Consider the following 57,671-nt stretch of genomic DNA (forward strand, 5'->3'; position numbering starts at 1 on the left):
ATATGACGCCTGTTCAGTATCGCCAAGAAGCCCTTAAAAAAGTTGTCTGATTTACTGTTGACAATCCAAACTAGTTGGAAAAATACACTGGAGAAATAAAATTAATACTATAAGATAAGAGAGTAGTAGATAAGAGAGAAGCTATCTGAGTCGTTGCGGGGAACTTGTAGAAGAAGTAATACCAGTTTCTCCTGAGATCGAAGAGGCAAGGAATGATGGATTCGCTAAAGAGGTAAATATGATTGGATCAAAACGATTGCCAAATTCATTCATCAAATGTGATGAGGCCTTTGCCGACTTTAGTAAATGATTCCCGGGGAAGGATGTACAGCATCACATCCGTCCAGGGGTCATTATTTATCGATTCTTCTGTTAATGAAAAATAAAATCGATTGTTATTTTGGTCTCAAAGCACCAGAGTGGATAATAATTGTAATCATTACCTCATTCCTCAACGAATGCCGATTCTATATTTGGGGAATTATTCTAAGGTCGGAATCGACAACTGATTCGCTTTTCTGTGAATAGACCAAGCATAGTAGGAGGGGATAAAATGAAATTCGAGCTTGGGCGCTGCTTACTGCTTGAGCGATTAGCGGAAGCCCACATGACCATTGGTCAATTAACTGAGGCGTTGCATTATAAACATGAGCGGATAAACGATTTTATAGAAAATAAAAGAATGATGCCCTTGAAAACGGCTATTTCGATCGCTGATACGATTGGATGTTCGGTAAACAACCTATATGAATTAGTCGCGATAGAACCTCCTCCTAGGGTCGAATAGAAGGCTGATTTAAGCCGTATATCGCCAAGCTGAAATTCCACCCTGCGAATCCAGCTGTAAAAATAGCCGGGCTTTTTCATGATACAAATCGGGACAGAAGGCCTCCTCTGTAGCTACCTGCGCGCTGTTATGCCTGTTCCAGACTGTCATATTCAGACCTTTCCCCCATAAGAACAATAGATCTCCATCCGCTGCTAATTGTCCCTGTGGATGAGGAAAAACATCCTCTATAGGTGAAGTGGTCGCATAGGCTGGAACCCCCCTTAATAAAGTGGAACGTTCACCCGTCAGCACATTAGACAGAATAACAACAGGTAAAACCCCTTCATCTGGCCAATCCTCCTCATCAAGCTGATCGCCATCCACTTGGCCCCAGATCGCCATTGTCTGTGAATCTACCCAAGCGGCGGGCAAATCCCAGTCCAGAAGCACGTCCCAGGGTGAGGATACGGAAGCGCCGTCTTCCGCCTCCCGAGCGTTGTTAAGCCAATCTCGAACATTCCACGAACGAATAACACCAACAGGCTGCCATACCCAGCCCATATCGACAATCCACTGCTGATCCTGCGACACGTAAAGCTTTCCGTGAAAATAATCAAGATAGCCGTCGTCTTCATATTGGGCATTTGGACGCTTGCTTAGAAGCTCCCCTGACTCCACATCAGTTAAGTCCACACGGTTCCACAATGTGCCATGAATGAGCAGCGATCGCCCGTCAATCTCTGCAAAGGCTAACGGAAAGGTACATACCTCTGAATGATAGTCGTCTCGAGACAGCTTCATGATTTGTTGGCGGGCGAGCAAATCATAAACCGCGGCATGACGGCCAAAACGGTTCGAAATCGCTGCATACTGTCCATCTTTACTGACTACAACTTGCAGCGGATGAGAGATATTAAGATCAGGAATATCAATCTGAAGCAGGTTTTCAGCAAGTCCTGTAGTAAGATTCAGCTTCCACAATTCACATGCATGATTCAAGGCAAGAACCGACACATTTTGCTCATCAGGCAATGGATGCATAACAGCGATAGGGCCTGGGGAGACGCTGAGCGCTGGCAAAGAAATAAGATGAAATGGCATATTCCCACCCCTTTCAATAATAGCTCTATTTTAATCTATTTCTATGTATCTTCCAAATACTAGGGTGCGTATGCAAACCGGAGTTGGCCTGCTGCGTCTTGCTTAGCGCTTATTCAAAGCAAATCTCATCTGACGATTCAAGGCTTAAGGAACCGCAGCCTGCGATTGTTGCGATTGTTGCTGAGACCACGCAGCTCGGGACGCTCCCTCCTTTTTTGAAGGACTGAGGTTCCGCTATTCTGGCTTTTGATCCGATTTCAGGCCGTAAGCGGACAGGAAATCCGTTATTGCTCTCATTTTCCCGTCAAAATGGCTTTTGGCAGCGCATTAGCGGCTCCTGAGTCCGCAGCCTGTCCCATAACCCGTGATCTTATTGAAATAGCGGCTGCTGTGTCCACCAAGTTTATCTTTGTGCAGGGAGTAAACATATGAAACGAAGAGCATGAAGCTGCCTTTCGGTACGTAGGTTCACATTCATGAAGCGTGACATTCTCGGTAGGGGAGACAATACGTGGCAATACGTTTGACGCTAAATTCGATCAGGATCTGGCTCGCTTACGTTTGCATACACGCACTAGTCGCCCGAACGGCTATTTCTGAGGCTCTAAGGCCTTTTTTTGCTGAAATGAATGCCAATTCGCGACATTAACATCGAAAACTTTTAAAATCAAGTGAGAGAATAGGTACGGATCAGCAGTCTTAGCAGTAGACATATAAAAGTCGCACCGTAAGAGGAGGGGAGCAAGTGGAGCTGAGAGACGATCATATCATTATCGAAGCCGTGCTGAACGGAAATAAACAAGCGTACGCAGACATCGTTCGGCGCTATCAAAATAAGCTTTATGGACTGTTTCGAAAAATGGGCTCTTCCGAGGCTGACGCCGAGGATTTGACGCAGGAGACGCTGCTCAAAGCCTACCGCAAGCTGGCATCGCATAATCCGGTGCAAAGCTTTGCTGGCTGGCTTTACACAATCGCTGTTAATTTGCAGAAGGACGGCTGGCGACGGAAAAAACCAGAATCCCCCGTACAGGATGAAGGCTGCGAACGCGAGACACCGGAATCAAAGCTGCTGCAAAAAGAGCTGCGCTCTGAGCTGGACCATCTGCTGGAGAAGCTGCCCGAGAATTATCGGCTGGTGCTGGTTCTCCGCTACACGAACCAGCTGAGCCACGAGGAAATCGCCAGCATAACTGGCATGTCGGTACGGCAGGTCACCAACATCGTTCACCGCGCTAAAATTAGACTGCGGAAAATGGTAGAAGCCAAGGAGGGACAACGTTATGACATTTTGGAATCGTACAAAAGCTGAAAAAGCCGATCTTAAAGCGGGGGCTGGAGCAGCGACACCGACACCGACGCCGGAAGATAAAAAAATAGAAACTGTCCTGTTCGAGGACAGGCTCCAGGACGATTTTACCGATAGGGTGATGCTGGAGCTGGAGGGCATCGACATAGAGCCAGCGGAAAATAGCGATCCGCTTGAGCTTGAGCCCAGCGCCTCATCTATTGCCCATCATGTGAAACGACAACACGCGGCCAGAAGGTCATCGAGACGCAAAGCCTGGGGGCTTGCAGCCGCTGCCGTCATGCTCGCGGGAAGCACGCTGCTATACGCACAACCGACACTTGCGGATATGGTGCGGTCGCTTTTCGCCCAGAACAGCTATGTGGATAGCGGCATGAAGCAGGCGCAGGAGGCAGGACTGGTACAGCATCCGGACGCCAGCGCTGAAGATCAGGGATATACGCTTAAGGTCAACGAAGTGATAGCCGATTCGACCCGTCTCATTGTAGGAATCGACATTTATGATGCGAAAGGAAATCCGGTAGCTGGCGAAATTCAATCTACTAATGGGAATTTCATTCTTTTTGATGTAGATAGAGGGCATATTGGAGATATCCCTTATGGAATCATGACGGGAGGCAATACGACTACGAGCCGATTCGAATTTGTTTTTAGACGGCCAGTATTGAAAGACAAGATGCAGCTCGACGCTTACATTAACCAGATCGCCTTGCATCAAGGAACACCGGGTTCGGATGACTTTTCGTCTAAGACGGTCAAGGGTCGATGGACGCTGCGGGTCGATGTCGATTTGAGCAAGGCGAAAGCCCAGACGCTGTTCACCCCTATCGGCATTTCTTATGAGACGCCAAGCGGCATTCGGATTCAGATGCAAGGAGCAACCCGTACGCCGAGCGGAGGCTCGCTTGAATTTACGACGTCGCTGACGCCGGAGGCGGCGAGCAGGGCATTAAACGGTCAAAGCGGGTTTAATCTGTTAAACTACCATCTGGAGGATGAACAAGGCAATGTGCTTGAGAAGAGCCCGAGCATGACGGAAATGGAATTTTCAAGTCGTCGCTACGAGTTTGACCGATGGAGCGGGCTGACGAAATGGTTTTACCAATTCGATGATTTTGCCTATGACAAGCAGCAGATTCGGTTTGTGCTGGACAGCTATATGATCCGGGAAAAAAGCGAGGCCTCGATCATTTTTGACCCGTCTAAAGTTTCGCCCGAAAATCCTGTCCTATTCGAAGACGCTGGCGATTCATTGCTGCTCAAAGGATTGACGGTCAACTCAAATGGGGTAGGAAAAATTTCAATTGGCGGCACGTTCAGCAATCCCAACTTCGCGTCGGATACTTGGATCGCCGTTGATGAGAATGGCAAGGAATACCGCATGTCGGTTGGCGGGGGATATAGCCCTGAAAATCCGAATTTGGACGATGGGGCTGATCTTGGATTCGTGATGTTTGGCATGAACAGCATGCCGAAAGAGCTGACGATCAAACGCACCGTCATCAATCGCGAGTATAAGGATGCCGATTGGTCGTTCGTCATTCCGTCCAGCGGAATGAACGGCGTTATCCCGCAATAAGCAAGCGGGTATCCCGGTGATGGCAATGGTACTGATGTCTGGGAGAATCAAGAAACCTTAAGAGAGATAGCTCGCCAGCACCTATAATGAAAGCATGTTCAACAAGCGCATGGGGGCAATGGACGATGGAAACTTTATCAATTAGCTGGATTGGTGCCCTAGCGGGGCTGGCTATCGTAGCTACTTTGCTTTACGGTTTTCTCCTTTAATAACGAGGATGGGGTGAGAGGAAATGAAAGAAACGATATTTGTGCTGGCACCAGATTCATTCAAGGAAAGCATGACAGCAAAAGAAGTCTGTATCGCGATGGAAAAAGGGTTGCGGAAAATCTATCCGGCAGCAGGTTATATTCATGTACCGATGGCCGACGGAGGGGAAGGAACGGTGCAATCCCTTGTGGATGCTTCAGGCGGTACGATACATCATAAAGAAGTAAGCGGGCCGCTTGGTCAGACCGTAACGGCAACGTATGGCATTCTCGGCGATGGGACCACGGCGGTTATCGAGATGGCATCGGCCAGTGGCATTCACTTGGTGACGAAGCAAACGAGAAATCCGCTTTGCACCACTACCTACGGGACGGGCGAGCTGATTCGCGCTTGCTTGGATCAGGGCATTCGCAAAATCATTATTGGGATCGGCGGGAGCGCGACCAACGATGGGGGCACAGGCATGGCTGAAGCGCTTGGTGCAAAATTTCTTGATGCGCAGGGACATGCGCTTTCGCGTGGAGGCGGAGCTCTTGGCCACTTGGCCCGTATCGATGTGTCGAAGCTGGACGAGCGTTTGCAGGAGGTGCAATTTATTGTCGCCTGTGATGTGACGAATCCTTTATGCGGGGAGCATGGCGCTTCGCAGGTATTTGGTCCGCAGAAGGGAGCGACCCCGGAAATGGTGGAGCGGCTGGACGCGAACCTGTCCCATTATGCAGATGTCGTTAAGCAGCAATTGCATAAGGATGTGCGGGACATACCGGGCGCAGGCGCAGCCGGAGGGCTCGGCGCAGGCTTGTTGATTTTCACGCAGGCGGTTTTGCGCAAGGGTATTGAAATTGTAATTGAATATTCGGGACTGCGAGACAAGCTGGCTGAGGCGGATGTCGTATTTACGGGTGAAGGCGGCATCGACTTTCAGACGAAATTTGGCAAAACCCCATACGGTGTAGCTCAGGCAGCCAAGGAAGCGGGCAAGCCGGTCATAGCAATCGCTGGATTCATTGGCGAAGGGATCGATACATTATACGCCGAAGGCATTGATGCTGTATTCGGCATCGTTCCAGGGGCATCCGATTTGGAGAAGCTTCTGAAGGAAGGGCCAGATAACGTGGAGCGTACTACCGAGAACATTGCGAGGGTGCTGAAATTGGGACGGATTACTTAAAGGGAAAACCGCTTGAGAACTTACGACTCTAAATCAAGACAGGTAAGCGGCCACAAGCATACCTTTCGTATCCTTCGCTATACTTCCACCCTGTTCAGGAGTACCGAGCTCAGACATAATTCAGTTATTGAATACAGACGGTGCTTTTGATTATAACGATGGGGAGGAATGGATATGTTTGATAAAAAGGTGACGCTGCGGCCTTATGCTGATATGTCAGCGCATATGGAGGGTTTTGAGGTGGTTTCGGCCCAGCTTGGCGGGGATGGATGCGTGTACGTGCTGCTGGTTAACCACATCCCGAAACGGAAACGAGGCATGTACGTCCCATCAGCACTGAAGGAACCGTATACCTACAAGGTACTGGTCATAGAAGATAACTATATGGAACCAGTGCTGATTGAGGGCCAGCATTTCAATTATCATTATGTGCAGCCCCTTCGGAATCAACTGCTGTTGGTCGGTGCGCGCTGCGCTTATTATGGTGTAGGCAAATATGATTTGAACGCCAAAGTGTGTGACTATAAAGGCGAGACCGTTCGCGAGTTTATGCTGGGAGACGGCATTCAGAGCGTGCAGGTAACGGAGAAAGGCACCATTTGGACCAGTTATTTCGACGAAGGCGTTTTCGGGAACAACGGGTGGAATAATCCTATCGGAGCGCGGGGTCTCCTAGCTTGGGATGAGCATGGCAACAAAATATATGAAGACCACAAGTCAGATATCGCCGATTGTTATGCGCTGAATGTGGTGAATGAGCAGGAGGTCTGGTTCTATTTTTACACGGACTTTCTGTTAGGCCGTATTTCAGGCGGACCCGAGCAGGCTAAGGTCACCTATATGAATCCGCATATTTCCGGCTCTGCCGGGTTTTGTACGGATGGTTACCACTTTTTGTTCGACGGCGGTTATGGCAAACATGAAACCTTTATTTTGAAGAAAAATGAAAAACCAGATAGCTTGAGTGCAGGGCACAAGATCCATTTTTTGAATGAGCAGGGGGAGCTGCTTAAACCGCATACCCGGGATTTTCGAGAAAACCGCGTGCTGTTTAGTGAAGGCAGCTACTTGTATCAAGTGGCGATCGAAGAATTGGTTTAGTTCATTTATGCATGGTCTTTCAAATGCTGCGGCTGTTCCATATAGACTTAGGAGAAGGAATGCATGTATAATAATTGTGGAATTTGTAAATTTAAACAGAACATGCAGGGCAAAGCGTGTAGGGGAGCTGCCAGAATGAAAGTGCAATTAGAAGGCATTACCGTATTATCGAATGATGTATCCCGTCTGGCCAGTTTTTATCGAGAAGTGCTCGGATTTAAAACGGTTGTGGAAGAAGGGCATTATGCAGAGTTTGAAAATAGCGGTGTTCGTTTGGCGATATGCTCCAAACCGTTAATGGCGGATAACACGAACGACCATCCTTCTTTTACAGAGGAGCATAAGGGGCAGGCGTTTGAGCTTAATTTTCAATGTCCTTCTCCAGAAGAGGTTTATGCTCTTTATGATGAGTTTGTCTCTAAAGGAGCTACAGCGATTACGGCGCCTCAATTAAAGGCTTGGGGGCATACGACGGGCTTCTTCGCTGATCCTGAAGGCAATATTCATTCGATATTTGCGATCAATCCCATTGAAGCTGGTCCACAGTAGAATCAAAAGAACAGACAGCCTGCATCTCACATTTTGAATGAGTGCAGGCTGCCTGTTCTTTTTTTAAGCTCGTTAGTTTTAGTCGAGTCCTGCCTGTGCCTTGGATAGCAGCTTTCCTTTATTAAAAGAGAGCACCGCATTAGCCCCTGTATCCCCAGCGCCGTAATAGGAGTAGACGACCATATCTGCGGTTTCGCTCAAAGCTCGGCCGTTGCCGCCAACAATTTCAGTTACTTCCTTATAGGTCATGCCAATTTCTATTTGCTGATACTGATCAAAGGTAATCCGTACGTCATCGCCTTTGTCAGCGGGGCCATTATCGCTTGGTGCAGACGCATCGACACTGCCGCCAGCTTGATTAATGGCTACAACCGTTGATTTGAGCTCTTCCAGCTCTTGTTCCTTAGCGGCAAGCTGCTGTTCCAGCCCCGCAACCCGTTCCTGCAAGCTGTCAAAATCCGCTTGTGTAGGTCCCGAAGAACCACATGCCGAAAGAGCAAGCAGCGACAATATAAGGGCCGCTCCGCCTAACCATCGTCTACCGTACTTTTTCATAGAGAAAAACCCCCTTTTTAAGATGAGCTCGCTTTTATACAGCAATCAACGGTTTCTGGAAAGAAAAAACAATACCGCCATCCAGTTTACCACAGCAAATACCGGCTGTAACTGAGGCTTTGGCTCTGGTCCTAATTTCTTAGTATGGTATGAGCTGATGTTAACAAAGGCGAGCCAAGCTGCGGCCTATAAAAAAATGCTGCTAGATGCAGAGAGGATCTAGCGATCCTTTCTGCATCTAGCGGCTGCTGGCGAATTGCAAACGGGTGTATAGATTTCTCTAATCTGAACCGTCATGCCAGGTGATTAGGTCCTCTGCCGATTTTCTTCTTCTTGCTTTAGGGATTTTATCCTCGTTGATATAGCCCATGTGCAAGGTGCCAACAAGCTTCTCATCCGATTGAATGCCAACGCTGCGCTGAAAATCGGCTTCCCGATTGTATTCATTCGTCTTCCACACAAAGCCAATCCGCTGCTCCCAGGCAAGCAGCTGCAAATTTTGAATCAAGGTAGCGGCTGCAAGCAGCGCCTCTTCCCGTCTGACTTCGGATTTATCCTGTTTAATAACGACGAGCAAATGGACAGGAGTCTCCAAGCAATATTCCTTCATCACGCCTTCGCCAAAACGTGCCAGCTCATCCTCTGTGTAAGTAGCTAGGACAGCATCGGCAAACTGGCGACGATCCTCATTCATAAAAATAATAAACCGCCAGGGCTCCACACTTGAATGGTAGGGTGCCCAGACCGCTGCATTCAGCAATCCCAACAACGTTTGTTTCGACAAGGGCTGATCCGTAAACGACTTAATCGTTCGACGTTCCCGAATGACACGCTCAATAGAATGGCTCATTATTCAGTTCCATTATGCTGTTTAATCGTCTCGACAATTTCATTCACGGCGTTCAATGTAGCTACTGGGGAGAAGCTGAAGTTCATCCAGTCCTTATCTCCGACAAGATAGACATGGTTCTCCTTCACAGCTTTAAGGCCCTTCCATACCGCATTGGTTTTCATATCTTCATATATTTTTTGTGCGCTCGCCGCATCATCTCCAGCCTCTACCTGAAGGATAATATGATCAGGATTAAACTCTGGCAGCATTTCCAGCGAAATGGCGATGCTCTCCTCGTCCTTAGGGAAAGCGGCTACTGAATTCAGTCCCAATTCGCCATGTATCACTTTGCCGCGGCTCGCTAGAGGTCCCATGACGTAGCTGTCTTTGCCAATAATTCGCATATACATGAACGTTTCTGATCCGACTAGGGGCTTCAGGCTTTCATTTGCTATTTTGATTTGCTCCTCATAATCCGCAATAACCTGCTCGGCCTGCTCCTTCTTGCCAAGTGCATCCCCCATATCTCGCAATTCGTCGCGCCAATTGTCACGATCAGGGAGCAAGACCGTTTCTGCGATTTTAGCCAATTGATCAACATTTTTCGCGTCCCGCCAATTTGCTCCGATAATTAGATCAGGCTCTGCCGCCAAAATACCCTCCAGGTTAAGAACGCCGCCCAGCTTTGGCACAGCATCGAATGCCCCGTTTAAATAGCTTGGAAATTCGGCATTTGCATTTTCAGCAGCTACCGGAATGACGCCTAGCGAATATAAAAAATCTGGATATGTTACCGTAGTCGCCACTACCCGAAGCGTTTTCTCGGCTGCATCGGTCTGCGCAACTGGATTATTTAATGTGTTATCCTCCTTAGCTCCACAAGCAGCAACAAGCAGCAGTGATAGCGCGATAGCTGCAAACCCCCATTTTCGTGCGCGTTTCATTTCTCCATCCCTCTCAAATGTAATAATAATTCTCATTCTCATTATAGGATGTGTCCACCAAATAGGAATGGAGAAAAGGGAAGCGGACGTGGATTTTCGCGCATTTCCCTATGTCAGCGGACTACGCCGCGCTCGAACATTTGCAGCATATGCTGCATGGCAAATCCAGTGGACAAGGGAGAAAAGGAGAAGTTATACCATTCTCGATGCCCCACTGTATATATCCGACTTGTAGGGGATTTCATTAATTTTCTCCATCCGGGCTGCTGCAATAAAGCTTCCCGGCTGCTGTCAGCCTGCTCACCTGTTTGCAAAATGATGTGATCAGCTCCCAGCCCAGCTAACTGTTCGACCGACAGGATTTTTCCGTCGATATGCAGCAGCGACTTTTCAGGTGGAATCAAACCAAGCTCGGTATACAGTATTTTCCCTCTCGATGATTGATTGCCAAACACGATGAGGCCCTCCTGAGTCATACGCGCATAAGCGACCGTTTCATTAGTTGTCAGCAGCTTAAGCTGTTCTCGAACCTCATCCCGCTTGTCATCATACCAGCGAATGAAACGATGGGCTTGCTTCTTTTTATCCAAAATCTCGCCCACATCTGTCAGCTCATCCCGCCAATCATTATGGCTTGGCAGCAGGAAGGTAGGGGCAATTCGGCTTAGAGCATCATAGTTTTCATAATCCTTCCATTCCGCAGCCAATATGACATCTGGCTTGAACGGTTTGAAATATTCAGGATCGAAGTGATGGCTGTTATTCAGCTTGGGTACCTGCTTGAACGCCTCCAGCAAATAACTGGGGAACTCCTGATCCGGAGAAAAGGCAGCAATAGGTATGGTCCCAAGCAGGTACATCAATTCGGGATGAGTGACCGTCGTCCCCAGAATACGCCGATTATGCAAATAAAAACGGGGAGATACACCAACCTTTTGCTTAAACCTTCTACTAAAATAATGCTCATCCTCAAAGCCGACTTTACGGGCGATGGCGTACAAGCTTTCTTTGGACATCGTGAGCAATTCCTTGGCTTTATCGATGCGCAGTCTGATTAAATAATCGCTTGGATTTTCACCTGTTATTTCCTTAAACAACGTTGTATACCAACGTCTGCTGAGCTGCGCGATGCCCGCCAAATCTTCAATTGTAATGGCTTCATCGTAATGAAGCTTTAAATATTCGATCGTGCTCTCGACGGCATGGCGAGGGTCAACATCGGTTCGCGAAGCATGGGATTCCATCAACAGATAGATAAGCTTCTGAAATAGAAACTGATTTTCAAGCTGCTTCTGCATGCCTATGAAAGGGGAAGGCTCTTGAAGCTTCTGCACCATAGCTCGGAGCGAACGAGGGGTATGCGACACGGTCTCATATTGAAAATAAGAAAATGTCTTGACGGACGCCGCTGAAAGTTTATTTTCTGCACGACTGAGCTGAACAACTTCACAGGCAACGATGCTGATGTTCAATAAATGACTGCCTTGATTCGTTATCTGCAACGAATGCCCTGGCTTTATTATGAAATGAGAATCGGATGGCAAAATAGGCTGACTGTGCTTACGATCTACTTGGGCTTTCGCTGTACCGCCTAGCACAAATAACAGCTGATGCTCGTTTTTCGGTGGAATAAGGACTAGCCCCTCTACAGGGACAGCATGCTTTGCTGCATTTGTCATCGTCACGAACAGATCCTGGAACGGAACATTTTTGCCAGACATGTGGGCGCCTCCTTGCTAGTAATAAAAGCTTATGTTCTGCTTCCTGTTAACTGAATCGCTTCTCTATATTGGCTGGGCGTTCGTTTCATATGCTGCTTGAACTGTCTCATAAAATGAATCTCGTTATTATATCCGCTCATCTCCGCAATTTTCTTAACGGAAATATCCGTCGTTGAAAGCAAATATTTCGCATGCTCGATTCGGCTCAGAATCAGGTCTGTAATTGGGCTAACGCCAAAAAAATCCTTATACAAGTGCTGGAAACAAGATTTGCTCATCGTCAGCTCATGAGAGAGTCCGGCTATCGTCCACGGGAGAAAAGGCTGATTGTACATTTTAGTGCGGACAATCGGCATTTTATTGTAGTGTGTGCTGCTGATTTCCTTGTTGGAAACATGAATCTTATTGCTTAGCTTAATAAAAAACAGCTTCAAATATAATTGAATCGTTTCTGACCTGAAACGGTTGGAGGAATAGTTTTCGTAGCACAAATGGTTAATCATCATCGACAGCTCATTCATGTCGCCAATGCGGATAATCTGATTTTGGGGAATGTCCAGCTCAGCGAGCAGAGCTTCATCGCCATCCTGCAGCTTGAAGTGAAACCAGTCATTCGTAAACTGCGCTCCGCATGCCCGGTACATTTGTGGCTCGTCCTCGCTGTAAAGGATGAAGGAATCGGGTTCAGTTCGTATTTCGGAGCCATTTAAGGTAAAAAATGCAGGCGTTTTCAAAAGCAGCAGCATATAGTCGCCAGATCCTTGCGGCCTGTTAATAATAAAATCGCTGTCGTGGCTGTGATTAAAGCCGATATTTCCAATATTCATAAGCTCCTCCATCGGTACGGGGTATGCCCATTGTATATTCCGCGCGCAGCGTTGTAAATACAATTTGCACAATAGGTTAGTAGATGCGCATGATGTGTAATTGAATGTCCCTGCCCTTCTAAATTATGCTGAATATATAAAATTCAACGTTCAGCGTGACGTGGCAAAGAGAGGGATAAATATGAAAATAAATATAACAAATCAACGTGGCCCTGCTATCGAGAAGGGCATGATCGGGCTGTTTTTTGAAGATATCAATTACGGGCTGGACGGTGGCCTTCATGCTGAAATGATCGAAAACCGTTCCTTCGAGTTTTTAGAAACAACGGGTCACAAAGGCAGCGTCCAAGAGACGTACGCCGGACTTTATGGCTGGAGCGCATTTCCGCAAGCTGCAAGCGGCGCTATTTTGAATATCGAAACAAACAAACCGCAAAATACGACAAACCCGCACTACCTGGCGTTTACCGCGACGGATAGCCAGAAGGCGTTCACGAATAAAGCGTATGATGGTGTTTGTTTGAAAAAGGATGCGGTCTATTACGTTTCTTTCTACGCACGGGCGGAAAATTATTCGGGTGGCATTGAAGTGTTTGTAGAGAAAAATGACAAGATCATGGCTTTCGCGGAGGTCACTTCATCCGTCAAAGGCGAGTGGATTCAATATAAAGCGGAATTACGCGCTAGCGAGGCCGTTTCCTATGGTGCTTTTGTCATCCAACTGAACGAGCCGGGTACCGTTTGCTTTGATTTTATTTCCATGCTTCCTGCGGATGCGGTGCTAGGACTGTTCCGCAAAGATTTGGTGGAGCTGTTGAAGGATATGAAGCCGGGATTTTTGCGGTTCCCTGGAGGCTGCGTCGTAGAGGGCTATTCTCTGGACAACCGTTACCAATGGAAGCATAGCATAGGAAAAGCGGAAGAGAGGAAACCAAACACCAACCGCTGGGCGCTGCACGGAAATCATGAAGAGAACCAGTTTACGAGCCCATACAGCCACTATAATCAGACGCTTGGAATCGGGTATTACGAGTATTTTCTGCTATGCGAATATTTGGGGGCGAAGGCGATCCCGGTCTTGAATGTTGGACTCGCCTGTCAGTATCAGTCCGATGAACTCGTATGCGTTGATACGCCAGCTTTTCAAGAATATATTGACGATGCTCTGGATCTGATCGAGTTCGCTAATGGGCCAGCAGATTCGCCATGGGGACTTATTCGTGCGCAAATGGGGCATCCGAAGCCTTTCGGGCTAGAGATGATTGGTCTCGGGAATGAGCAGTGGGAAACGGAGCATGTCGATTTTTATAAGCGGTCTGATCTATTCCAGCAAGCTATTCATCGTCAATATCCAGCGATGAAGCTCATCGGCTCTGCCGGCCCGGATATTTCCTCTGAAAACTATGAAAATGCGTGGAAATACTATAAAGACAGAGCAGCGAAAAACCCGGATTTTGTGTATGCGGTAGACGAGCATTATTACGTGAAGCCGGAATGGCTGTGCGAAAACGTCCATTTCTATGACAAGTACCCAAGAAACATCAAGGTATTTGCTGGCGAATATGCGGCTCACCATGGCAATGGCATGAACTCGCCCCATTTTAACAACTGGAGTGCCGCTTTGGGGGAGGCGGCCTTTATGACAGGACTGGAGCGGAATGCTGATGTAGTTGTACTTGCTTCTTATGCGCCGCTGTTCGCAAGATTGGGCTATTCCCAGTGGTCACCCGATATGATTTGGCTCGATGGCGAGCATTCCTATGGAAGTCCTAGCTACTATGTGCAAAAAATGTACAGCACGCTGATGGGAAGCGAGCTGTTGAAGGTCATTTGCGATGAAGAAGTGATTCCGTTCACCGTCTCTTATGATGAAGAAGAAGGCGTGATCTTCGTGAAGCTGGTCAATACGCTCGACCGTGCGGTTCGAGTAGAGTTGAAAACCGAATTCCCGCTAGCCGAAGAAGCGGAGGTTTATATTATGCAAGGAGGCGAAGACGACGTCAACTCCATCGAGCTTCCGCTTAGCGTAGCCCCGCAAAGACATGAAATCAAGGTGGCCAGCACGATGGAATATGAAGTTAATGCGAAGTCATTTCATGTCATTAAGATGTTTTGCAAGGATGGGAAATAGGGAAAGCTTGAACGGTGCAATAGGAGTTACGGCAGTGAGTTGAACAGGTAGGGCCCAGCAGGGACCAGCCGAGCGGTGGAATGGAAGTATCCGTTGCTGGGGCTGGTCTTTTTTTCGGCGAGGGGAAATGGGCTTAACGTCTGTCTTAGCTTCAAATCAGCTATACGTAGGTTAAATAGCATGCTATAGTCAAATTTAAGCAGTAGCAGGGGGATTATCCCATTTTCAATAGCGGATTTAGCATTCTTGAACCGACCGAGGAGATGGTTTTCATGGAGCAGGATGATATCAACATAAGAATGGATAGACAAAGAGACATTTTAGCGGAGGAACATAGAGATCCTTTCGTCATTACTTTTTTCACCTTTGCCAATGAAGATATTTATGGTTTTGTTGCTAAGGGCAGCACGGGATTTTCCAAATATGGCTTAGACATTATTGCTGCGGCCGTATCCACGCTTACGATTAATGCCGTTAATTCCATCAATCAATTTACAGATGACAGTCCTGAGGTAGACATGGGCAGGAACTATATGAAATGCATCATTCATGAAAAAGTCAGCAGAGATTCGCAAATTTTATTGCGATCACTCCGGCTAGGCATGGAAGACATTCAGCGTTCATATGGCGAGCAATATTTGATTATTGAGGAAATAAGGATGGAGAAAAGTTGAAGTGAAATAGATAGGGAGGAAATTCAGATGAAACAAGCATTAATCATTATCGATGTGCAGGAGGCTTTTTTTAACTTGCCGGAAAATTACTTATATCAAAAAGAGGACTTGGTGCTCCGCATCAACCAATGGATTGCGGCTGCTCGTAGTGCAGAGGTTCCAGTGATTTTTATCCAGCATACGGATTATGACAATATAAACGATGAATTTTACGTAGATTCACCAGATTGGCAGCTTTATCACGGACTGGACATCAGGGCCGAAGATGTAGTTTCGCGAAAGACGACATGGGATTCGTTCCACGAGACCGAATTGGCTGTTGTATTGGAGGGTAAATCGATTGACCAGCTTATTTTTGCCGGAGCACAAACCGAATTTTGTTTGGATACAACGATTCGAGCCGCGTACAGCCGTGGCTATAAGTCTAATATTTTGGCGAAAAATAGCCATAGCACACTTGCGAACGCTGTGCTGACCGCTCCTCAAATTATTGAGCATCACGAGCACATATGGAATGGAAGGTTTGTCACGATTCGCGAATTAGATGAGCATATATTTTAACCCTAGACCACGCAGCACGGGAAGTTCGCTCCTTTTTGGAGGACTGAGGTTCCGCTATTTTGGCTTTTTCTACGAGTTCAGGCCGTAAGCGGACAGGAAAGCCGTTATCGCTCTCATTATCACGTCAAAATGGTCATTTACAGCGAAATAGCGGCTCCTGAGTCCGCAGCTTGTGCCTTAACCCGTGATCCTGTTAATATAGCGGCTTCTGAGTCCGCCAAGTCTATCTTTGTGCAGGGAGGGAGTAAGACCTAAAACAAAAAAAAGATAGAGCCGCCTTTCGGTATGTATGTTCACATTCATGAGGGCTGACATTCTCGTTAGTAGAGGCCATAGATTTGATGCTAAATTCGATCTGACTCTGGCTCGTTTACGTTTGCTCAGACGCACTCGATTGTATTCGATCTATCTCATATCCCATCTCCTGCATAGCGGCAAGTCCGTCCTTGATGACAATCGTCTTTGACCCGTTCCACCCGCAGCTTAATCCATATAAGATCCACTCTCGAACTCGTTTGGGATGATTGAGATTGTAAGCTTCTTTAGGCATGCTGTGCTTATCATTAGCCAATATAAATCCTGAATTCAGCGGACACCCAATGATAGGATCATCCCATGTACGTATAAGGATTTGAAAAGGATGGATTTTTGATTCCTTTAGAAAAATTTTCAGTTCGTGCAAGCATGTCTGGTTTTCCACCCTCATAGACAGCGTGTATTTATAGTCTACTCCGTCGATTGATATATCGCGCAGCTTGTTCTTCATTTTATCACCTGCTCAAGAAAGTTTTATTAAACATCGTATATCTATTCTAATTATTTGAATTGGAGCGTACATGGACGATGGGGGAGAAGCTGGGAAGGCTGCAGGCGACAGGACTGTTCTATCAGTTTATCCATAAGCTGCTGTGGCAGTTGAAGTCCGAGGAGAAAAGTTTTGAAAAAGCTGATTTTGTAACGAGCGAGATTCGTTATTTGCTTGACCATTATCAGGCTGGCATCAGATACGCTTGTGCGAACGACAAGCTTTGCGATGGGTATACCGGCTGGCGTTATCGTCACAATCGTAAGTGTGCCTTATTTCTTGTATTTATTGATGAGATCGTCTTAGTGGAGATTGGGGAAGGGGTATTAGGCTCATTTTTACAATTCCGGCCCTCCAGCCTCATCAACGGGCGTATCCAACAATTAAATCGATCAAGTCTTTTACAAGTTGCCGTAAACGACAATTTCATCAGCCTGCTCCAGCACCTCGCGAACCCAAGCGGTGAAAGAATGGATGAAGGCAAGCTGGTCCGGGTCTTCTACAGATAGGGCATCAAGCTCCTGCACAACCTGTTCCCAGACCGCTTTCGGAATCGGGTTATCCCAGCAGGGGTCGAAAGCTGCATAAACCTCACCTGTGCGTATATCGGCAAGCGGGTATTTTTGCTGAATATATGGCAGCATATCGCTGAAATCTTCATCATAAATAAAAATTCGATTATTTCCTGCAGCTGCATCCTCATAACGGATGGGGCTAAAGGAATAGCCGATGCCATTTTTAGGCCCTATGTAACGATATTTCATGGTGCGGATCGTTTCCGCCTTCTTATTGCTCATGGCTCCTTCGGCCCCCATATCCTAGATTTTATAGATTTCCCGCTTATTTGCCGCTCATTTCATTTAAAGCATCCGGATAAATAATCGTGTCAAAAATAGTTCCCGTACTCTCATCCTGAATGTTAATGGTGACCTTGAGCTCTTCGGTAGATACGCCAGCAAGTGCTTGATAGGACATAGCCGCTGCTCCAATACCTAAATTCGCCATAGCATCGAAGCTGCTTTCGTAAGCTTTTTGATCCACAATGAAGGTGAACTCTGAGAAAGCTTTGTTATGCTCGACATCCTTAATAGATGCGAAATCGTTTCCGCTTTTTAGATCCTCTACCGTTTGCAGCATGCCTTCTTCCGCCTTCTTCATTAATTCCTTATGAGCGGCTTTCGACATTTTATAAGTGACGGAACCGTCCGCATTTTTAGTGATTTCGTCAATGCCACTCTTTTTCGCATCAGCCGTTATACTGTCCATATCCTGGTCTTTGAACATGGAAGCGGGCAGCGTAATTTCGGTTTGAAGCAGCCCTTTATCGACCTCGATGGATTTTGTTTGCTGGTTTGTGTCCGCGACTTCCGCAGCTTCAGCTTGTTGATTAGTTGTAGATGCTTGGGAACATCCGGCAAGTGATAAACACACGATTAGTGCAGTAGCTCCCCAAAGGTTTATTTTCTTCAAAAAAGGTACCCCCACTTTTACTTGATTATTGTAAATCCTTGGTATTATACCACGAAGCTGAAGTAGAGAAGAGTACTAATAGATTTACGCGAGCTGTGTTAAGCGTATGCAAGGCTAGAAAGCAATAACCTCACCATCCTCAGGAATAATAGCGGCATTTTCCAAACTTCGCTCTTTCAGGAATGTTCTAAGCTGTTGACGCTTGAGTGTGCAATGGCTAATGGCATCCATATGGACAGCGACGATCCTCGTAGCAGGCGAAACCTCCCTAATACGAAGGATATCCTCCGCCGTCATCGTAATAATCGTCCCAAATAGCAGCTGTGCGCGTGCGGTATGCAAAATCGCAATGTCCGGCTGGTTCTCCCTAAATGTCTCTTCAATCGCTGGCGCATAGACGCAATCACTGACCAAATAAATAGAACCATCCGCTGCTGTGCTTAGGATGAACCCGGATACAGGGCCGAGCAGCTTGGTGAAAATACCTTGGGCATGCTGCCCTTTAATTCGTTTCAGCTGAATGCCGCACCATTCAAACGAGTTTTGAATGGCTTGTACGTTGAGGAAGCCGGCAGCTCGTAAGAAAGCCTGATCTTCAGGCTGGCAAAAGACGGGGGTACGCTTGTTTAGCACCGAGATCGCTTTTTTATCCATATGATCAAAATGTCGATGGGTTAGCAGTATCGCATCCATGTCCTCAAAAAATGGAAGGGGAACAGGCAGCGGGGTTAGCGGATTTCTGCGAAATGTCCGTGTGAAAGGAACAGGCGGAAGCTCGCCAACGTCGCTTAACATCGGATCAATAAGTATTTTTTTACCGTTTATCGTGATGACCAATGTGGCGTGGCGAATATGTTGGATTGAAATTGTGATAAGAAGCACCTCCGTTTAGTACCGATCGGTCTGTTTTTAAATTAACATACTTTTGGAGCGCCATCAAGCTTCTATTCTCCTAGCGTTATGGGGCGAATTTTCCTCTAACAAGTTGAACACGACAGAAGAGTGTGCTATTTTAAGACCAATCGGTACTTTTTTGAAAAGGGGGCTGGATATGCGCAAGGGACAAATGACGAAAGAACATATTATACGCCAGTCGGCTGGTTTATTTAATACGAAGGGGTATATGGGCACGTCGTTGTCGGAGATTATGGAGCGCTGTAATGTCCGCAAGGGCGGTATCTATAACCATTTTGAAAACAAGGATGAAATAGCGCTGGCTGCTTTTGATTATTCCTTTATGCAATTAAAGAGTCTGTTAATGGATGCCATCTCAAAAAAAGCTTCCCCCACAGATCAAATGCTTGAAATATGCAATGTGTATGTAACGTTGATTGAACAGGATGCTTGTGAGGGCGGATGCCCGATTTTGAATACGGCGGTGGAAAGTGACGACGGTCACCCGCTGCTCAAGCAAAAGGCGCAGCTTGCAATGAAAGAGCTGATTTCGGAGCTGGGGAATATCGTTAAGGAAGGTATGGCTAGACATGAATTTCGCAGCGATCTGGATGTGGAAACAGCATGCAGTGTAGTCATCGCTCTAATTGAAGGCGGGGTCATGATGAGCAAATTATTTGATGACACGAAATATATTCGGCATTGTACGGAGCAAGCGAAGGCCTATATAAAGGAGCAAATGGTTGCTTAACCTTCCTGCTTAATTTCCCTGCCCTGTGAAGGCTGATCGCCACGAATTAAATAGGATATTATTTTTCAAAAAAATAGCCAATGCCGCGATAGAGCGCGAGCATTGGCTTTTGTTTCATTATGCATTTATTATGCTTTTATCGTCTAATGTTTAATGAGGTTGATAAATCTGATAAGCAAAGTGGTAAAGCGTATTTTCATTAGAAGTCAAAACCGCATTATTGGAGCTGAACTGGATTGGAATAATATCAAAGTAGTGGTAGGAAACCCAATTATCATAGCCATAAAGTCCAACACCAGGCTGGATGCTGGAGATGGAGGCGGTGAATCCTCCGCTGGAATTAGTAGTGGTAGTGGCCGAATAAACCAGATTATTTAGAACCGTTCTGATGCTCACTGTAATAGGGACATTAGCCGCTGCAGCTCCGCTTGAATCCCTAGCTGATCCCGTCACCGTTATATAGTTTTGGATGCGATACTTATTCCCATATCCATAGGTCATATAACCTGAAACGTTAGGATCGGAGGTGATGCTTGATACCGTGACAGCCGCAGCCGCATTGCTCACGCTGAAGGTGTAAGGCTGCGAAGCATTGAACGAAGATGTGCTTAATACTCTAAAATAATAAGTGCCGGCACTCATATTGTACGTACCGCTTGTATTTTGGTTAATGGTGGCCAGCTGATTTAAGTTCTGGTTGTAAATGTTAACCTGATAGGTCGTGCTAGCTGCTGGATTGTTAAAAGATATCGTATACTGCTTAGCTGTGCTGACCGTGAATTTGATCCAGTCCTCGTCAAAGGCGTTGTCGATGGTCTGGCTAACGGTAAAGGCGCTTGTTTTTGCCTTGGCATACACATAGTTGTCATCAGGCTCGGCGCTGTCATAAACAGAGGATTGAACGACTGTAAAATAGAACGGATTGCTTGCATCAAAGCCTGCCACCGTATTTACGGCCAAATAATAGATGCCCGCTGGAGCGATCCGGCTTACCTGCTCGTCCATTTGCGGACCATAAACCGAATAATATTCCTCTACCAATTGCAAGGTATCTAAATCTAAGCGGAATAAGTGCAAATCATAATCGACGGATGCGGATTGCACCGTTTGTAAAAAAGCAGTCAGCTTGGTAGGAGTGGTCGTTTGAAAGTTAAACCACTTTTGCCCGCCAGCTTGGTCAATATAATCAAAATACACTTGGCCTGTATTGATCGTATAGGCGTTGCCAGGGTCGGTATTGTATACAGCTTGAGTGACGGAGTCGAGGGAGCGCTGCTGTAGGCTTTGTGCAGAACTAGAGATGTCTGAAGGTGCAGGCAAGGCTGCTGTAAGATCAAGCTTGCTGCTTTCAGGAATGTCGAAGGAAGGCAATTCTGAGCTGCTGGTCGTCAAACTTACTTCGGGAATGGCTTGGGCATTCGCGCTGGGAGTGAAAGAAAATCCGCCAAATACAGCCGAGACTAGTAGAGAAACCGCCAATAAGAGTCTTCTAAACATGGTAAACTCTCCTTTTTATTCTAGTGTATGACGTATACAAGTATTACATATTTATCTATTTTTAACAATTGTATTTTTGTGAACTTTTTGTCAAAATTTATATGAAGATTGAAAGAGATTCACGAAAAATAGATTTTTAGGCAAAGCAAATACATATAAAAATAGCCCCCAGATCCACAGTGTTGGTGGAGTTGGGGGCTGCTTGTGCAAGTAGAAATAGATATGATATGGCTAGAGAGGAGTTGCGACAATCGTTCGAAAGCTACTCGTTGACTACGTCAGCGACCAACTCGCTCGCAACCTCAATGACTTTAGGAATGACCACATCATTCGTGCCGGATACGTAAATATCGCCTTGATAATGCCGAAAGGGAATAGTAGCTTCTCCGCAGCTCCACATAAAGAAATCTCCCTCTATGGACATGGTGGTAGCGCCTGTTACGGTAAATACCGATGTATACGAAAAATCAGGCTTGGACGCAAAATATTGTTTGCATTCTTCCAAAGAAATCGTCAGCGCCGACGAGTTGTTGTTCTGCAAGGCTCTTGTAATGCGATAGCGTTTACTCATTGAAATACCTCCAATTTTAAGTTTGATTGACAATTTTTTTAGTTGGCTGTCTTGCGTTCTGACATATAGGTTGCAAGTCCCAGCGTCAGCGCTAGCCCGACAAGCACAGCACCGACCCATGGGAGTGCGTTTAAGGACAGGTGAGTGATGACCCAGCCTCCGATAAAAGCGCCGACAGCATTGCCTAGATTACCCGCGGAGTGGCTGGAGGTGGAGGCAAGGGCAGGCGCCGCTTTCGCCAGGCTCATAATCCGGACTTGCAGCCCAGGCATGACCGCGAAGGAACCGGCTCCCCAGAGAAAAATCGTTACGACGGCTGCTATCGGACTATGAATCGTAAAGGTTAAGATAGCCAAAATGACGGATATGGAAACATATAGCCCCAAAATGGCAGGCATTAGCTTCCAATCGGCAAGCTTTCCGCCGACGATGTTGCCAAGCGTTACGCCGCAGCCGAAAAGAACTAAAATCCATGTTACGCTGTGCTCAGCGAAGCCCGTAACCTGTGTAAGCAGAGGCGTAATATAAGTAAAGACGGCAAATAATCCGGCATTGCCCAGCGCGCAAATCAGCAGGAAGACAAGGAGCTTGGGTCTTGCAAGAGCGGCAAGCTGCTGAACGATGCTCGCTGTTTGTTCCTGCTTTATTTTTGGAATGAAGATCAGTATGCCTGCCAAGGCAATGACGCCCATGATGGCAATAGCTCCGAACGAGGCTCGCCAGCCCATATTTTGTCCGATGAAGGTGCCGAGAGGAACGCCTATAATATTCGCAATCGTCAGCCCGGCCATCATGATGGATACGGCTCCGGCCCGTTTGTTCGGCGGCACGAGGTTGGAAGCGATCACGGCTCCGACGCCAAAAAAAGTCCCATGCGTCAATGCGGTAATGACCCGTGCGCCCATCAGGACGGCATAGCTCGGGGCAAAAACCGAAATGACATTGCCGACAATAAATAAAATCATCAGCAGACATAGCAGCCGCTTTTGCGGAATTTGTTGCGTGAGCATGGTCAATATGGGGGCCCCGATTGCTACCCCAAGGGCATACATCGTTATAAGCTGTCCAGCAGCCGAGATGCTGACATGCAAATCCGTAGCGACATTAGGCAGAAGCCCCATGATGACGAACTCCGTCATGCCGATGGCAAAAGCGCCAACCGTAAGAGAGAGAATCGAGATCGGGAACGGTTCTTTGGCGGCTCGTTTTTGGGTTAAACGTTGAGATAACTCCATGTTGTAAGTGTCAACCTTTCTGCTGTGCAAAATAAGGCGCCAATTGTTACGCTATGTATCCAAGCGAGTAGACCTATTTCATCATTATTTAGGTTTTTGAGCGTAATATCAAGCTATTTATAAATGGTGTTAAACAAATTTAAGTTGTAGTTGAGAATTATTCTCGATAAAATAGAGAGGCATACAGATCAGGACTTTTCGGAAGGTGAAACGATGGATGTAGATCAGTATGTTAAGCTTTGGAATCAGGCTTCTATAAAAATATTAGATATACGGCATCTGGTTATGCGCACCGGGGAGCAAGTGAAGGGCTACCGGCTGCCAGCCAGTGGTTTTATATATACAGCAAGAGGCAGCGCACGGGTTGCGCTGGACGGAAATTCCTATGAGGTGAACAAGCTGCAAGTGCTGCACGGCGGCAAGGGCATAGGTTTGGATATTTCGGGTGTTGAGGACTGCTTTGAATATTATATGATTTATTATCGGGCCAGCCTCCCGCTGCCCAGAAGCAGAGAGCTTCAAGTGTTGCTGGAACAGCAGCTCCCTTTTCACATTCAATACGCCTTTGTTCCCCAGTATCCGATTACTTTATACAACTATGTTACAAGCCTTGATCAAATGTGGAGACAAGCGGACGCACTCTCAAAATTTCAAGTCAAAACCTTATTTTATCAATTCGTCCACGAGCTGTTGCGGCAGTTGGATGTACAGGGCATTCCAACGATTAAACCTAATATGGTGGCGCAAGCTATCCGTTATCTTAACGAGCGATACGCAGAGCCGATCATGGTGGATGGACTGGCAGAGCTGCTCGATTGCAGTGCAGGGCATTTATCAAGAATGTTTAAAAAAGAGACGGGAAGCAGCCTCATTGAATATTTGACACGTATTCGAATCAATAAAGCGAGAGAGCTCCTTCTGCATACCGATGCGTCTCTACAGACGATTGCGGAAAGCGTAGGTATCCCAGACGCGATGTACTTCAATCGTATTTTCAAAAAATATGTAGGCATTTCGCCTGGACGCTTCAAAACGAACTACGTCTATTTGCCATCCGATCAGTATAATGCTACGGGCAAGTCAGAATCCTCCATTGTCAGGCGTACCTTTCGCCGTTATATTCATAATGGTGATAATCATTATCAATATAAACAAAAAGGGGATTCACGCATACCAATGAAACCGAAACAGTCCATTACGCTACTTCTTATGCTTAGCCTTACCCTATTACTGTCAGCATGCTCTGGCACATCAAACACGACAGCTGCGAGTGGCAATGGACAGAGCAGCAATGCAGCGCAGCAAACAAATAGCGAGCAAGCAACTCAATCGCCATCTACGCAGGAAAAGGTCATTAAGCATGCATGGGGAGAAACGGTTATTAAAGGGGAGCCGAAAAATATCATTTCATTATTTCCGGCCGCTACCGATTATTTGCTAGCGCTTGGCATCGTGCCGCAGGCGGCATCAAGCAATGAAGAAGGCAGTGATCAATTTCCGACCTACCTTGCTGACCGCCTGCAAGGGCAGAAAAATCTAGGTTGGCAGGTGGAGCCGAATTTTGAGAGCATTTTAGCTTTGGAGCCAGACCTGATTATTGGTCAAGATTTTATGGGTGAAGCTTTTGCTAACTTAAATAAAATTGCCCCTACCTTGTTCGCGGAAAAAGTGAAGGATGAGCAGGGCATCATTCGGATGAAAACCAGCCTGTTGAAGCTGGGTGACATGCTTGGAAGAACGGAGCAGGCGAACCAGGTTATTGCAGAATACGAGAAGCTGGCTGCAGAGAGCAAAGAGAAAATCAAGCAAGCGATCGGTGATGAAACGGTTATGTTTTTGCGTCTGTCCGATAAGGAAGTACGCTATTACAGCAAACGGAACTATGAAGTTCTTTATGACGATTTAGGCTTGCAAGCGCCAGCTTCTATACCGGGCCCAGCTGAATCGATGCAGGTGATCTCGCTGGAGAAGCTGCCGTCTATTAACCCTGACCACATCTTTTTATTGTCATCCGATCCTGCAGAAACGACTGAAATGCAAAAGACTGTAGTGTGGAAAAGCTTGAAGGCCGTTCAAAATAACCATGTCTATTTGGTAGACTACGGTTTATGGTTTCAAGGTCCCGGCGGCCCAATCGGCCAAACGAAAATTATTGCAGAAACAGTTGAATTTCTGACCCAATAAGGGAAGGCGAGAAGAGGAGGGTGGTGCGAGATGGCCATATCGGCAATCGAGCAGCTGATTCGCGAAAGAAGAACGATACGTCAATTTAACGGGCAGACATTGGCGAAAGAAACGGTCATCAACCTGTTGGATGCGGCTGTATGGGCTCCGGTTCATTCACGCAAGGAGCCTTGGCGATTCATTTTGTTCATGGAGGCAGGAAGGCAGCAGTTTTCAGATGCGGTGCTGCATACGTTCTCGGAGGACGAGCGGGAAAAATGGGGACAGAAGCTGCAGCTTGATTATTGCGAACGCATGCAAGCCCATTTGCTCATCGTCTTAGAGGCTGATGCTAGGCAGCGGGTATGGGAGGATGCGGTTGGAGCGGGCTCCGCGCTTATTCAAAATATCCAGCTGCTGGCGTGGGAACAGGGAATTGGCGTCGTATGGAAGACGAATGAATATAATTTCGACCCGGATTTTTGCAGGCTTACGGGCGTGAAGCCTGGCGAACGAATTATTGGCACGCTGCATCTTGGTTATTTCGATCGAGATAAAACACCTAAGCCTCGACCTCGCACACCGGTGGGGGAACTGCTAACCTGTGTTACGGGGGAATAAAAGATCATTTCGTTCAGTTTATGAAAAAAGTAAGGGATCCCGACTTCTTCCGGGATCCCTTCTATGCCGTGCGGAACGAGCCTGCCGCGGCTATGTTGTTCTGACAACCCACATACGAATTCAGATGTCCGTGATACACCAATTCCAGCTTGGGCGTATGCTGGAGATCACCAGGAGTTACGAGCAGCGGCGACTTGTCGATCAGGATCATCCCGCTTCGCTCGAACATCGTCGCCACGAATTGCGAGCAGAAATACGAATATTTGCGTTCCCATTCGATATTGAATACAACGCCTAACATGCCGACCAAATTATATCGATACAAATCTTGATTTTGCTCAAAATGCTGAACCTGATTTCTCAGATTGGCATAAACCACGGGGCTTACCGTGCAACGATAAAGGGCACACATCGACTCACCGAAAAACTCGCTGCTCACGTCTTCGCGGACGAATCCTCCGATGAACGGATTGTTCGGATTTTTCCTGCCGAAGCTGTACACCTCGCGTAGGTCCGAATCGAAAGCGATCGAAGCGTGATTCAGCGGATCCTTCGTGAACGATCGGATAATCTTTGTGAAGACGGTTCCCGTGTCTGTAAGAAGCACGTAAATCTCTTTTTCTATACTCATCCTATATGACCTCCACATGACAGAACTTACGTCTGCTCTTAACTTTAATACAGGATAGAATTCTGTGGAACCTTCTGAGGTAATAGATGTTCCCCGACCATGGTCTAGTTTCATTAGCGGCATAATTCCACACTTCATTATATTCAGGCAAAGGAATATGGAAAAAGGCGAGTGACGGCAGTGGAAGCCCATTATTTTGCTCGGTTAGTCGCTGGGATTGTTGTTGGTACCAACTGATTTGACGAGGAGTAATCCATTCATAGCCTCCTATTGGATGAGTGGAATGGCTTCCCGAGTCTAATAAATACAAGGCGGCAGCAGGGCAGATGCAGCCGTTTACGCTTGTATAAGTAAATACTTTATGTTTTATTAAAGGTTATATCTTCGCGATATTCCTTGTTTTTCCTGCTATAAGCAATAAAGAGAATAGACTTTAGGGAGGACTTATGCGCAAAACGACAATAGCGGCTTGGTCAGAGAAATTGATATATTAGTAGTCGTAAAGGATATCGCCATTGTTGATTCGTTTGATGAAGAAATGGCTGGAATAGGATACGAGGCAAGGAGAGAGCAGGGGATCGAAGGAAGAAGATATTTTACAAAAGGCGGGTTTAATAGAACTCATCATGTACATATGTATCAATCCGGCCATAAGAATATTAGCCAGCATTTGGTGTTCAAAGCCTATTTGCTGGCCCATCCTGAAGAAGCCGGAAGCTACGGGGCATTAAAATTAAAGCTGGCTAAACAGTTTCCAGACCATACCCATTACTATCAAGCAGGCAAAAAATCATATGTGGATGCATTAATGGGAAGGGCAGCTCAGTGGGATAGTGGGACAACGCACAATCGCTAGCTCTCGAATAGTTGACGCAGAGAACCGTTTTATTTCTTATCGTGGCTTATTCCTATAAAATGATAAGTATAAAGCGGATGAGAAGAAGGTGGCGAGCAGAATGTCTGATCATGAATACGGCTTGCAAGCGGGCGAATATGAGCTGCTGGACAACATGTGGTTCAAGCTTAGAGGAGTCGAGAAAAACAATAGCGACTCTGGGAGCTGGTCGTTTCGGCTGCAATTCATTGAATCGCATATGCTGCTGCTAATAGCATCCGGCAAGGGCTGGATTACCGTGGACGGCCGGTATTTGGAGTTAAGGGCAGGCAGTGCCTTTGTTTGTACGCCTGGTCAATTAATCGAGGCCTTTCTTGAGGTTCCGGGCGAGCGCGGACTATACGTTGTGCGCTTTGATGTATTTGCACAGCCTGAAACGTCGGAGCGGCAAACGCAGAACGAGCCGAAGCTCCAAAATCTGCGGTTTCCCATCGAAGAAGAAATCGTGGCATCCTCCATGATTGAATGGAGTGCACTTTGCGAGGCAATAGGCGATTCTATGAAAAGCGAGGATCGTTTACAGAGAATGCGCGGCCAAATTCAGTTTTATGAGCTGCTGTACAGCCTGCTGCGAGATGGCCAGCGCGTATTGGACACGGATTCCGAGGCTGCAATGGAACGTGCCAAGTTATATATTGAACAGCATTACCGTGAGGAGCTGACAATTGAGCTATTGGCGCGGGAGGCTGGAATTAGCTCGCGGCATTTTATCCGGCTGTTTAAGCAAACCTATGGCTGGAGTGCCATTGAATATTTGGCGAGATATCGCATTAGGCAAGCCCAGGAGCTGATGAAGCCCGATTCGGAATACCAGCTTAAGGATATCGCGAGCTATGTTGGTTATCAGGATGAGCTATATTTTCGGCGCAAATTTAAAAAAATAACGGGCACGCCGCCGGCTGCATATATGAAAAATGCTAAAAAAAGGATCGTGGCTTATCATGCCAACATGATCGGACATTTGCTGGCGCTGCATATTACGCCTCATGCGGCTCCAGCCGACCATCCATGGACCGAATATTACCGCCGAAAATACGACACCCATTCGGTTCTGCCCCTAGCGCAGGATGATGATGTGAAAATAGAGCAAATCCGCAAGTCGAACCCGGACTACATCGTCGGGCTTAAAGAATTCACGAGCGCGGAAGCAGAGAAGAGGCTGGAAGAGCTGGCGTCAACTTATTTGATGCCATGGCTGGAGCATGATTGGCGAATGCAGCTAAGATTGCTTGCGGAGTGGCTGAACAAATCCTCAGAAGCGGAAGCTTGGCTCGATCAGTACGAACGAAAAACACGTGCTGTGCGGGAGCAGGTGAAGAAGGTATGGGGCAAGGAGCGTCTACTTATTGCCCGAATATCGGGGCATGCGATTCACATTTTGGGCATTAGAAGCTTGGGAGAGGTGTTTTATGACGATCTCCAAATTGCGCCAGCGGCCGGCATTATTCCAGATCAGCCCGAGCAGCAATGGACACGGGATGAGCTGATGCATACGGATGCGGATAGGCTGCTGCTCATTGTAGATGACGATGCAAAGGCGCAAGCAGCCTGGCAGGAGCTGCGGCAGTCAGAGGCTTGGGGGCAGTTGAAGGCAGTCAGAAACAGGCGAATCGACTATCTTCCTTCTTACCCATGGACCGAATATACAGCGTTCACGCAAGATTTGGTTTTGGACGAGGTGTTAAAGCTTTGGCGTAATCGTGCATAAAATGTTGGCGAGATCGTCGATAGGCGAAGAGGAAAGTATCCGTTATACTCCTAACAGTGATATTGATTCTCATTTTTAAATGAGGAATTAGACATATCGACCGCTCAGGAGGGTACAGAAAAAAATGAAACAATTGAAGACAGCATTATTGTTAGTCATTATCGCGCTGCTGGCGCTAGTGATGGCTGCTTGCTCGGGTAACAATGGACAAGGAAATACGACTGCAACAGCATCACCGTCCGCATCGCCAGAGGCGGCCCAATCATCCAGTGAGCCAAGTGCCACCGCAGCGGATAATGTCCGTACGGTAGCGAGCGAGAAAGGCGAAATTACGATTCCGGCGAATCCCGGAAGAGTGATTGGGCTTTCCGTTGTGTATCCGGAATTTCTGCAAGCTTTGGGCGTTACGCCAATTGCCGTGCAAAATTATCATCCGGAGTTTCCGACTTATCTAGAGGAGCCATTCAAAAATACAATTAAAATGGGCATCGCTACGACCCCTGATTTTGAGAAAATATTAGCCGCAGCGCCTGATTTGATTATTGCACCGATATGGTGGTCAGACAAAGACTACGATCAGCTTACGAAGATCGCACCAACTGTATTGCTGCCGCAACGCGATGACTGGCGCGATGAGCTGAAGGATATTGCCGGCGTATTAGGCAAGCCAGAGGCTGCGGAGAAGGTCATTCAAGATTTAGTTGTTCAGGAATTAGCAGCCAAAGAGAAGCTCGATACGCTCGTTGGCGACGAAACGGTCATGTATATGATGATTATGCCAGATGGCATTGTTCTTTATGGCGAAAATATTGATCGCGGCAGCTTTGTTCATAAGACGCTGGGGCTTAAAGCCGTTGAGAATTTCCCTCAGAGTGAGCTTTCCATTACCATATCGCTGGAGAAATTGCCGGAATACAATCCGGATCATATTATCTTGCAGATGAATGATGATAGCAATGAAACCATCCAGCAATATTACAAAGAAATCCAAAGCAGCTCATTATGGAAAAACATGACGGCCGTGAAGAAAAATCAGGTGTACCTGGTAGGCGGAGAGGAATGGTTTAATCTAGGCATGTCCCCGATGGCGAACAGCTATGCGATAGATGCCGTTCTTCAGATTTTTGAAAATAAAGGACAATAGGGGAATGTCTTTAACGGAGAAGTTTTTTATTACATCGAAGGCAGCAGAAAACATGGTTTTGAGCTTTACGCTTGTGGAACTGAGCGAGCCGCAAAACGCCGAGCTTCTGCTCCGAACATACGCCCCGATGATTGGAACCGGGGACATACGCGTAGCCGCAGCTTTTTTTTGCAGTTGGTATGCAGGCGTTTGTGGAGCCATGCACAGCATGCTTGCTGGCGCAGATCGTAGAGCCTCAGCTTTGCAGATGACGAATATGTCGGTGCAGCTCAGCCTAATGGATGGAATGCCGCTGTTTTCCTTTCGCCTTCACGAGGGCTGGAGTGAGATTATTACTGCCGAGATTCCCGACGAGGGGCCTGCTGAAAATGCTCAAGCGGCGCTTCCGATTTTCTACCGGTATGAAGTGAGGCCGATTATTGCTGCGCTTTCGCAGGCATCACAAACCCAAGCTGCCTTGCTGTGGAAGCAGATTTATACCTCACTCTATGGCTATATGGAGGATGAAGCTATGGAGGCAGCGGACGAGGAGAGTCGGACGGCAGTCCGCGAGCGTTTCAGGCGCTCAACCTGGGACATGGAGCCGGAAATTTTCGGGCTGCGCAGCAATCCTTTTCGCATTACACCGAAATTCATGGAGCATCCGACTGCTCCCGATCAGTTGATGTTTGTGAAGGCGACCTGCTGCCTGGCCTATCGGCTCGAAGCGTTTCGTGGCTATTGCTGCAATTGCCCGATTGTTCAGAGGTAGAGAGACCGATTTTGCCTTTAGAATACTAATATACACAAAGGAAGGTCTGCATCCCCCTTGTTAATGGGAGGGATGCAGACCTTCTTTTACTAGGTGTGACATACAATTGGGCAGGGATGTTGCTCCGGCTATGCTTGTAACCTTCAACACTTTGACTCGACAAAAGTAACTTTTCCACTCTGAACGGCAGGGAGTGATTTCCAAAGTGGAGTATTCAGCAGCTCAGCAAAGGATACTTCTGCATCTTCATTGTGCGGATACAAGATGAACAGGCGGTCTCCGATGAGCATAACGCCGAAACCCCCGAGCTGCATCAGACTGCTTTTATTAGGTCTTTGAGACTATTTAAATTTTACCATTAATTACTATAATTAGAATGTAAACCACTACAATATGGAAGGAGAAAATTGAAATGGAATATTTTATAAAGAGAAATGTGATTTTCGTATTGTGTTTAGCGCTTGTCCTGTCTGCTGGGTCAGTCGGCTTTGTTTATCGGGCCAGCGCCGCTGCGCTATTGGAGGATGGTTTTGATAGCGGGGCAGGCAACTGGACAGCTACTAGCGGAAGCTGGTCCGTCGTTCAAGAAAACGGCAATGCGGTTTATTCCCAATCCGGCACAAGCGAAGGCCGCACTTCCGCTGGCAGCCAGTCTTGGACCGATTATGCGGTTGAAGCTGATGTGAAAATCGTTGATTTTAAAGGATCAACTAGAACGTATGTTGCGGGCAGATACTTGAATGGAAATAACTTTTATGCAGCGTCCTTGTATAATAGCAGTGGAGGCACTCTTGAAATAAGGAAAAAAGTAAGCGGTTCCACGACGACTTTAGCGAGCAAAACGAACTTTGGCTTGGCAGCGGGTGTATGGTATAAGGTGAAGCTCGAAATGAGTGGAACGTCGATCAAATTGTACGTAAACGACCAACTGGAGCTTTCGGCAACCGATTCCAGCTTGACTGCAGGTGCGGCAGGTTTGGTTACGTTCAAGTCTATTGCAAAGTTCGATAATGTAAGCGTTACCAACTCAGGCTCGGTACCAACTACACCAACACCATCGCCTACTGCTGCTCCAACACCTACTCCGACGGTGCAGCCAACTACTGCTCCATCACCTAGCCCGACTGTAACTCCAGCACCAACACCGACGCCTTCGCCGACGGCTGGGCAGACCGGGGAGTATCAACTAACCGGCTTTTCCGTAGGCAACACGGGAGGAGGCAGCATTGCCGAAACCGATTCCCAATATATAAAAGTTTATAATGCGACGGATCTTGCCGTTGCGCTGAAGAAAGGCTCAGGCTACAAGGTTGTGGAAATTATGAATGACCTCGATCTGGGCTGGAATGAAATTCCGGCAGCGGCAAAAGTATCACCGTTCGCCTCACACAACAGCGCATTAACGCACCCGGTTCTACTCAATACAGGCGTTAGCAAAATTACAGTGGACGGCTTCACCGATCTGACGATCTTCTCCGCCAACGGCGCTACAATCAAGCATGCTGCTTTTACATTCAAAAGAAGCTCCAATGTCATTATCCGCAATCTTGAATTTGATGAGCTGTGGGAATGGGATGAAGCAACTAAGGGCGATTACGACAAAAATGACTGGGATTATATCACAATCGAAGAAAGCAGCAAGTTTTGGATCGATCACTGCACATTCCACAAAGCGTATGATGGACTAGTCGATGTGAAAAAAGGAAGCAATGGCGTCACCATTTCATGGTCTTCCTTCTTAAGTGATGACCGCAGCGCAGGCAGCTGGGTCACCCAGCAAATCAATGCAATGGAAGCGAACCAGTCGGCCTATCCTATGTACGCTTTTTTAAGAAGCAGTGCAGTGGGGCTGAGTAAGGATGATATTATTGCAGTTGCTGCCAGCCAAAAGAAAGGGCATCTGGTTGGATCAACGGAACTTGCCAGCGATAATGCTGCGCTTGAAGTGACGCTTCATCACAACTATTATCAGGATCAGCAAGACCGGATGCCTCGCCTGAGAGCTGGAAACGTCCACGCCTACAACATCGTCATGGACAGCGCAGGCGCTTGGAGCGCCAGAGCACTGATTACTGCGGCGATGGAGTCGGCCATTTCTGGCAATGGCTATCATTTTGGCATAACAAGCAACGGAGCGATTTCCACAGAGAATGGAGCTGTGCTGGTCGAAAAATCAGTCATTATCGACGTTTATTACCCGCTTCGCAATAATCAGAAAGATGCAAGCAATGCCGTCTATACGGGCAAAATCGCGGCTATAGATACGATCTATTCGATGGATGGAACAACCTTTAGAGGAAATAGCGACACAGTGGGAAGCCCGCTTTCTCCAGTTCCAGCAGCTATCCAGCCTTTTTCCTGGAACGGCTTCACAACGCTTCCTTATAGCTATACCGCAGACGATCCTGCGACGTTAAAAGCAAGGCTTATCGCTGCAAACGGTGCAGGGTCAGGCAAGCTCTCGTGGGCTAAAGTGAATTGGCTGCAAACGAGCTAAGCGGCTGACTTTCACAGCAACAGATACAGTAGGCTTGGTGGAAAGAGCAAGGGCGTTTAAGAGCGCTTTTGCTCTTTTTTTGATCGTACTGCTGATTGCACAACTCCCTTTCATTGCTTGCTTTGTCATAGCAAGGTAAAATCGAGTATAAAGGACGCAGCTTTTATCAGGCTGGCAGCAGGGCAGGGGGAGTAGCGGTGTACAAGGTTCTCTTGGTTGATGATGAATGGCTCATACTTGACGGCATTTCTTCCGTGATGGATTGGGCGCGGCTAGGTACGGAATTGGCAGGAACAGCGCAAAATGGTTTGGAAGCGTTATCAATGGTGAGGGACAATCCGCCGGACATTGTCATTACCGACATTCGAATGCCGGGAATGGATGGCTTGCAGCTCGTAGCTGCTGTTGCGGCGCAGTATCCCTGGATCTCTTTTATTATGCTGACCGGCTTCTCGGAATTCGATTATGCCAAAACAGCAATGCAGCATGGGGTGAAGCATTATTTGCTGAAGCCGTGCAGCGAGGAAAGCCTGGTGGAGGCAATCACAGAGATTGTGCAGGAGAAGCAGGAACGGGCCAGCCAGGAGAGCTTCGTGCAATCGATCAAGTATGATCTGGAGCGCGTGATGCCGCATGCTAAGGAGCATTTTCTAAAGGAGTTCGTAACGAATAAAACCTATGGCGTAAGAGAATGGCAGTATTTTGGCGACCTGTTCGGGCTGCATTTTCAAACGCAAAGTGTACGCTTGCTGCTTGTAGAAATCGAGGGCGAGCATGAGTATGAACACCTGTTTGCCGTTAAAAATATTGCCGAGGACATCTTTCCTAATCCGATGCTCAGCTCTACCGTAGGCCGGCATGTCCTTCTGCTCATGGAGGACGAGCTGTCAGAGGAGCAGTTTTTTGAGAAAATCGACAGCATTCGCGCTACCTTCATGAAATATTATCATTTTGACCTGACCGCTGCCCTCAGCGAGCCGGGAGAGCTGGCACAGGCGCGGCGTTTATATACGCAGACGCTCGTCTGCTTGAACCACAGGTTTTATCTCGGTGAGGGCAGTCTTATTATGGAGCGCGACATTTCCTTATCTGGTGAAAGAGATAGCTCTGAATGGGAGTATGACCAAGAACGTTTAGTGACAGCGATTAAAGCAGGGCATTGGGAGGAAGCGGAAAAAGAGCTGTATCAAATGTTTCAATTGCTTTCTGATCTGCGCTATGACATATCAAAAACGAAATCATACCTGATCCAAATGTTCATGGAAATGATCCGGCTTTGTGGACCTTCCGAGATGAAAACGTATATGGATAAGCTCCCGGGTTTAATCGAAACGAGCACCCTGCAGTCCTTTCAACAATATGTAATGGGGATAGCCCGAGAGATTGCCCTCCACAATTATGAGCGAAATCGATGCAGGCAATCGCAGATGGTGCTTCATATGAAAAATATTGTCCAAAGCCGCTTCAAAGATGAATCGCTAACCCTGCAATCCATTGCGGGGGAGATTTATATGAATCCGGACTATATAAGCAAAATGTTCAAGAAGGAGACAGGGGAAAAGTTTACGAACTACATGATGAGCTTTCGGATTCAAAAGGCGCTGGAGAAAATCGGGCAAAGTGAGGAATTTACGATAGCGGCGCTGGCCGAGGAAACGGGCTTCGGCGGCAATTCGTCTTATTTCAGCAAAATGTTTAAGAAATATACCGGATTTTCTCCTTCGGAATATAAAAAAACGCCATAGGCTAATTGTCTATATCGATATACACCTTGAAGTCGTTGTGATACGACCGCAAGGTGTTTTTTGCAAATATAAGCATTTATAAGTTTTACTCTTATAAATAGGCTTATATTTCTCGGATTGAAACGCGCCGCGCCGCCAAAGGACGGCGACAGCCGTTTCACCTTGGTACATCACGGTTTTGAACATAAAACCATCGGAAATGAACATGTGAAAAGAGGAGCCGTGCTTGTATATTTATAAACATAAATATTAATCGATTAACATTTAGGGCGGAGGCAGAAGGATGGAGTTGAAGCTGGAGAAGCAACAGCGACAGGCGCTCAAGGGCAGCGGAACTAAAAAAAACAAGCTCGTTTTCTTAAAGAAGGAATGGCAGCGGAATAAATATGTATACCTCATGTTGATTCCTGTCCTCGCGTATTATTTCATTTTTCACTATGGACCGATGTACGGGTTGCTGATGGCTTTTCAGAAATCATACAGTCCGATCAAGGGCATTTTAGAAGGAAAATGGATCGGCTTTGACAATTTCACGATGTTTTTTAACAGCTATTATTTTTGGCGAATTATTAAAAACACGTTGATCCTTAGCTTTTATAGCATTTTGTTTGGCTTTCCGGCACCGATTATTTTGGCCCTGCTGCTTAATGAGGTCCGCAAGAAGTGGTTCAAGAGTACGGTCCAGACAATCAGCTATATGCCACACTTCATATCGGTCGTCGTTGTTGTCGGGATGCTTAAAACCTTCTCCTCGCTAGATGGCGGCCTGTTTAATGTGATTCGCAGCTTTTTTGACCTTCAGCCGATCATGTTTCTAGCGGAAAAGGATATGTTTCGGCCGATGTACATTCTTTCTAACATCTGGCAGGGGGCGGGCTGGGCATCGATTATTTTTCTGGCGGCGCTCAGCAATATTGATCCCCAGCTCTATGAAGCAGCGAAGATGGATGGAGCCGGCAGGTGGAAGCAGCTGCTGCATATTACGCTCCCGGGCATTATGCCGACGGTTGTCATTATGCTGATTTTGCGTTTGGGTGCCGTTATGAACGCCGACTTTCAGAAAATTTTGCTCATGCAGACGGCACCGACCTATGAAACGTCAGATGTCATATCCACCTTCATTTACCGTTCCGGCATTTTAGAAGGGAACTATACGTATTCCACCGCGATCGGATTAATTAACGGCATTATTAATTTCTCGCTGCTGTTAATGGCAAATGCGATTAGTAAAAAAGTGAATTCAACCAGTCTTTGGTAAACAGGAGGTGACCTACTATGAAACGCTCGTCAGGGGAACATGTTTTTGACTTTTTCAACGTTATCATGCTGTGCTGCATCATAGCCGTATCCTTTTATCCGATGCTGTATGTATTGAATTCTTCGATTAGCGATCCGGATCAATTGCTGCGGTCGAGGTCGCTCATGCTGCTGCCCGAAGGCTTTCAGCTTGAGGCTTATAAATATGTGTTTCAAAACCCGAAAATTTATAACGGTTACTTGAACACGCTATTTTATGTCCTAGTTGGAACGCTGGTCAATTTGCTGATGACGGCTTTTGCTGCCTATGCGCTGTCCAGAATGGATTTATTCGGCCGAAAAACGTTCATGCAGCTCATTACCTTTACGATGTTTTTTGGCGGCGGCATGATTCCGAGCTTTCTGCTTATTCAGAATTTGGGGCTGGTGGATACTCGCCTGGCGATGATCATCCCCGGTGCAATCAGCACCTTCTACTTCTTGATTATGAAAACGAGCTTTGAGAGCATCCCGATAAGCTTGATTGAGTCCGCTAAACTGGATGGAGCCCATGATTTTCTAATCCTATTTCGCATCGTCCTGCCCTTATCCAAATCGATTCTGGCGGTCATGTCGCTGTACTATGCCGTAGACCATTGGAATGATTATGTTGGCCCGATGCTCTATTTGCGAAGCCAGGAGCTGTATCCGATCCAGATTGTGATGCGGGATATTTTGATTAGCAGCAGTACGGAGTCGATGGGCGCCGGTGTGGACACGGGCTTTGCAATCGGGGAAAACATTAAATACGCCACGATTATTATTTCTACGCTGCCTATTATGCTGGTGTATCCGTTTATTCAAAAGTTTTTTGTTCAAGGCGCTTTAATCGGTGCCGTGAAACAATAAAAATCAATTACTTTTTGGAGGCGATTTTGGTGAAAAGAAAAATGGGGTTGGTCATTTTGTCCTTGGCGCTGCTCGTTGGCCTAATGTCAGCATGCTCGCAAAACAATGCGCCAAATGAAGGAGGAGCCACTGGCAATTCGTCGCAAGCAACTAATGCGCAGTCGCCAGAATTGCCAGCCGGCGGAGAGAAGCTGACGGAAATTCCGCTGCCGATTACGAATGAAGCGTTCACGATTAATTATTGGCGTGCGAATGATGCGAAGCTGACCGCCTCTATGGATAACTTTGGAGAAATGGCTTCCTATAAGAAAAAGGAAGAGCTGACGGGAATCAAGGTGAAATTTACCCACCCGCCGCTGGGACAGCAAAAGGATCAGTTCAATTTGCTCATTGCCACGAAGGAGCTTCCGGACGTCATCTACTACAACTGGGCGGACGCAGTAGGCGGTCCTGAGAAAATGATCGAGGACGGCCGGATTATCCGTTTGAACGAGCTGATCGATCAATATGCGCCAAACCTGAAGAACATTATTGAATCCGACCCGGATGTGAAGAAGCAAATTGCCCTCGATGACGGCACGATCTATATGTTCCCGCTCCTGAAGCTGGATGCGCTCAAGCTGAATGCGACAACGGGCCCCATCGTGCGCAAGGACTGGCTCGATAAGCTCGGTTTGAAAGCGCCTACAACGATTGATGAATGGCATACGGTGCTTAAGGCGTTCAAGGAACAGGACCCGAACGGCAACGGCAAGCCGGATGAGCTCCCGTTTACTGGCAACTGGGGACCGGGCAATTTGACGAAGCTGCATGATTTTTCTCCAGCTTTTGGAGTGATTGGTGGCTTTGAAATGAAGAGTGGAAAAGTGGCTTTCGGACCAATTGAGGCAGAATACAAGAGCTTCCTAGAAACGATGGCGGCTTGGTATAAAGAAGAGCTGATTGACCCGGAAATTATGACGAACGACGGTAAAGCTTTTGACTATAAAATAACGAATAATTTAGCCGGTTCTTATCTGGGCGGTGTTTTCAGCGGCATGGGCAAATATTTTAACCTGATGAGAGATACCGACCCGAACTTTAATTTGACAGGTGCTCCATGGCCGGTATCGCCGGACGGCAATGCCTACGCGACCTTCAACATGAACAATAAAGTGCTGACCTATGGCGAAGCGATTACATCAAGTGCTGATGAAGACAAGCTGAAATATATTGTGCAATGGATGGATTTTAATTACAGCCCGCAAGGCAGCGACTTGTTCAACTTTGGCATCGAGGGCGAGAGCTATGAGAAAGACGGCGATGCCATCAAGTTCACCGGCCTCATTACCGACAATCCGAACGGCTTGACCTACGATCAGGCACTTGCTTCCTATGCGCTTTCCATTATGGATGGACCAATCAATCAGGACAGCAAATATTTGGACGCCCTCTTGTTCGATCAAGGCCAACGGGATGCCAATACAGAGTGGATGAAAGCAAGCTCTGAGCTGACGCTCCCGCCAATCCGCCTGACTATGGACGAAGCAAGCACGGTCACTTCCATTATGAGCCAGGTGAATACGTATTTGAACGAGACGATGACAGCGATCATTAACGGTCAGAAGCCCATTTCCGAGTTTGACAAAATGGTAGAGACTATTAAGAGCATGGGCATCGACCAAGCTGTCGAAATGCATCAAGCTGCTTACGAAAGATATCAAACGAAATAAGCGGCGGCTTTTCAAAATTCAAGATTCAAAATTCATAGGCGCAAGAAGACTGCGATCTGGGGAGGAATTGCCCTCGGGCCGCAGTTTTTTCCTTTAAATATAAACAGGCATGAGGGTTCTTTTATCCATAGGCTGCTGTTTCCATGCGAAATGTATCTGTATGGTTCCGACTATGTTATATCTAAGGTAAGATCCGTGCAAAGGGGCGCATTTATCCATGGCGGTATACCGTAAACTAAGCATCAAACGAAAAATGTTTCTTATGATCATTCTCATTATGTCCTTTATTATTACGCTTGCCTTCAGCTCCTTGTATTACACGTATTCCATATATGACGGACAGCTTTATGACAAATCCTATCGGCTCTTGAATTTGTCTTCAACAACGGTAGATATGGAGCTGAAGAAGCTGGAGGCAATGTCGCTCGCGATTATTTCGGATGCCCAAATTCAGCGGGGCCTAAAGGATTTGATGCAGGACGATGCGGAATATGTCGGCTATATCACCCGCAAGAAGATGACAGATCAATTGTGGGCGCATATTAGTACGTCGGAGCGTTATGTACAATCCGTCCATATTATCGATTCCAAGCAGAGAGTAAGCAAATATGGGGAGTCTCCTTCCTTTTCGGAGGACAAATATGAACGAATGATGATGCAGGCTGTAGACGGAAAGGGGGAGGTTCGCTGGCTGTATCCCGACGCCTCCGATTCGATGCTGATTATGGTCAGGGAAGTGCGGGCGTATGAGCCATTGACGCTTGAGCCTATAGGCATTTTATTTTTGCGTATTAATGTTGAGCGGCTAGTGGAGGACTATGCCGGCATTGCCAGCCAGAAAAGCGATATTATCCTCAAATCGGGGGAGGCTGTCGTCTATCCGTACGCGCAAATTCCGGACGGTGTTTCGCAGGCGCTTCAGCCTTTAGAGGCGCGAGATGGTTATGAGATTAAGCAGCTGAATGGAGAGACGACCTTTCTTTCCCAGAAAAAGTCCGCGTATACGGGCTGGATGTATTATAACGTCATTCCGTACAATCATATTTTCGAGAAGATTGTCTGGCTGAAAAATGTGCTGATTATTGTCTATTGCTTCGCTATCCTGATCGTTGTTGCAATGGGCATGGCCTTTGCCCGCAGCTTGACGAGACCCATTCGGCAGTTGATCAGCCAGATGAAGGAGGTGCAGTACGGGGATTTGGACAGTATGGATGCCAGCATGTCGGCGCCTGTCTTTCAGCAAATGGATGAAGTGGGGCTGCTGCAGCGAACGTACCGGATGATGATCACTCGCATTAATACGCTGATTAAAGAAAACTATGCCAATCAGCTCGTCATTAAGGAAACGGAGTTTAAGGCGCTGCAGGCCCAAATTAACCCTCACTTTCTTTATAATGCGCTGGACTCCATCCACTGGCTGGCCAAAAAAAATGCGCAGGAGCAAATATCCAGCATGGTGGTCTCCCTTGGTTATTTGCTGCGGTCCTCCATCAGCTTGAAGCAAAATGTCATTACGGTTGCTGAGGAGCTGGAGACGGTGAAGCATTACATTACGATACAGAAATATCGTTTTCAAAACCGGCTTGATTTTCATATGGATGTTCCAAGAGCCTGCTATAACGCGCCCATTCCTAAGCTTACCCTGCAGCCTTTATTGGAAAATGCCGTTCAATATGGCTTGGAGCCCATGATTGAGCCTTGCACCATTCGCCTTTACGCAAGAGAGGTAGAAGGCAAGCTTGCTCTTATTGTGGAGGACGGCGGACCGGGAATGGAGGAAGCGGATGTGCAGCGCGTGCTGAGCGGAGAAGCGAAAACGAGGGGAACGGGCATTGGGCTGTTAAATATTAAACACCGCATCAAGCTCGCTTTTGGAGAAGGCTACGGTATACGAATGGAAAGCAAAGCGGGAGGCGGAATGAAGGTTATCGTCCTTATTCCGCCTCCGCAGGGGGAGGAAGCCTAAGATGCGAATAAAAAAACGAGTTTTCGTGATGCTCGCATTAGCGGCTGCACTCCTTGGCTGCACACCACAAACGTCCGAGCGGCCCAGCGGCATGGGGGAGGAACCGATTACGCTGCGCCTTGCGTGGTGGGGCAGTGAATTTCGAAACAACGCAACCATTCAGGTTATTCATCGGTATGAAGAGCAAAATCCGCATATCAACATTGAGTTCGAGTACAGCGCCTTCAATGAATACTGGAGGAAGCTTGCTCCTTATGCAGCGGGCAATGCGCTGCCGGACATCATCCAGATGGATATTTCTTATTTATCACAATACGGGACGCTGGATTTGTTGGAGGATTTAGAGCCCTATATTCAAAGCGGCGTGATTGACGCCTCCAGCATCAGCGAAAATAACCTTTCGGGCGGGAAATTAGGCGACAAATTATACGGGATGAATTTAGGTGTCAATGCGCTATTCGCCTACTATGATCCAGAGGTGTTTCAGGCCAGCGGCATGGAGCCGCCTGCCGCAGCTTGGACTTGGGATGATTTTGATCAAATGGGGGAGCAGTTGAAAGGCAAGGGCTTCTATTTGGGAACCGTGCTGACTCCCGAACAATTTTTCGCCTATTATCTCAGACAGAACGGCTCTTCCTTGTTTGCGAAGGATGGCAGCAGGCTTGGCTATGAAGACGACCAGCTGTTTATTGACTATTTCAGCCGTATGCAGAGGCTGGCAAAGGATAAGCTCATCTTCTCGCCAGATATTTGGACCTCCGATATCAACGAGTCTGACCGGGATCCGTTTTATAGAGGCGAGGCATTATTGGGCTGGGGCTATTCGAACCAGTTTATCAGCATCGTCAAGAGCTACGGCAAGCAGCTGGCTATTGTGCCGCTGCCCGGCCCTGACAGCAAGCAAGGGCTATTTTTGAAGCCGGGCATGTTTTTCTCCATTACAAAAAATTCAAAAAATAAAGAGGAGGCGGCTAAATTTATTAGCTTCTTCGTCAATGATCTGGAGGCGAACAAACTGCTGAAGGGGGAGCGGGGAGTGCCGATCTCCTCCAAGCTGAAGGAGCAGTTGAAGCCGTTTGTTGAGCCTGAGCTGGCCCAGGTTTTCGAATATCTCGATTGGGTAGAGAAAAACAGCAGTCCAATGGACCCGCCTGACCCGGTCGGAACGGCCGAAGTGACAACTGTGCTGCGGGAGCTTAATGATCTGCTGCTATTTGGCAAGATAACGCCCGAGGAGGCGGCCGCAGAGTTTAGGGTGAAGGCAGACGGAATTCTGGCGAGCAGCAAAAATGGAAGAGTGCAATGAGCGATAAGGCTGTATGGCAACGGAAGGCGAGTAGCTTTTGTCAGCGCATCTAGTGGTATAATGACTAGTAGACTGACGGAGCTAGAAGGGTGATAGCATGAGTGTAATTCGTTTGGAAAATGTGACGAAGAAATATGAAGAGGCCATGATTTTTCGCGATATTTATTTTCGCGTGAGCCAAGGGGAACGAATTGGTCTCATTGGGCGAAATGGGGCCGGCAAGTCGACGGTTTTCAAGCTCATTATGGGGAAAGAAGAGCCTACGAACGGCAAAGTGGAAATAGATCCGAAGGTGAAAATAGGGTATTTCTCTCAATTTTCAGAAATGCGCGGAAGCCTGTCTGTCCAGCAAGAGCTGGAAATGTGCTTCGAGCAGGTTGCCCTTATTGAACGGGAGCTGCAAGCGGTTGGGGAAAAGCTGGGCTTGGTTTCTGATGATGGCGAAATGAATGACCTTCTGGCGAGGCAGGCGGAGCTTTTCGAACAAATGGACCATTTGGATGGCTGGAACGTTTCCGTCGAGATCAACACGGTTTTGACGAAGCTGGGCTTCAACGATCGTTCACGCAATCAGCCGATTGATGAGTTGTCTGGTGGTTGGAGAAACCGTGCGGCTTTAGCGAAAATGCTAATTGAGCTGCCCGACGTTGTATTGCTTGATGAGCCGACAAACTACTTGGATATGGAAGGTATCGCGTGGCTGGAGCAGTGGCTCTACCGATTCAATGGCGCCATGATATTGATCTCGCATGATCGGCAGTTTATTGACAAGGTAGTTACGCAAATCATCGAGATCGAAAACTATCATTTTCAGCAATACGATGGCAATTATACGGACTATATTCGAAAAAAGAAGCTGCGCAAGAAGGAGCTGGACCGCCAGTTCGAGTGGGAGGAAGAGCTTCTGCTTATGGAGTCGGAAGCTATCGACAACCGCGCCAGCAATAAATCGTCCAAAGATCGATTATCCCGCAAATTGGCGGATAACAAGAAGCGAATTGAGCCGAATCCTGTGAATGTGCTGATTACGGATATTTATGAGAAGCTTCGTTTCCCGGACAAGCTGTGCGAGGTCAAGCAAATTGGACAAACCTACGACGAGCGCTCTATTTTTCAAAACGTCAGCTTTGACATTCAGAAGGAGGATCGCCTAGTTATCGTTGGTCCGAACGGGAGCGGGAAGTCTACGCTGATCAAGGTGCTGACGGGTCAGGAGAAGCCCGAATCCGGCGAGGTCGCTTGGGAAAAAGGGGTAAGCTATGCGTATTTCAACCGGATGTGGGAGGAGCTTGATCCTAAGGATACGGTGAGCCACGCCGTCAATACGTATGGTCTAGGGCTCGATGCCCCGCGGAAAAAGGTGAATAAATTTCTATCGATGCTGCAATTTTCCGAGATGGATTTAAGCAAAGTCATTGGCAGCCTTTCCGGCGGTCAGATGGCCCGGGTTGCATTGGCTAAATGTCTGCTCTCCGGTGCAGCTGTTATCATACTGGATGAACCGACCAACCATCTGGATTTAACGAGCATTCAGGTGATGGAGCAGGCGCTGATTCATTTTCCCGGCGCGGTCGTTACCGTAAGCCATGATCGGTTTTTCATTGATAAAATTGGAACGAAGATGCTGGTGTTCGACCCGGAATCGGGCATTACCCAGCAGAATCTATAGTGTCGCATGATTATTATTTCATGAGCAGAAACGGGAGGCGCTTAAACAGGCGTTTTCCGTTTCTTTTTTTTATTGCTGCTTGTGACGACGCATTAGGAAAAAATTCGCAGCGATCCGTTGTTGACCGGGCATCCTATTAGAGTTAAGTTTAACTTACTTTTTATAGAAAATTAAAATTAAAGGGGACCTCATTATGTATTCCATCAGCGAAGTTCAGCATTTATTGGGGTTAAGCGCCTCAACCCTTCGTTATTATGAAAAAGAAGGCCTTATTCCTGATATTAAGCGGACAGAAAGCGGAAAAAGGATTTACACAGAAGATCAAATCGGCTGGTTAAGATTTATTATTGCATTAAAAGAGACAGGCATGACCATCGATAAAATTAAATCGTATTTGGACATGAACGTACGCGGGGAAGAAACTTTAACGGAGCGAAGAGAGTTCCTGGAACAGCATAAGGCGCGGATTGAAAAAAATTTAGCCCAGACGCTCCTCCATTTGGAGCGGATCAACCAGAAAATTAGTTATTATGATGCCGTTGTGCTTGGCAAAAGCTTTTTTAAAATTTGATAAATTCGGAACGATAGATGTCCTTGTGAATAATGCGGGAATCGGATATTTCAGCGCCGTTGAGGAAAGCGTGGAAGAAGAAACGCGCAAAATGTTTGAAATCAATTTCTGGGGCCTTATGAATATGACAAATGCCGTTTTGCCTACGATGAGAGGCTGTCTCTCTCAAGAGCTTGCACCGTTCCATATCCATGTTACGTTAATAGAGCCAAGCAGCTTCCGTACGGATTGGTCGGGACGTTCCTCAGTCAAAACCGAATCGTCGATTCCGGAATATAAGCAGGTGATTGGTGCCATACTTCAAGGCACAGGAAAAGGCAATGAAGCAGGAGACCCGAAAAAAGCGGCTGAAGCCGTTATTACAGTCGTGGAGAGCGAGCAACCGCCGCTTCGTTTGCTTTTAGGAAATGCAGCCTATCAAATGGCGAGCTATAAATTTACTAATTTGCTGAAAAGCATAGAAGAATGGAAAGAAACAACGATTAACGCTGATTTCCCGCAATAGAAGCTAAGAGGCATAACCCTGTTTCTGCTGAAAAACTCAAAAAAACGGTACTTCATCAATAGATGGAGTGCCGTTTTTATTGAAATATAGGAAAGGATATCCTAACGCTATCCTTTCTCTATATTTCTCGGAATGAAACGCACTGCGCGGCTAAAGGACGGCGATAGCCGTTTCACCTTGAGCCAAGGCTTCTTCTGTTATTTTGCGGATATCGATAGGGGAGAGGGTGCCTTCATGAATAATATCCGGCAGGATATGCTGGAGGAAATACTTCACGCAGTGGAGGTCGATGTTTTTGATTTTAATGATGGCGTAGCGGTACATGACGATAAACTCTTTTTCGGTATTTCCACGCTGGAGCTCGGCAAAAGCTTCATATACCTGATCCATTTTATCGGCGACTTCCAAAATGAGACCTTCTACGGAATGGTCTTTGCCTTCGCGCAGCTGTCTGCGGAAAATAGCCTGAAACTCCTCGGGAATATTCTCCTGAATAAAATGCTCGACCATGCCATCCTCAACCTGCTGCAGCATCGAACGCAGTTCAAGTGAATAATGCTTGACGGGCGTCTTAATGTCTCCGATAAAAATTTCCCCATAATCATGGCTGCTTGTAATTTCATAAAGCTTCTTCCAATCAATCGTGACGCCGTGCTGTTCCTCGATATCGGCGAGCGTCTTGGCGTACTGGACGACCTTCCAGGAGTGAGCCGACACGCTGTGCTCCTCGAACTTGAATTTGCCTGGTGTGCGGATAATGCGTTCCAAATCGTTAAGAGATCTAAAGTACGTATGAATGCCCATGAGTGTCATCATCCTTTATTTAGTTGAATATGGTTCGACTATACTCCGGCAATGTCATCTCAGCATTAACGCTATGTGAGAGCTAGATGAAATTTAAAAATCGAATGGTGGCAGCATGTTTAGTATCGTTTAAATTGTAATACTAGAATGACAAATTAAATTAAATATCGACAAAATAATACTTTGTCCCTATAATACATTTATAAATGAAGAATATTAATAAGGGAGAGATTGTATTATGCGTGTTAATTTAGTTAATGGCGCGGGTGCCATTAAAGAAGTAAAAGTTGGGTTTAGCTGGACAACTTTCTTTTTTGGTTTTTTTCCAGCTCTATTTAGAGGCGATTTGAAATGGGCGGCAATTATGCTTGTAGCGGCAATCGCAGTAGGTATTTTTACTCTAGGAATTGGAGCATGGCTTCCAGGCATCGTCTTTTCTTTCATTTATAATAAAATGTACATTAAAGAGCTGTTGGAAAAAGGTTATCGCCCGGCAGATGCACAAGCTCAAGCTGCTCTTCAAAATAATGGAATCATGGCAGCTTAAGCTGCCATTTCGAATGACATATTAATGAAGCTAGTCAAAGAGCCTGCTTAACCATAAAAGGTTGAGCAGGCTCTTTTTGCGTTTGCGGCAAGCGTTAGTAGGAAAGGTCGTTGCTGACCCGAAAAATGAGCCCCAAATACGAAATTTGAAGCCTTACCGGATCGTAAGCTGCCCTCTACAATGGATAAAGAAGGCACACCAGCCTGCTCGGCACAATTCCAACAATAGCATGGGGGATTTCATCGGTGAACAACCAGCACGAAGCACAATCGGCGGCAGCGCTTGCTGTAAGCCCGAAGACGGCCAAGCGAAGCAGATGGTTGAAAAAGCTGTACGGACAAAGGCATGTGCAGCTGATGGCGCTGCTTGGTGTCTTATGGATGATAATTTTCAACTATGTCCCAATGTACGGCATTATCATTGCGTTCAAAGAATTTAATATCGTTAAGCCCATTAGCGAAGCGCCGTGGGTGGGCTGGTCGCATTTTCAGGAGTTTTTTCAGGATGACAGCTTTGTAAATGTGATGCGCAATACGCTGGGCATCAGCTTGATTAAGCTCATCATCGGCTTTCCGCTGCCGATCATTTTTGCTTTATTTTTGAATGAGGTACGGTCGGTGCTGTTTAAAAGGTCGGTGCAGACGATATCCTATTTGCCGCATTTTCTATCGTGGGTTATCCTTGGCGGCATCCTGACGACTTGGCTATCGGATGTGGGCATTGTTAACCATGTGCTGCTGGCGCTTAACGTCATTAAGGAGCCGATTTCGTACCTTGCAGAACCCGATTATTTCTGGGGCATTATTATTACCTCGGATATATGGAAGGAGCTTGGCTGGTCCGCCATTATTTATTTGGCCGCGATTGCCAGCGTGTCGCCCGAAATGTACGAGGCAGCTACGATTGACGGGGCGGGCCGCTTTCAAAAAATGTGGTACGTCACCTTGCCAAGCATCAAAGCGACGATTTCGATTTTGTTCATTCTGGCTGTCAGCGGCGTATTGAACTCCAATTTTGATCAAATTTTGGTGCTGAGAAACGCACTAAATGAAAGCGCAAGCAACGTCATTGATATGTTTGTGTACCAGACGGGCATGCAGCAGGGACGGTATTCCTATGCGACAGCAGTTGGCTTATTCAAATCCGTAATCGCCCTTATTTTGCTGCTCATAGCCAATCGTGTAACGAAAAAAATCAATAACACATCGTTGTTTTAGGAAGGGGGCGACTGGCTTTGCTCAGCTTGAAACGGAAAACAAAGGGAGAAGCGGTATTCGACTTGTTCAACGGCTTCGGCATGCTGCTCGTATGCTTCGCGACCCTGTATCCCATTTGGTACGTGCTTGTAAATGCATTTAATGAAGGGCAGGATGGCATGCGCGGGGGGATTTATTGGTGGCCGCGGGTGTTCAGCCTGGAAAGCTTCGAGGCGGTATTTCAGAGCGCCGGCATTATGACGGCAATGGGCATTACCGTAGCAAAAACGGTGCTTGGCGTGCTGCTGCATGTTTTTTTCACCGCGATGGTCGCTTATGCTTTTTCACGCAGAGGACTTATTGGCGGCAAGCTTTACATTTTAATTGGCACGGTTACGCTGTTTTTCGGTGGCGGCCTGATTCCGACTTATTTGCTCATTCGGGATTTGCATCTGCTGGACAATTTTCTCGTCTACATTATACCGGCGATGTTCAGCTTCTTCGATCTCATTATTTTCATGACCTTCTTCCGGGAAATTCCAGACGGCTTGGAGGAAGCAGCCAAAATAGACGGAGCCAACGACTGGGGGATCTTTCTCAAAGTCGTGCTGCCGGTATCGCTGCCGGTTATTGCGACGATTGCGCTGTTCCATGGCGTTTATCAGTGGAACGACTATTTTGCCGGCGTTATTTATATGAACAATATGGATTTGCAGCCAATTCAGACGTATTTATACCGGGTTGTTGCACAGTCCAGCTCGAACCAGATGGTGGCGGCGATTCCGGGAGGCGTTGGCAAAACGGTTACGTCGCAGTCGATCAAGCTGGCAACGATGGTCGTCACGACGCTTCCGATTGTGCTGGTCTATCCTTTCTTGCAAAAGTATTTTGTCAAAGGCATGATGATTGGTTCTATTAAGGGCTAGTCTACAGTCTACTCAAATAGAAAAGGGGAAAATAAACATGGTTAAACAACCGACATTAAAGCAGTTGCTATTGCTGCCGCTTGCCGCTGCTCTCGTATTTACGGCAGCCTGCTCATCAAACAGCAATACGAACGAGGGGGCAACGAATGGGGGCACGCCTGCAGCTTCCAGTGAGGTGAAGCTGACGCAGGAGGATAAAGGCTGGGAAGTGGATAAAAGCCCGATTACGTTCGATTGGTATATTAATTTCGCGTGGTTTCCTAATAAGTGGGGCGTAGATGACACATCCAAGTATATTACGGAGAAAACAGGCGTAGATATTAACTTCATCGTCCCTGCCGGCAATGAGGCGGAGAAGATGAATACGATGATCGCCTCCGGCAGCCTGCCCGATTTCATTACGCTCGGCTGGTACGAGGATGCCGTCAAGAAGATGATAGAAGGCGACATGGTGCTTCCGCTTAATGAACTGGCTGACCAGTATGATCCTTATTTCTACAAGGTTACCGACCCGGCGAAGCTTGCCTGGTACAAACAAGAGGACGGCCATATCTATGGGTATCCGAACGCCTCCTCCTCGCCGAAGGATTACGAGAAGTTTGGCGACAGTATTACCTCGACGCAGACGTTCCTCGTACGCAAGGACATGTATGAGGCCATCGGCAGCCCGGATATGCGGACAACGGACGTTTTCCTTCAAGCATTGGCTGATGCAAAAGCGAAATTTCCCGACATTAACGGCCAGCCGTTAATTCCGCTGGGCATGTATGATTTTAATGAAAAGGGCAACAGCTCGCTGCAAGCTTATATCCAAAATTTCTTGGCTATTCCTTATGAAAAGGATGGACAGCTGTATGATCGCGACACGGACCCTGAATATGTAAAATGGCTCAAGACGATGCGTCAAGCGAATGAAAACGGCCTGCTCTCGAAAGACGTGTTCATCGACAAGCGTCCGCAAATGGAGGAAAAAATCGCTCAAGGCCGATACTTTGCGATGCTGTATGCGAGGTCTGATCTGGCTAACCAGCAAAATGCGCTATTTGCGAACGATCCTAATTCCATTTATATTGCGGTGGATGGGCCAGCTAATGCTGCGCAGGCTCAAGCAACGCTTGCAGGGCCATCCATCTCCGGCTGGACCGTTACCCTCATCTCCAAAAATGTGAAGGATAAAGCGCGCGCGATTCGCTTCCTGGACTATCTCATCTCGGAAGAGGGCCAGCGGGATATGTTTTTCGGCGAGCAGGGCGTAACCTGGGATACAATAGACGGGAAAGACCAGTTTTTGCCGGAGGTATTGGAGCTGCTTAATACCGATCGTGGTGCCTTCGATAAAAAATATGGCGCCTCCCATACCTTCTGGATGATGATGGATACGAATTTGACGCCGGAATGGTCGCCGCCAGCCGTTGAGCCATTCAAGCAGATGGAAGACTGGACGCGCGGGAAAGCGCTCAGCCTGTCGCAATTTGATCAGCTAGACCCGACGGGGGCTTCGGAGGAAGGCATTATGAAGACGAAGCTGGATCATGAATTTGGCAAGGCGCTTCCAAAGCTGCTGCTTGCGAAGTCGGATGCCGAGTTCGACAGCTTATGGCAGGAGTATTTGAGCAAGCGCGATTCTCTTGGCTTTAGCGCCGTTCAGGCCTATAAGCAGAAAAAATATGAAGAGAACGTAGCGAAGCTGGCAGAATTCATTAACTAATACAGGTCAGGCCCGGGCATACATCCCGGCATTAGGTGCGCCAAATCCATCATGGACTGGCGCGCTTTTTGCCGCCTGCAAGCCAGTCAGGGGGCTGGGCCGCGAAGATGGAAGTGAGCCTAACGTGGGAAGGCAAATTCGGAACTATTTTCAATCGACGGCTTATTGGCTGGGCAGAAGATCGATGCAAAGTCGACTCGTCGCCGCGTATATTTTTATATTGCTGTTTCCAAGCATTGTGGTATCCAATTATTTGTTTGGCGAAATTAGAGACAGCCATATTAATGACACGCTTAGGCAGGGGCAGTATTTGGTGGAGCTGGAAAAGGTCAATATACTTAATCAAATTGAAGCGATGGAGCTGGCAGCCCAGCTTACGATACTGAGTGCGGATCTTACGAGCTATGTGTCTGCACACAAGGAGTTTACGACGGAGGAGCTGCTTGATTTGTACCGGGGGCCGCTAAACGATGTCATCAATATTCAAACGAACAATCCGAACATCGCCCATTTGCGCCTGTTTGCAGACAATGACTACATATCGGAAATGTGGCCGATTGTGTTTCATGAGCGGCGTATTCAGAAGGAGCCTTGGTATTCAGAGCTTGCGGAGCTGGACGGCAAAGAGCTGTGGGTGTTTAAGGAAGAGGACGCCGATATTTTGCACCGGAATGTGGCGGATGTCCATAATCAGCTGCCCAAAGTTTCCCTTATGCGGGTAGTGCGGGCAGGCAGCGAGCGGATAGGCGTCATTCAGGTGGAAATGCTGCTGAAGCATTTTGCGCCAAAGGCATTTGCAAGCTTGCAGGATGAGGGCTCGCAGATGATGCTGGCCGACAGCAAGGGAAGCATTGTGCTCGATGAGCTCCAGGCTTTCGCGGGTACGGGCAGTAATCCGAAGCTGCGCACAGCTATTAAGGAAGAGTTCGCCGCAATGAAGGAGCTTGGGCAGCAGGAAATTCGTTTTACCGTGGACGATCATCCTTATTTGCTGATTCGTACGCCCGTGGAGCAAGCAGAAGCAGATCTGCTCAATGTCATTTCCTTGGAGCTGGTGTATGAGCGCGTCTCAAATGCACAATTTCGAATTATGGCGGTTAATGTAGGGCTTATTGGCTTGCTGTCTATCATTACGTATATGATGAATGCCATTATTCTCAAAAATTTGCGGCGCTTAACCGAAGCGATGAAGAAGGTCCGGCGGGGCGAGACGCCGGCGGGGCTTCCCCTCAGCGGGGGCGGGGAAATCGGCGAGCTGGCGTTCCATTTTAACAAAATGATTCAAACGATCAATGAACTGATTGCCCAAGGTGTAAGAAAGAAGGCACTGACGAAGGAAGCGGAGCTGCGGACGCTGCACAGCCAGATTGATTCCCACTTCTTGTACAATACGCTGGAAAATATTAAAATGCTGGCCGAAATTGAAAACCAGCGCACCATTTCTGACTCGCTTACATCGCTGGGTGGCATGATGCGCTACAACTTCAAGTGGTCGGGCGAATATGTGCGCTTGCAGGACGAAATTCGCCATATTCAAAACTATATTGATGTCATGAATATTCGCTTTGACGAGCCAATCGTCCTTGAATGGAGCATCGAGCCGGGCTTGATGGAGGTAGAGATGCTGAAAATGTCCTTGCAGCCTATTGTCGAAAATGCGCTTAAGCACGCATGGTCAGAGCTTGGGGAGGAACAACGGCTCATCCAGATTGCCGCTTTCGAGCAAGCGGATGGCGGGATCGTCATTACGCTGCGCGACAATGGCGAAGGAATCGCCCCTGAGCCGCTTGCGCTTCTGAATGAGCGCATCCAGTTGGAACGGGCGGGCGAGCGCCTTATGGATGAATATGAGCGAAGCGGAAAGCCGTTGTTTGGCATAGGGCTGCGAAATGTGCATCAACGCATTCGCATTTATTACGGCAAGCCCTATGGCTTGCAGGTGCGCAGCGAGGTAGGCCATTTTACTGAAGTCATCATAACGCTGCCAAAGGTGTTGATTGCAGGAGGAGGGGATGACTATTAAAAAGCTGCTGATCGTAGACGACGAGAAAAATATAAGAATTGGCCTGAAAACGATGATCGAGCGGGAGTTTCCAGATCACTACCATATTCGGCTAGCGATTCATGGAGAGGATGCGCTGGCACAATATGAGAGCGAGCAGGCCGATATCGTCATTACGGACATTCGTATGCCGATGATGGATGGCATTGAGCTGATTAAGCAAGTGATGAAGCAGCCTGAGGAGGAGCGAAAGCCTGTTTTTATTATTTTGAGCGGCTATGATGAATTTACTTATGCGAAGGCAGCGATTGAGTATCAAGTTAGAGATTATATTTTGAAGCCGATCCGCCGGGATGAGCTGTTCGAATCGCTGCGCAAGAGCGAAAGTATTTTGCAGGCACAGGCTGAGCTTGCGCGAAAAACGGCAGAGGGCGACAAGTACCGCGAGCAGATTCGAATGAGCCGCCTGAAGGAATGGCTCAGTCAAGATGAGCAGATGCATGGGCAGGTGGAGGAGGTGCGCCGCGATCTAGATATACCATTCGAATCGATCACCTTGCCATGCCATGTAGCTGTTCTCAGCTATAAAGCCGAGAATGGGGAAGCGTTGAACCGCGATGAGCTTGGGCCGCTCGCCCGGAACCTGCTAGGGCAGCTGGGCGGGACGGTCGCTGCTTCTTTTGTGGACAGTGCGGGCAGGCTTGTGCTGATAGGGGGCCGGGCAGCGCAGTTTCACGAGCTGCTGAGGCTAACCGGGGGCAAGGAGCTGGAAGGGCTTCGTTTGGGACTAAGCGCAGAGGCAGCCAAGTTTGAGGATTTGCGCAGCTGCTATAAGCAGGCAGAGGAAGCGCTGCACTATTCTTTTCTTTATCCGGGCAGCCGCCTGCTCCAGTATCAGGATATTCGCGCGCCGCAGCGCCGCATGCATCCCATGCCGGATGAAGACATTCGCAAGCTTGGCAATATGCTGGGCACCGAGCGGGAGAAGGAGCTTCAAGCGCTGCTTAAAGCTATTTTTCGGATCGAGGAATTGCCTGATGTGGATATCGAATATTTGCGCCAGGTGGGCAAGCGAATCAATGAGCAGGTGCTCGATGAAGTGTTTCGCCTATACGGAGAAGCTTCTATTGACGTGCTAAAGCTGTATCGCAGAGTCGGCAGCATGGACAATTTTCGCAGCTTTCACGACTATTACCGCAGCTTGGAGCATTTGTTATACAGCGTAAATGAGTATGTGAGAGGCATTCGCTCTGCCTATAACGAGCATGCGGAAATCAGTGCGGCTGTAGCTTATATGGAGACGAACTATGCCCGGCCGCTTAATATGGCGGTTGTCAGCAATTATGTCGGCCTCAATTACTCCTATTTCAGCGAGGCGTTTAAGGCGCATACTGGAGAAAGCTTCGTCTTGTATTTGAAAAAGCTGCGTATCCGCAAAGGCAAGGCGATGCTGGAAAATACGAGTGATAAAATGCAGGATATTGGAAGCGCCTTAGGCTTTGAGAGCAGCAAGCAATTTACGCGTGTGTTCAAGGAGCTGGAAGGGATTTCCCCGCAGGAATATCGGCTTAAGGTTAGAGCTGCTGCCAGCTTAAGTGAATAAACGAAAAAAGCAAATAAATGCAGCCGCATTGACAGGGGCCAGCCAATTGGCGATGATGGAGATATTCGTTATCGGGAGCATTGTCTTTCAAGAGGCGAATATCGAATGGAAGGGGCTGACACATATGCAATTAATCGTTGAGCAGCCAGCGGCGAGCTGGTATAAGCAGCAGTTGGAGCTGAAAAATGGAGAGTCGGTCAGAATATTTGTAAAGCTTGGCGGCTGCAGCACTGTAGTACCGGGCTTGTCTCTAGGTATCAATAAGGAACTGCCCATAAATCCGGGACTTAGCACTACTGTGGAAGGGATCACCTTCTTCATGGAGGAAGCCAATTTGTGGTATCTCGACAATAAAGGGCTGCGTATTACGTTCGACGAGCGACATGAGGAAATAGATATGATCGTGGAATAAAATAAGGAGAGGCAGGGGCCGTTCAAGGCACCTGCCTCTCTCTTTCCTCTGAAATGTCCCTATTGACGCGGGCAAACAGCGAGGTCATAAATTTCACCTCTGGATAGGCAGCGCTTGGTTTATCCAGCAGGCCTACATTTGACAAAAGCAGTGTAAAAATTCCTCAAGCACAGACGAACAAATCACAGGTGAGGTTGATCCTATTTTATCCTGCCAAAATCGCCTGAACTATGGTTTTTACCTTACAAAATGGGACATCCAAGCTTACAGTGTTGTCATGTAACCATTTCGTTCTTTTCCCGGTTCCAACACATCCGCAAAAAATCGTATTGCTCGGCGACATAACATTTTCTGGACGAACTCCCGAAGATTATGGGCATTAAATAAGAGGCTTCCATAAACGTCAAGAGGCCGGAAATATAGGTAGTTTGCAGGTGGAAAATGGAAGAGGCGAACGTTTAAAATAAACGAAGGGTCTACTATATTTTCCAAGAGGAGCTTGATTTTATGCCATTAACGAAACCAAATCAGGAAAAATTGGAACACTTGCTGCAAGAACAGGAGTATACCCACGCCATGGACTATTTAATGAAACATGCCCGTGAAGGTGTGCGTTTAGCCAAGCGGGAAATAGCAGATTATTCTAAAACCTGCGTATCGCGAATTGGTGGAGATCCTGATCTTCCTGATGAAATAGAATGGCCGCTTGATCGAGACGGCACGCCAATGACCTTTTTGGCGCAGCTGCGTTTGGAGGATTTGGCGCCGCATGATGCGGCTTCGCGGTTATCGCATGGCGGCGTGCTTTATTTTTTCCTAGGAGTGGATGAGCCGGCTTATCATATTGAGCATTTCGTCCTGCATTTGAAAGACGAGCAGCTTGCAGGTGCCAAGCGCCGCTTTGCTCCTGAGGAAACGTCGCTGGAGGATGCGGATTTTACAGGCTATGAGGTGGTGGGCCGAGCTTCGATCGAGCTTCCGGGCTATGGTTATGTAGATAGTGAGCAGGTAGAAGATGATGAGCATGATTATGAGGAATACGAAGATTTGACACATGAATTGAGCGGCAGCGAGGATGGCGATCTTGCCGTCATGTTCGGCTATCCGGCAACGCAGCACGGCGACTGCGAGATTGAGGCGGCGCTGATGCTGATGACGGGCAAGCATTATGAATACAGCCCAGAAAAAGCGATGAAGCAGCTGGCGGCCCACTTCGCAGGCGACGAAGGACAAGCTGAGCAGGAGGTTGCGGATACGCTCGTGCTGCTAACCCTTGATTCGGATAATGATGTAGGCTTCTGCTGGTGGGATGCCGGAGAATTGCAATTTTATATTCGCAAAGAAGATTTGCTGGCAGGGAATTTTACGCGTACTTACTGTTCGCTGTATTCCAGCTAAGGGAAGCTAACGACGATTGCGTAGCGAAATGAGAAAAAGCATGTTCATCGGCATCATGCTGCTGATGAACATGCTTTATTTTTGGCAGGCTTTACGCCTTTTTGCCTAAAAAGCTCTCTACAATAAATTGCAATTGGGCTTCCAAGGAGATCGGATCATTAAAATAAGAGCCTTGAGCGTTAATAAAATAAACCTGATTCTGCTTCACAGCAGGAAGCCCTTTCCATAGGCTGCTCCCGTAAACGACGTCCGGGTCCCCATCATCCCAGCCCCAATTGCTTGTAAAAATATAGTCCCCGGCATACTCCGGCAATTGTTCAAGAGATAAGCTTGAGCCAAACTCCGCGCCATCGATGAGAGCCTCTTGAATAATAGCAGGAGCCTTCAGGCCAAGGTCGCCGTATAGGATTTCTCCGCCTCTACCGCCTTTATTACCCCAAGCATAAATGCCTTTCGCATAAGGCTGCAAAATCGAGACGGTTTTGTCTCCGACAACCTCAGCGATTTTAGGCTTAACCTCGGCAATTTTCGCGTTCCATTCTTCAATCCATGCTTGTGCGATTTGTTCCCTGCCGGTTATTTTCCCGAACTCGGTTAACAGGTCCGAAGGGGTAGCTGCCCCATATTTAAGCCGTACAACCGGAGCAATTTGAGCCAGCTTCTCATACTCACTTTCTTCCAGGAAATCAAAGACGATAATTAAATCCGGATCGAGATTCAGTATGGCCTCCAAATTAGTGCCATCCCCGAGATCTACGATTCCATCCAATTTGCCTTCATGATAGGGGTTGACCAATGCTGCCTGCAAAGCCGCTACCGGCTTCAAATCCAGCTTGAGCAAATTTCCAATTGCACTCCCTGTCAAATCAACGATCCGTTCCGGGTTTGCAGGTATGGTTACCGTTCCTTTGCTATCCGTATAGGTTTTGGTCGATGCAGTAGAGCTGCTGGCCGGTGATGCTTCCGCTGGCGTTTGGCTTGAGCTTTGTACGGCAGGACTGCTGTTTGTCCCAGACTGGCTTGCGCCTGCGTTTGTAGCGCCAGAGCAGGCGCTTAACAGTAAGGTCATACATAGCAGCAGTGTTGCCGCCATGGAATAGGGCTTGTTTATTTTTGACACAGAAAATCCTCCACTTCGCGTTGAATGATAATGAGACTCGTAATCATTCACACTATAGCACTGCGTATAGGGAGGGGCAATGGCAAATTTGGTACGAAATACAGGCGATTTTGGTATAAGGCTGTTTTGCCGGTATTTTGCTCTAAACTCGGATGGCGGCAGTCCATAATATTTTTTGAAGCTGCGGCCTAGCGTATGGGCATCGGGATAACCGACAAGCTCTGCCGTTTCTTGAAGGGAGGTTTCGGTTTGCTCCAGCAGGTCGGCTGCTCTCTTTACGCGGATCTGGGTTAGAAGGCGGATGGGGCTCTCATTCATTTGTTTTTTGAACAGCTTGGTTAAATAGCTTACACTGCAATCGAACAGCTCCGACATCGTTTCCAGCGTAATGGGGTCCCTGTAGCATTCCTGCATATATCGCAGCATCTGCGCCAATAAATCTGGGCGAACGGGTTCAATTCCTTGACGCTGCATTTGCCAAAGAAGCTCATGCACAAATTGATAAAATAAAGTCCGCGCGTGGAACAGATTAAGCGGATCAGGCTTCATCCATGCTGTATACATCTTTCCCAGCGTCTCGAGCAAAGGCAAAGGATATAAGGGAACAAAGCTGTATTCATAATGGAAAGGGCGGCTCAAATCATTCGGTTGCGCCAGCTTTTGCGAAGG

50 protein-coding genes and 1 pseudogene (1 of these 51 running past the window's edge) are annotated in these 57,671 nt (G+C 47.4%); 35 read left to right on the forward strand and 16 right to left on the reverse strand.

What is annotated here, in order from left to right:
* The first annotated feature begins 553 nt into the window (after window positions 1-553).
* Window positions 554-787 (forward strand): helix-turn-helix domain-containing protein, encoded by a 234-nt coding sequence (locus WH37_RS27605; RefSeq protein WP_046233884.1) that lies wholly within the window; start codon window positions 554-556, stop codon window positions 785-787.
* Window positions 788-796: 9 nt separating this feature from the next.
* Here the strand turns inward: WH37_RS27605 and WH37_RS27610 are convergent, their stop codons facing one another.
* Entirely contained in the window at window positions 797-1,870 is a 1,074-nt protein-coding gene (locus WH37_RS27610) for a hypothetical protein (protein WP_046233885.1), read from the reverse strand.
* A 745-nt stretch (window positions 1,871-2,615) separates the two neighbouring features.
* Here WH37_RS27610 and WH37_RS27615 point away from each other — a divergent pair.
* The 5 genes from WH37_RS27615 (at window position 2,616) to WH37_RS27635 (ending at window position 7,789) form a co-directional block, all read left to right on the forward strand.
* Window positions 2,616-3,182, forward strand: coding sequence for an RNA polymerase sigma factor (locus tag WH37_RS27615; protein ID WP_046233886.1), 567 nt, complete (start codon window positions 2,616-2,618; stop codon window positions 3,180-3,182).
* Window positions 3,154-4,758 (forward strand): DUF4179 domain-containing protein, encoded by a 1,605-nt coding sequence (locus WH37_RS27620; RefSeq protein WP_046233887.1) that lies wholly within the window; start codon window positions 3,154-3,156, stop codon window positions 4,756-4,758. Before WH37_RS27615 ends, WH37_RS27620 begins: the two co-directional genes overlap by 29 nt.
* A 232-nt stretch (window positions 4,759-4,990) precedes the next feature.
* The gene (locus tag WH37_RS27625; protein ID WP_046233888.1) at window positions 4,991-6,139 is read left to right on the forward strand and encodes a glycerate kinase; all 1,149 of its coding nucleotides are present in this window, start codon (window positions 4,991-4,993) and stop codon (window positions 6,137-6,139) included.
* Between the two features lie 174 nt (window positions 6,140-6,313).
* The gene (locus WH37_RS27630) at window positions 6,314-7,240 is read left to right on the forward strand and encodes a hypothetical protein (RefSeq protein ID WP_231594391.1); all 927 of its coding nucleotides are present in this window, start codon (window positions 6,314-6,316) and stop codon (window positions 7,238-7,240) included.
* A gap of 135 nt (window positions 7,241-7,375) precedes the next feature.
* Complete coding sequence (locus WH37_RS27635) at window positions 7,376-7,789, forward strand: VOC family protein (protein WP_046233890.1); 414 nt, start codon at window positions 7,376-7,378, stop codon at window positions 7,787-7,789.
* 78 nt (window positions 7,790-7,867) lie between these two features.
* Here WH37_RS27635 and WH37_RS36715 read toward each other — a convergent pair whose 3' ends face one another.
* From WH37_RS36715 to WH37_RS27660, 5 genes are all read right to left on the reverse strand, one after another.
* Window positions 7,868-8,344, reverse strand: coding sequence for a hypothetical protein (locus tag WH37_RS36715; RefSeq protein ID WP_052737258.1), 477 nt, complete (start codon window positions 8,342-8,344; stop codon window positions 7,868-7,870).
* A gap of 280 nt (window positions 8,345-8,624) precedes the next feature.
* Window positions 8,625-9,194 carry a nitroreductase family protein gene (locus WH37_RS27645; RefSeq protein ID WP_046233891.1) on the reverse strand — a complete coding sequence of 190 codons (570 nt, stop codon included), beginning with the start codon at window positions 9,192-9,194 and terminating at the stop codon, window positions 8,625-8,627.
* On the reverse strand, window positions 9,194-10,120 hold the full coding sequence (locus tag WH37_RS27650) for an ABC transporter substrate-binding protein (RefSeq protein WP_052737259.1): 927 nt from the start codon (window positions 10,118-10,120) through the stop codon (window positions 9,194-9,196). The genes WH37_RS27645 and WH37_RS27650 overlap by 1 nt, the downstream gene beginning before the upstream one ends.
* Before the next feature lie 113 nt (window positions 10,121-10,233).
* Window positions 10,234-11,841, reverse strand: a complete 1,608-nt coding sequence (locus WH37_RS27655) for a helix-turn-helix domain-containing protein (RefSeq protein ID WP_046233892.1) — start codon at window positions 11,839-11,841, stop codon at window positions 10,234-10,236.
* Window positions 11,842-11,870: 29 nt separating this feature from the next.
* Complete coding sequence (locus WH37_RS27660; RefSeq protein WP_046233893.1) at window positions 11,871-12,668, reverse strand: AraC family transcriptional regulator; 798 nt, start codon at window positions 12,666-12,668, stop codon at window positions 11,871-11,873.
* A gap of 181 nt (window positions 12,669-12,849) precedes the next feature.
* Between WH37_RS27660 and WH37_RS27665 the strand changes: the two genes are divergently transcribed.
* The 3 genes from WH37_RS27665 to WH37_RS27675 all read left to right on the forward strand — a co-directional run bounded on the left by WH37_RS27665 (window position 12,850) and on the right by WH37_RS27675 (window position 16,034).
* Window positions 12,850-14,799, forward strand: a complete 1,950-nt coding sequence (locus WH37_RS27665; RefSeq protein ID WP_046233894.1) for an alpha-L-arabinofuranosidase C-terminal domain-containing protein — start codon at window positions 12,850-12,852, stop codon at window positions 14,797-14,799.
* Window positions 14,800-15,071: 272 nt separating this feature from the next.
* Window positions 15,072-15,473, forward strand: coding sequence for a ribosomal-processing cysteine protease Prp (locus tag WH37_RS27670; protein ID WP_052737260.1), 402 nt, complete (start codon window positions 15,072-15,074; stop codon window positions 15,471-15,473).
* Between the two features lie 27 nt (window positions 15,474-15,500).
* On the forward strand, window positions 15,501-16,034 hold the full coding sequence (locus WH37_RS27675; RefSeq protein WP_046233895.1) for an isochorismatase family protein: 534 nt from the start codon (window positions 15,501-15,503) through the stop codon (window positions 16,032-16,034).
* A 370-nt stretch (window positions 16,035-16,404) separates the two neighbouring features.
* Here WH37_RS27675 and WH37_RS34005 read toward each other — a convergent pair whose 3' ends face one another.
* From WH37_RS34005 to WH37_RS27695, 4 genes are all read right to left on the reverse strand, one after another.
* A complete protein-coding gene (locus WH37_RS34005) occupies window positions 16,405-16,800 on the reverse strand; it encodes a hypothetical protein (RefSeq protein ID WP_052737261.1) in 396 nt (131 codons plus the stop codon).
* Window positions 16,801-17,240: 440 nt separating this feature from the next.
* Complete coding sequence (locus WH37_RS27685; protein ID WP_046233896.1) at window positions 17,241-17,636, reverse strand: hypothetical protein; 396 nt, start codon at window positions 17,634-17,636, stop codon at window positions 17,241-17,243.
* Between the two features lie 43 nt (window positions 17,637-17,679).
* The gene (locus WH37_RS27690) at window positions 17,680-18,309 is read right to left on the reverse strand and encodes a hypothetical protein (RefSeq protein ID WP_052737262.1); all 630 of its coding nucleotides are present in this window, start codon (window positions 18,307-18,309) and stop codon (window positions 17,680-17,682) included.
* 114 nt (window positions 18,310-18,423) lie between these two features.
* A complete protein-coding gene (locus tag WH37_RS27695; protein ID WP_231594392.1) occupies window positions 18,424-19,191 on the reverse strand; it encodes an MBL fold metallo-hydrolase in 768 nt (255 codons plus the stop codon).
* Between the two features lie 169 nt (window positions 19,192-19,360).
* Between WH37_RS27695 and WH37_RS27700 the strand changes: the two genes are divergently transcribed.
* Window positions 19,361-19,954: a TetR/AcrR family transcriptional regulator gene (locus tag WH37_RS27700; RefSeq protein ID WP_046233897.1), complete on the forward strand. Its 594-nt coding sequence runs from the start codon at window positions 19,361-19,363 to the stop codon at window positions 19,952-19,954.
* Between the two features lie 150 nt (window positions 19,955-20,104).
* On the opposite strand, the gene WH37_RS27705 is transcribed toward WH37_RS27700, so the two are convergent.
* From WH37_RS27705 to WH37_RS27715, 3 genes are all read right to left on the reverse strand, one after another.
* Window positions 20,105-21,451 (reverse strand): carboxypeptidase-like regulatory domain-containing protein, encoded by a 1,347-nt coding sequence (locus WH37_RS27705; protein ID WP_046233898.1) that lies wholly within the window; start codon window positions 21,449-21,451, stop codon window positions 20,105-20,107.
* Window positions 21,452-21,713: 262 nt separating this feature from the next.
* Window positions 21,714-22,022 (reverse strand): hypothetical protein, encoded by a 309-nt coding sequence (locus WH37_RS27710; protein ID WP_046233899.1) that lies wholly within the window; start codon window positions 22,020-22,022, stop codon window positions 21,714-21,716.
* Between the two features lie 38 nt (window positions 22,023-22,060).
* Complete coding sequence (locus tag WH37_RS27715) at window positions 22,061-23,257, reverse strand: MFS transporter (protein ID WP_046233900.1); 1,197 nt, start codon at window positions 23,255-23,257, stop codon at window positions 22,061-22,063.
* Between the two features lie 213 nt (window positions 23,258-23,470).
* Here WH37_RS27715 and WH37_RS27720 point away from each other — a divergent pair, with 213 nt between their 5' ends.
* Together WH37_RS27720 and WH37_RS27725 are read left to right on the forward strand one after the other, a co-directional pair.
* Window positions 23,471-25,441 carry an ABC transporter substrate-binding protein gene (locus WH37_RS27720; protein WP_046233901.1) on the forward strand — a complete coding sequence of 657 codons (1,971 nt, stop codon included), beginning with the start codon at window positions 23,471-23,473 and terminating at the stop codon, window positions 25,439-25,441.
* Between the two features lie 30 nt (window positions 25,442-25,471).
* On the forward strand, window positions 25,472-26,041 hold the full coding sequence (locus tag WH37_RS27725) for a nitroreductase family protein (protein WP_046233902.1): 570 nt from the start codon (window positions 25,472-25,474) through the stop codon (window positions 26,039-26,041).
* A 61-nt stretch (window positions 26,042-26,102) separates the two neighbouring features.
* On the opposite strand, the gene WH37_RS27730 is transcribed toward WH37_RS27725, so the two are convergent.
* The gene (locus WH37_RS27730) at window positions 26,103-26,672 is read right to left on the reverse strand and encodes a C40 family peptidase (protein WP_046233903.1); all 570 of its coding nucleotides are present in this window, start codon (window positions 26,670-26,672) and stop codon (window positions 26,103-26,105) included.
* 469 nt (window positions 26,673-27,141) lie between these two features.
* Here WH37_RS27730 and WH37_RS27735 point away from each other — a divergent pair, with 469 nt between their 5' ends.
* From WH37_RS27735 to WH37_RS27800, 15 genes and pseudogenes are all read left to right on the forward strand, one after another.
* Complete coding sequence (locus WH37_RS27735; RefSeq protein WP_052737263.1) at window positions 27,142-27,528, forward strand: GrpB family protein; 387 nt, start codon at window positions 27,142-27,144, stop codon at window positions 27,526-27,528.
* A 100-nt stretch (window positions 27,529-27,628) separates the two neighbouring features.
* Window positions 27,629-29,275 carry an ABC transporter substrate-binding protein gene (locus tag WH37_RS27740; RefSeq protein ID WP_046233904.1) on the forward strand — a complete coding sequence of 549 codons (1,647 nt, stop codon included), beginning with the start codon at window positions 27,629-27,631 and terminating at the stop codon, window positions 29,273-29,275.
* A 124-nt stretch (window positions 29,276-29,399) separates the two neighbouring features.
* Window positions 29,400-30,419, forward strand: a complete 1,020-nt coding sequence (locus tag WH37_RS27745) for an ABC transporter substrate-binding protein (RefSeq protein WP_046233905.1) — start codon at window positions 29,400-29,402, stop codon at window positions 30,417-30,419.
* 4 nt (window positions 30,420-30,423) lie between these two features.
* A complete protein-coding gene (locus tag WH37_RS27750) occupies window positions 30,424-31,170 on the forward strand; it encodes a hypothetical protein (protein WP_046233906.1) in 747 nt (248 codons plus the stop codon).
* Between the two features lie 412 nt (window positions 31,171-31,582).
* Window positions 31,583-32,185 (forward strand): annotated as a pseudogene (locus tag WH37_RS37540) (3-keto-alpha-glucoside-1,2-lyase-like domain-containing protein); the annotation flags it as partial.
* A gap of 75 nt (window positions 32,186-32,260) precedes the next feature.
* Window positions 32,261-33,667, forward strand: a complete 1,407-nt coding sequence (locus WH37_RS27755) for a pectate lyase family protein (protein ID WP_414812468.1) — start codon at window positions 32,261-32,263, stop codon at window positions 33,665-33,667.
* Window positions 33,668-33,864: 197 nt separating this feature from the next.
* Entirely contained in the window at window positions 33,865-35,412 is a 1,548-nt protein-coding gene (locus WH37_RS27760; protein ID WP_046233908.1) for a response regulator transcription factor, read from the forward strand.
* A gap of 283 nt (window positions 35,413-35,695) precedes the next feature.
* Window positions 35,696-36,670 carry an ABC transporter permease gene (locus WH37_RS27765; protein ID WP_046233909.1) on the forward strand — a complete coding sequence of 325 codons (975 nt, stop codon included), beginning with the start codon at window positions 35,696-35,698 and terminating at the stop codon, window positions 36,668-36,670.
* A gap of 17 nt (window positions 36,671-36,687) precedes the next feature.
* On the forward strand, window positions 36,688-37,557 hold the full coding sequence (locus WH37_RS27770) for a carbohydrate ABC transporter permease (protein WP_046233910.1): 870 nt from the start codon (window positions 36,688-36,690) through the stop codon (window positions 37,555-37,557).
* A gap of 29 nt (window positions 37,558-37,586) precedes the next feature.
* Window positions 37,587-39,269, forward strand: coding sequence for a type 2 periplasmic-binding domain-containing protein (locus WH37_RS27775; RefSeq protein WP_046233911.1), 1,683 nt, complete (start codon window positions 37,587-37,589; stop codon window positions 39,267-39,269).
* Between the two features lie 217 nt (window positions 39,270-39,486).
* Window positions 39,487-41,235 (forward strand): sensor histidine kinase, encoded by a 1,749-nt coding sequence (locus WH37_RS27780; RefSeq protein ID WP_046233912.1) that lies wholly within the window; start codon window positions 39,487-39,489, stop codon window positions 41,233-41,235.
* A gap of 1 nt (window position 41,236) precedes the next feature.
* Window positions 41,237-42,541: an ABC transporter substrate-binding protein gene (locus WH37_RS27785; protein WP_046233913.1), complete on the forward strand. Its 1,305-nt coding sequence runs from the start codon at window positions 41,237-41,239 to the stop codon at window positions 42,539-42,541.
* A gap of 97 nt (window positions 42,542-42,638) precedes the next feature.
* Window positions 42,639-44,210, forward strand: a complete 1,572-nt coding sequence (locus tag WH37_RS27790) for an ABC-F family ATP-binding cassette domain-containing protein (protein ID WP_046233914.1) — start codon at window positions 42,639-42,641, stop codon at window positions 44,208-44,210.
* A 193-nt stretch (window positions 44,211-44,403) separates the two neighbouring features.
* Window positions 44,404-44,781, forward strand: coding sequence for a MerR family transcriptional regulator (locus WH37_RS27795; RefSeq protein WP_046233915.1), 378 nt, complete (start codon window positions 44,404-44,406; stop codon window positions 44,779-44,781).
* Window positions 44,756-45,286, forward strand: coding sequence for an SDR family NAD(P)-dependent oxidoreductase (locus tag WH37_RS27800; RefSeq protein WP_052737264.1), 531 nt, complete (start codon window positions 44,756-44,758; stop codon window positions 45,284-45,286). The genes WH37_RS27795 and WH37_RS27800 overlap by 26 nt, the downstream gene beginning before the upstream one ends.
* A 150-nt stretch (window positions 45,287-45,436) precedes the next feature.
* Here WH37_RS27800 and WH37_RS27805 read toward each other — a convergent pair whose 3' ends face one another.
* Complete coding sequence (locus WH37_RS27805) at window positions 45,437-46,090, reverse strand: YfbR-like 5'-deoxynucleotidase (protein WP_046233917.1); 654 nt, start codon at window positions 46,088-46,090, stop codon at window positions 45,437-45,439.
* A gap of 238 nt (window positions 46,091-46,328) precedes the next feature.
* Between WH37_RS27805 and WH37_RS27810 the strand changes: the two genes are divergently transcribed.
* From WH37_RS27810 to WH37_RS27845, 8 genes are all read left to right on the forward strand, one after another.
* A complete protein-coding gene (locus WH37_RS27810) occupies window positions 46,329-46,637 on the forward strand; it encodes a hypothetical protein (protein WP_046233918.1) in 309 nt (102 codons plus the stop codon).
* A 245-nt stretch (window positions 46,638-46,882) separates the two neighbouring features.
* The gene (locus tag WH37_RS27815) at window positions 46,883-47,854 is read left to right on the forward strand and encodes an ABC transporter permease (protein ID WP_046233919.1); all 972 of its coding nucleotides are present in this window, start codon (window positions 46,883-46,885) and stop codon (window positions 47,852-47,854) included.
* Window positions 47,855-47,934: 80 nt separating this feature from the next.
* On the forward strand, window positions 47,935-48,759 hold the full coding sequence (locus tag WH37_RS27820; RefSeq protein WP_082111039.1) for a carbohydrate ABC transporter permease: 825 nt from the start codon (window positions 47,935-47,937) through the stop codon (window positions 48,757-48,759).
* Between the two features lie 37 nt (window positions 48,760-48,796).
* On the forward strand, window positions 48,797-50,467 hold the full coding sequence (locus WH37_RS27825) for an extracellular solute-binding protein (protein WP_046233921.1): 1,671 nt from the start codon (window positions 48,797-48,799) through the stop codon (window positions 50,465-50,467).
* 124 nt (window positions 50,468-50,591) lie between these two features.
* Window positions 50,592-52,490 carry a sensor histidine kinase gene (locus WH37_RS27830; RefSeq protein ID WP_046233922.1) on the forward strand — a complete coding sequence of 633 codons (1,899 nt, stop codon included), beginning with the start codon at window positions 50,592-50,594 and terminating at the stop codon, window positions 52,488-52,490.
* A complete protein-coding gene (locus WH37_RS27835) occupies window positions 52,480-54,072 on the forward strand; it encodes a response regulator transcription factor (protein ID WP_231594395.1) in 1,593 nt (530 codons plus the stop codon). Before WH37_RS27830 ends, WH37_RS27835 begins: the two co-directional genes overlap by 11 nt.
* Window positions 54,065-54,484: a HesB/YadR/YfhF family protein gene (locus tag WH37_RS27840; protein WP_331458082.1), complete on the forward strand. Its 420-nt coding sequence runs from the start codon at window positions 54,065-54,067 to the stop codon at window positions 54,482-54,484. The genes WH37_RS27835 and WH37_RS27840 overlap by 8 nt, the downstream gene beginning before the upstream one ends.
* A 507-nt stretch (window positions 54,485-54,991) precedes the next feature.
* Complete coding sequence (locus tag WH37_RS27845; protein ID WP_046233923.1) at window positions 54,992-55,882, forward strand: YwqG family protein; 891 nt, start codon at window positions 54,992-54,994, stop codon at window positions 55,880-55,882.
* 91 nt (window positions 55,883-55,973) lie between these two features.
* Here the strand turns inward: WH37_RS27845 and WH37_RS27850 are convergent, their stop codons facing one another.
* Window positions 55,974-57,671 carry the 3' portion of an AraC family transcriptional regulator gene (locus tag WH37_RS27850; protein WP_046233924.1) on the reverse strand. It continues 288 nt past the right edge of the window, so 1,698 of the gene's 1,986 nt are visible here — the last part of the coding sequence; its start codon lies beyond the right edge, outside the window; it ends in the stop codon at window positions 55,974-55,976.

The sequence above is a fragment of the Paenibacillus algorifonticola genome (genome assembly GCF_000971975.1).
Lineage (GTDB): Bacteria > Bacillota > Bacilli > Paenibacillales > Paenibacillaceae > Pristimantibacillus > Pristimantibacillus algorifonticola.

Excerpts from the sequence above, each read along its gene's own strand:
- WH37_RS27750 (WP_046233906.1), top strand. The coding sequence starts at position 30,424 with ATGTCTTTAACGGAGAAGTTTTTTATTACATCGAAGGCAGCAGAAAAC.
- WH37_RS27790 (WP_046233914.1), top strand. The coding sequence starts at position 42,639 with ATGAGTGTAATTCGTTTGGAAAATGTGACGAAGAAATATGAAGAGGCC.
- WH37_RS27795 (WP_046233915.1), top strand. The coding sequence starts at position 44,404 with ATGTATTCCATCAGCGAAGTTCAGCATTTATTGGGGTTAAGCGCCTCA.
- WH37_RS27730 (WP_046233903.1), bottom strand. The coding sequence starts at position 26,672 with ATGAGTATAGAAAAAGAGATTTACGTGCTTCTTACAGACACGGGAACC.
- WH37_RS27740 (WP_046233904.1), top strand. The coding sequence starts at position 27,629 with ATGTCTGATCATGAATACGGCTTGCAAGCGGGCGAATATGAGCTGCTG.
- WH37_RS27705 (WP_046233898.1), bottom strand. The coding sequence starts at position 21,451 with ATGTTTAGAAGACTCTTATTGGCGGTTTCTCTACTAGTCTCGGCTGTA.
- WH37_RS27780 (WP_046233912.1), top strand. The coding sequence starts at position 39,487 with ATGGCGGTATACCGTAAACTAAGCATCAAACGAAAAATGTTTCTTATG.
- WH37_RS27665 (WP_046233894.1), top strand. The coding sequence starts at position 12,850 with ATGAAAATAAATATAACAAATCAACGTGGCCCTGCTATCGAGAAGGGC.
- WH37_RS27785 (WP_046233913.1), top strand. The coding sequence starts at position 41,237 with ATGCGAATAAAAAAACGAGTTTTCGTGATGCTCGCATTAGCGGCTGCA.
- WH37_RS27820 (WP_082111039.1), top strand. The coding sequence starts at position 47,935 with ATGCTGCTCGTATGCTTCGCGACCCTGTATCCCATTTGGTACGTGCTT.
- WH37_RS27745 (WP_046233905.1), top strand. The coding sequence starts at position 29,400 with ATGAAACAATTGAAGACAGCATTATTGTTAGTCATTATCGCGCTGCTG.
- WH37_RS27835 (WP_231594395.1), top strand. The coding sequence starts at position 52,480 with ATGACTATTAAAAAGCTGCTGATCGTAGACGACGAGAAAAATATAAGA.
- WH37_RS27610 (WP_046233885.1), bottom strand. The coding sequence starts at position 1,870 with ATGCCATTTCATCTTATTTCTTTGCCAGCGCTCAGCGTCTCCCCAGGC.
- WH37_RS27675 (WP_046233895.1), top strand. The coding sequence starts at position 15,501 with ATGAAACAAGCATTAATCATTATCGATGTGCAGGAGGCTTTTTTTAAC.
- WH37_RS27650 (WP_052737259.1), bottom strand. The coding sequence starts at position 10,120 with ATGAAACGCGCACGAAAATGGGGGTTTGCAGCTATCGCGCTATCACTG.
- WH37_RS27715 (WP_046233900.1), bottom strand. The coding sequence starts at position 23,257 with ATGGAGTTATCTCAACGTTTAACCCAAAAACGAGCCGCCAAAGAACCG.
- WH37_RS36715 (WP_052737258.1), bottom strand. The coding sequence starts at position 8,344 with ATGAAAAAGTACGGTAGACGATGGTTAGGCGGAGCGGCCCTTATATTG.
- WH37_RS27810 (WP_046233918.1), top strand. The coding sequence starts at position 46,329 with ATGCGTGTTAATTTAGTTAATGGCGCGGGTGCCATTAAAGAAGTAAAA.
- WH37_RS27625 (WP_046233888.1), top strand. The coding sequence starts at position 4,991 with ATGAAAGAAACGATATTTGTGCTGGCACCAGATTCATTCAAGGAAAGC.
- WH37_RS27645 (WP_046233891.1), bottom strand. The coding sequence starts at position 9,194 with ATGAGCCATTCTATTGAGCGTGTCATTCGGGAACGTCGAACGATTAAG.
- WH37_RS27655 (WP_046233892.1), bottom strand. The coding sequence starts at position 11,841 with ATGTCTGGCAAAAATGTTCCGTTCCAGGATCTGTTCGTGACGATGACA.
- WH37_RS27605 (WP_046233884.1), top strand. The coding sequence starts at position 554 with ATGAAATTCGAGCTTGGGCGCTGCTTACTGCTTGAGCGATTAGCGGAA.
- WH37_RS27685 (WP_046233896.1), bottom strand. The coding sequence starts at position 17,636 with ATGAGCAATAAGAAGGCGGAAACGATCCGCACCATGAAATATCGTTAC.
- WH37_RS27710 (WP_046233899.1), bottom strand. The coding sequence starts at position 22,022 with ATGAGTAAACGCTATCGCATTACAAGAGCCTTGCAGAACAACAACTCG.
- WH37_RS27635 (WP_046233890.1), top strand. The coding sequence starts at position 7,376 with ATGAAAGTGCAATTAGAAGGCATTACCGTATTATCGAATGATGTATCC.
- WH37_RS27720 (WP_046233901.1), top strand. The coding sequence starts at position 23,471 with ATGGATGTAGATCAGTATGTTAAGCTTTGGAATCAGGCTTCTATAAAA.
- WH37_RS34005 (WP_052737261.1), bottom strand. The coding sequence starts at position 16,800 with ATGAAGAACAAGCTGCGCGATATATCAATCGACGGAGTAGACTATAAA.
- WH37_RS27700 (WP_046233897.1), top strand. The coding sequence starts at position 19,361 with ATGCGCAAGGGACAAATGACGAAAGAACATATTATACGCCAGTCGGCT.
- WH37_RS27770 (WP_046233910.1), top strand. The coding sequence starts at position 36,688 with ATGAAACGCTCGTCAGGGGAACATGTTTTTGACTTTTTCAACGTTATC.
- WH37_RS27670 (WP_052737260.1), top strand. The coding sequence starts at position 15,072 with ATGGAGCAGGATGATATCAACATAAGAATGGATAGACAAAGAGACATT.
- WH37_RS27725 (WP_046233902.1), top strand. The coding sequence starts at position 25,472 with ATGGCCATATCGGCAATCGAGCAGCTGATTCGCGAAAGAAGAACGATA.
- WH37_RS27825 (WP_046233921.1), top strand. The coding sequence starts at position 48,797 with ATGGTTAAACAACCGACATTAAAGCAGTTGCTATTGCTGCCGCTTGCC.
- WH37_RS27630 (WP_231594391.1), top strand. The coding sequence starts at position 6,314 with ATGTTTGATAAAAAGGTGACGCTGCGGCCTTATGCTGATATGTCAGCG.
- WH37_RS27805 (WP_046233917.1), bottom strand. The coding sequence starts at position 46,090 with ATGGGCATTCATACGTACTTTAGATCTCTTAACGATTTGGAACGCATT.
- WH37_RS27660 (WP_046233893.1), bottom strand. The coding sequence starts at position 12,668 with ATGAATATTGGAAATATCGGCTTTAATCACAGCCACGACAGCGATTTT.
- WH37_RS27765 (WP_046233909.1), top strand. The coding sequence starts at position 35,696 with ATGGAGTTGAAGCTGGAGAAGCAACAGCGACAGGCGCTCAAGGGCAGC.
- WH37_RS27620 (WP_046233887.1), top strand. The coding sequence starts at position 3,154 with ATGACATTTTGGAATCGTACAAAAGCTGAAAAAGCCGATCTTAAAGCG.
- WH37_RS27845 (WP_046233923.1), top strand. The coding sequence starts at position 54,992 with ATGCCATTAACGAAACCAAATCAGGAAAAATTGGAACACTTGCTGCAA.